51 protein-coding genes and 2 pseudogenes (1 of these 53 cut by a window edge) are annotated in these 56,992 nt (G+C 71.1%); 26 read left to right on the forward strand and 27 right to left on the reverse strand.

Annotated elements, in window-relative coordinates; genetic code table 11:
* Positions 1-517: 517 nt before the first annotated feature.
* Positions 518-1,111 (forward strand): annotated as a pseudogene (locus QEZ54_RS11800) (hypothetical protein); the annotation flags it as partial.
* 243 nt (positions 1,112-1,354) lie between these two features.
* Here the strand turns inward: QEZ54_RS11800 and QEZ54_RS11805 are convergent.
* A pseudogene (locus QEZ54_RS11805) lies at positions 1,355-2,077 on the reverse strand (SDR family oxidoreductase).
* 101 nt (positions 2,078-2,178) lie between these two features.
* Here QEZ54_RS11805 and QEZ54_RS11810 point away from each other — a divergent pair.
* Entirely contained in the window at positions 2,179-3,027 is an 849-nt protein-coding gene (locus QEZ54_RS11810) for a helix-turn-helix domain-containing protein (protein ID WP_281304605.1), read from the forward strand.
* A gap of 64 nt (positions 3,028-3,091) precedes the next feature.
* Here the strand turns inward: QEZ54_RS11810 and QEZ54_RS11815 are convergent, their stop codons facing one another.
* The gene (locus QEZ54_RS11815) at positions 3,092-4,066 is read right to left on the reverse strand and encodes a D-alanine--D-alanine ligase (RefSeq protein WP_281304606.1); all 975 of its coding nucleotides are present in this window, start codon (positions 4,064-4,066) and stop codon (positions 3,092-3,094) included.
* A gap of 9 nt (positions 4,067-4,075) precedes the next feature.
* Positions 4,076-5,338 carry a PLP-dependent aminotransferase family protein gene (locus tag QEZ54_RS11820; RefSeq protein ID WP_281304886.1) on the reverse strand — a complete coding sequence of 421 codons (1,263 nt, stop codon included), beginning with the start codon at positions 5,336-5,338 and terminating at the stop codon, positions 4,076-4,078.
* 290 nt (positions 5,339-5,628) lie between these two features.
* Between QEZ54_RS11820 and QEZ54_RS11825 the strand changes: the two genes are divergently transcribed.
* Positions 5,629-6,297 (forward strand): GNAT family N-acetyltransferase, encoded by a 669-nt coding sequence (locus QEZ54_RS11825; RefSeq protein WP_281304607.1) that lies wholly within the window; start codon positions 5,629-5,631, stop codon positions 6,295-6,297.
* Here the strand turns inward: QEZ54_RS11825 and QEZ54_RS11830 are convergent.
* The 7 genes from QEZ54_RS11830 to QEZ54_RS11860 all read right to left on the reverse strand — a co-directional run bounded on the left by QEZ54_RS11830 (position 6,294) and on the right by QEZ54_RS11860 (position 13,260).
* Positions 6,294-7,532 (reverse strand): DUF2786 domain-containing protein, encoded by a 1,239-nt coding sequence (locus QEZ54_RS11830; RefSeq protein WP_281304608.1) that lies wholly within the window; start codon positions 7,530-7,532, stop codon positions 6,294-6,296. The two genes, QEZ54_RS11825 and QEZ54_RS11830, sit on opposite strands and share 4 nt — an antisense overlap.
* Positions 7,529-8,692 (reverse strand): N-acetylmuramoyl-L-alanine amidase, encoded by a 1,164-nt coding sequence (locus QEZ54_RS11835; protein ID WP_281304609.1) that lies wholly within the window; start codon positions 8,690-8,692, stop codon positions 7,529-7,531. The genes QEZ54_RS11830 and QEZ54_RS11835 overlap by 4 nt, the downstream gene beginning before the upstream one ends.
* 149 nt (positions 8,693-8,841) lie before the next feature.
* Positions 8,842-9,165 carry a thioredoxin gene (trxA, locus tag QEZ54_RS11840; protein ID WP_217397311.1) on the reverse strand — a complete coding sequence of 108 codons (324 nt, stop codon included), beginning with the start codon at positions 9,163-9,165 and terminating at the stop codon, positions 8,842-8,844.
* Positions 9,166-9,240: 75 nt separating this feature from the next.
* Positions 9,241-10,164 (reverse strand): thioredoxin-disulfide reductase, encoded by a 924-nt coding sequence (trxB, locus tag QEZ54_RS11845; protein WP_281304610.1) that lies wholly within the window; start codon positions 10,162-10,164, stop codon positions 9,241-9,243.
* Between the two features lie 107 nt (positions 10,165-10,271).
* Positions 10,272-11,114, reverse strand: coding sequence for a hypothetical protein (locus QEZ54_RS11850; protein WP_281304611.1), 843 nt, complete (start codon positions 11,112-11,114; stop codon positions 10,272-10,274).
* Positions 11,114-11,764, reverse strand: a complete 651-nt coding sequence (gene sigM, locus QEZ54_RS11855) for an RNA polymerase sigma factor SigM (protein WP_281304612.1) — start codon at positions 11,762-11,764, stop codon at positions 11,114-11,116. The genes QEZ54_RS11850 and sigM overlap by 1 nt, the downstream gene beginning before the upstream one ends.
* The gene (locus tag QEZ54_RS11860; protein WP_281304613.1) at positions 11,761-13,260 is read right to left on the reverse strand and encodes a protein kinase family protein; all 1,500 of its coding nucleotides are present in this window, start codon (positions 13,258-13,260) and stop codon (positions 11,761-11,763) included. The genes sigM and QEZ54_RS11860 overlap by 4 nt, the downstream gene beginning before the upstream one ends.
* Positions 13,261-13,529: 269 nt before the next feature.
* On the opposite strand from QEZ54_RS11860, the gene QEZ54_RS11865 reads away from it, so the two are divergent.
* Positions 13,530-15,053: a helicase HerA-like domain-containing protein gene (locus tag QEZ54_RS11865; protein WP_281304614.1), complete on the forward strand. Its 1,524-nt coding sequence runs from the start codon at positions 13,530-13,532 to the stop codon at positions 15,051-15,053.
* 197 nt (positions 15,054-15,250) lie between these two features.
* On the opposite strand, the gene murJ is transcribed toward QEZ54_RS11865, so the two are convergent.
* Complete coding sequence (gene murJ / locus QEZ54_RS11870; protein WP_281304615.1) at positions 15,251-16,990, reverse strand: murein biosynthesis integral membrane protein MurJ; 1,740 nt, start codon at positions 16,988-16,990, stop codon at positions 15,251-15,253.
* 58 nt (positions 16,991-17,048) lie between these two features.
* Here murJ and QEZ54_RS11875 point away from each other — a divergent pair, with 58 nt between their 5' ends.
* Complete coding sequence (locus QEZ54_RS11875) at positions 17,049-18,491, forward strand: CCA tRNA nucleotidyltransferase (RefSeq protein WP_281304616.1); 1,443 nt, start codon at positions 17,049-17,051, stop codon at positions 18,489-18,491.
* Between the two features lie 127 nt (positions 18,492-18,618).
* On the opposite strand, the gene QEZ54_RS11880 is transcribed toward QEZ54_RS11875, so the two are convergent.
* The 7 genes from QEZ54_RS11880 to QEZ54_RS11910 all read right to left on the reverse strand — a co-directional run bounded on the left by QEZ54_RS11880 (position 18,619) and on the right by QEZ54_RS11910 (position 25,166).
* A complete protein-coding gene (locus QEZ54_RS11880; RefSeq protein ID WP_281304617.1) occupies positions 18,619-19,962 on the reverse strand; it encodes an MFS transporter in 1,344 nt (447 codons plus the stop codon).
* Positions 19,963-20,073: 111 nt separating this feature from the next.
* The gene (locus tag QEZ54_RS11885; protein ID WP_281304618.1) at positions 20,074-21,549 is read right to left on the reverse strand and encodes a flotillin family protein; all 1,476 of its coding nucleotides are present in this window, start codon (positions 21,547-21,549) and stop codon (positions 20,074-20,076) included.
* 51 nt (positions 21,550-21,600) lie between these two features.
* A complete protein-coding gene (locus tag QEZ54_RS11890; protein WP_281304619.1) occupies positions 21,601-22,104 on the reverse strand; it encodes a hypothetical protein in 504 nt (167 codons plus the stop codon).
* A gap of 30 nt (positions 22,105-22,134) precedes the next feature.
* Complete coding sequence (locus tag QEZ54_RS11895) at positions 22,135-22,632, reverse strand: DUF6584 family protein (protein WP_281304620.1); 498 nt, start codon at positions 22,630-22,632, stop codon at positions 22,135-22,137.
* Positions 22,633-22,736: 104 nt separating this feature from the next.
* Positions 22,737-23,201: a DUF6584 family protein gene (locus QEZ54_RS11900; RefSeq protein ID WP_281304621.1), complete on the reverse strand. Its 465-nt coding sequence runs from the start codon at positions 23,199-23,201 to the stop codon at positions 22,737-22,739.
* Between the two features lie 188 nt (positions 23,202-23,389).
* Positions 23,390-24,469, reverse strand: coding sequence for an inositol-3-phosphate synthase (locus tag QEZ54_RS11905; RefSeq protein ID WP_281304622.1), 1,080 nt, complete (start codon positions 24,467-24,469; stop codon positions 23,390-23,392).
* 55 nt (positions 24,470-24,524) lie between these two features.
* Entirely contained in the window at positions 24,525-25,166 is a 642-nt protein-coding gene (locus tag QEZ54_RS11910; RefSeq protein WP_281304623.1) for a PadR family transcriptional regulator, read from the reverse strand.
* Between the two features lie 268 nt (positions 25,167-25,434).
* Here QEZ54_RS11910 and QEZ54_RS11915 point away from each other — a divergent pair, with 268 nt between their 5' ends.
* From QEZ54_RS11915 to QEZ54_RS11925, 3 genes are all read left to right on the forward strand, one after another.
* Positions 25,435-25,854 carry a DUF5318 family protein gene (locus QEZ54_RS11915; protein ID WP_281304624.1) on the forward strand — a complete coding sequence of 140 codons (420 nt, stop codon included), beginning with the start codon at positions 25,435-25,437 and terminating at the stop codon, positions 25,852-25,854.
* Position 25,855: 1 nt separating this feature from the next.
* Positions 25,856-28,714, forward strand: a complete 2,859-nt coding sequence (locus QEZ54_RS11920) for a transglycosylase domain-containing protein (protein WP_281304625.1) — start codon at positions 25,856-25,858, stop codon at positions 28,712-28,714.
* 115 nt (positions 28,715-28,829) lie between these two features.
* Positions 28,830-30,314, forward strand: a complete 1,485-nt coding sequence (locus QEZ54_RS11925) for a glycosyltransferase 87 family protein (RefSeq protein ID WP_281304626.1) — start codon at positions 28,830-28,832, stop codon at positions 30,312-30,314.
* 60 nt (positions 30,315-30,374) lie between these two features.
* On the opposite strand, the gene QEZ54_RS11930 is transcribed toward QEZ54_RS11925, so the two are convergent.
* Positions 30,375-32,210 (reverse strand): hypothetical protein, encoded by a 1,836-nt coding sequence (locus QEZ54_RS11930; RefSeq protein WP_281304627.1) that lies wholly within the window; start codon positions 32,208-32,210, stop codon positions 30,375-30,377.
* 43 nt (positions 32,211-32,253) lie between these two features.
* A complete protein-coding gene (locus tag QEZ54_RS11935; RefSeq protein ID WP_281304628.1) occupies positions 32,254-33,042 on the reverse strand; it encodes a deoxyribonuclease IV in 789 nt (262 codons plus the stop codon).
* A 190-nt stretch (positions 33,043-33,232) separates the two neighbouring features.
* On the opposite strand from QEZ54_RS11935, the gene QEZ54_RS11940 reads away from it, so the two are divergent.
* From QEZ54_RS11940 to rplI, 5 genes are all read left to right on the forward strand, one after another.
* On the forward strand, positions 33,233-34,057 hold the full coding sequence (locus tag QEZ54_RS11940) for a hypothetical protein (protein ID WP_281304629.1): 825 nt from the start codon (positions 33,233-33,235) through the stop codon (positions 34,055-34,057).
* A gap of 342 nt (positions 34,058-34,399) precedes the next feature.
* Positions 34,400-34,690, forward strand: a complete 291-nt coding sequence (gene rpsF, locus QEZ54_RS11945; protein WP_120317645.1) for a 30S ribosomal protein S6 — start codon at positions 34,400-34,402, stop codon at positions 34,688-34,690.
* A 98-nt stretch (positions 34,691-34,788) separates the two neighbouring features.
* The gene (locus QEZ54_RS11950; protein WP_281304630.1) at positions 34,789-35,307 is read left to right on the forward strand and encodes a single-stranded DNA-binding protein; all 519 of its coding nucleotides are present in this window, start codon (positions 34,789-34,791) and stop codon (positions 35,305-35,307) included.
* A 61-nt stretch (positions 35,308-35,368) separates the two neighbouring features.
* On the forward strand, positions 35,369-35,608 hold the full coding sequence (gene rpsR, locus QEZ54_RS11955; RefSeq protein WP_120317647.1) for a 30S ribosomal protein S18: 240 nt from the start codon (positions 35,369-35,371) through the stop codon (positions 35,606-35,608).
* A gap of 14 nt (positions 35,609-35,622) precedes the next feature.
* A complete protein-coding gene (rplI, locus tag QEZ54_RS11960; RefSeq protein ID WP_281304631.1) occupies positions 35,623-36,072 on the forward strand; it encodes a 50S ribosomal protein L9 in 450 nt (149 codons plus the stop codon).
* Between the two features lie 57 nt (positions 36,073-36,129).
* Here rplI and QEZ54_RS11965 read toward each other — a convergent pair whose 3' ends face one another.
* Positions 36,130-37,599, reverse strand: coding sequence for a von Willebrand factor type A domain-containing protein (locus QEZ54_RS11965; protein ID WP_281304632.1), 1,470 nt, complete (start codon positions 37,597-37,599; stop codon positions 36,130-36,132).
* 304 nt (positions 37,600-37,903) lie between these two features.
* The gene (locus tag QEZ54_RS11970) at positions 37,904-38,524 is read right to left on the reverse strand and encodes a hypothetical protein (protein WP_281304633.1); all 621 of its coding nucleotides are present in this window, start codon (positions 38,522-38,524) and stop codon (positions 37,904-37,906) included.
* 422 nt (positions 38,525-38,946) lie between these two features.
* On the opposite strand from QEZ54_RS11970, the gene dnaB reads away from it, so the two are divergent.
* The 4 genes from dnaB to crcB are packed head-to-tail and all read left to right on the forward strand — an operon-like array spanning position 38,947 to position 42,848.
* Positions 38,947-41,778 (forward strand): replicative DNA helicase, encoded by a 2,832-nt coding sequence (gene dnaB / locus QEZ54_RS11975; protein WP_281304887.1) that lies wholly within the window; start codon positions 38,947-38,949, stop codon positions 41,776-41,778.
* Between the two features lie 7 nt (positions 41,779-41,785).
* Positions 41,786-42,181 (forward strand): CrcB family protein, encoded by a 396-nt coding sequence (locus QEZ54_RS11980; RefSeq protein WP_348650535.1) that lies wholly within the window; start codon positions 41,786-41,788, stop codon positions 42,179-42,181.
* The gene (locus tag QEZ54_RS11985) at positions 42,178-42,501 is read left to right on the forward strand and encodes a DUF190 domain-containing protein (RefSeq protein WP_281304634.1); all 324 of its coding nucleotides are present in this window, start codon (positions 42,178-42,180) and stop codon (positions 42,499-42,501) included. Before QEZ54_RS11980 ends, QEZ54_RS11985 begins: the two co-directional genes overlap by 4 nt.
* Positions 42,498-42,848 (forward strand): fluoride efflux transporter CrcB, encoded by a 351-nt coding sequence (crcB, locus tag QEZ54_RS11990; protein ID WP_281304635.1) that lies wholly within the window; start codon positions 42,498-42,500, stop codon positions 42,846-42,848. Before QEZ54_RS11985 ends, crcB begins: the two co-directional genes overlap by 4 nt.
* Here the strand turns inward: crcB and QEZ54_RS11995 are convergent.
* Positions 42,830-44,266 carry a glycosyltransferase 87 family protein gene (locus QEZ54_RS11995; RefSeq protein WP_281304636.1) on the reverse strand — a complete coding sequence of 479 codons (1,437 nt, stop codon included), beginning with the start codon at positions 44,264-44,266 and terminating at the stop codon, positions 42,830-42,832. The two genes, crcB and QEZ54_RS11995, sit on opposite strands and share 19 nt — an antisense overlap.
* A complete protein-coding gene (locus QEZ54_RS12000) occupies positions 44,263-46,788 on the reverse strand; it encodes a bifunctional diguanylate cyclase/phosphodiesterase (protein WP_281304637.1) in 2,526 nt (841 codons plus the stop codon). Before QEZ54_RS12000 ends, QEZ54_RS11995 begins: the two co-directional genes overlap by 4 nt.
* 307 nt (positions 46,789-47,095) lie before the next feature.
* Here QEZ54_RS12000 and moaCB point away from each other — a divergent pair, with 307 nt between their 5' ends.
* The 3 genes from moaCB to QEZ54_RS12015 are packed head-to-tail and all read left to right on the forward strand — an operon-like array spanning position 47,096 to position 49,718.
* On the forward strand, positions 47,096-48,106 hold the full coding sequence (moaCB, locus tag QEZ54_RS12005) for a bifunctional molybdenum cofactor biosynthesis protein MoaC/MoaB (protein WP_281304888.1): 1,011 nt from the start codon (positions 47,096-47,098) through the stop codon (positions 48,104-48,106).
* Entirely contained in the window at positions 48,103-49,296 is a 1,194-nt protein-coding gene (locus tag QEZ54_RS12010; RefSeq protein ID WP_281304638.1) for a molybdopterin molybdotransferase MoeA, read from the forward strand. The genes moaCB and QEZ54_RS12010 overlap by 4 nt, the downstream gene beginning before the upstream one ends.
* Positions 49,293-49,718: a molybdenum cofactor biosynthesis protein MoaE gene (locus tag QEZ54_RS12015; protein ID WP_281304639.1), complete on the forward strand. Its 426-nt coding sequence runs from the start codon at positions 49,293-49,295 to the stop codon at positions 49,716-49,718. Before QEZ54_RS12010 ends, QEZ54_RS12015 begins: the two co-directional genes overlap by 4 nt.
* Positions 49,719-49,945: 227 nt before the next feature.
* Here QEZ54_RS12015 and QEZ54_RS12020 read toward each other — a convergent pair whose 3' ends face one another.
* The 3 genes from QEZ54_RS12020 to QEZ54_RS12030 all read right to left on the reverse strand — a co-directional run bounded on the left by QEZ54_RS12020 (position 49,946) and on the right by QEZ54_RS12030 (position 52,670).
* The gene (locus tag QEZ54_RS12020; RefSeq protein ID WP_281304640.1) at positions 49,946-51,352 is read right to left on the reverse strand and encodes a glycosyltransferase 87 family protein; all 1,407 of its coding nucleotides are present in this window, start codon (positions 51,350-51,352) and stop codon (positions 49,946-49,948) included.
* A gap of 261 nt (positions 51,353-51,613) precedes the next feature.
* Positions 51,614-52,123, reverse strand: coding sequence for a DoxX family membrane protein (locus QEZ54_RS12025; RefSeq protein WP_281304641.1), 510 nt, complete (start codon positions 52,121-52,123; stop codon positions 51,614-51,616).
* Positions 52,124-52,133: 10 nt separating this feature from the next.
* Positions 52,134-52,670, reverse strand: a complete 537-nt coding sequence (locus QEZ54_RS12030) for a hypothetical protein (protein WP_281304642.1) — start codon at positions 52,668-52,670, stop codon at positions 52,134-52,136.
* Between the two features lie 54 nt (positions 52,671-52,724).
* Here QEZ54_RS12030 and QEZ54_RS12035 point away from each other — a divergent pair, with 54 nt between their 5' ends.
* From QEZ54_RS12035 to QEZ54_RS12060, 6 genes are all read left to right on the forward strand, one after another.
* On the forward strand, positions 52,725-53,483 hold the full coding sequence (locus QEZ54_RS12035) for a prepilin peptidase (protein WP_281304643.1): 759 nt from the start codon (positions 52,725-52,727) through the stop codon (positions 53,481-53,483).
* A 527-nt stretch (positions 53,484-54,010) separates the two neighbouring features.
* On the forward strand, positions 54,011-54,199 hold the full coding sequence (locus QEZ54_RS12040; RefSeq protein ID WP_281304644.1) for a Flp family type IVb pilin: 189 nt from the start codon (positions 54,011-54,013) through the stop codon (positions 54,197-54,199).
* A 38-nt stretch (positions 54,200-54,237) separates the two neighbouring features.
* A complete protein-coding gene (locus QEZ54_RS12045) occupies positions 54,238-54,636 on the forward strand; it encodes a TadE/TadG family type IV pilus assembly protein (protein WP_281304645.1) in 399 nt (132 codons plus the stop codon).
* The gene (locus QEZ54_RS12050) at positions 54,624-55,736 is read left to right on the forward strand and encodes a TadE/TadG family type IV pilus assembly protein (protein WP_281304646.1); all 1,113 of its coding nucleotides are present in this window, start codon (positions 54,624-54,626) and stop codon (positions 55,734-55,736) included. Before QEZ54_RS12045 ends, QEZ54_RS12050 begins: the two co-directional genes overlap by 13 nt.
* 22 nt (positions 55,737-55,758) lie before the next feature.
* Complete coding sequence (locus QEZ54_RS12055) at positions 55,759-56,523, forward strand: RcpC/CpaB family pilus assembly protein (protein ID WP_281304647.1); 765 nt, start codon at positions 55,759-55,761, stop codon at positions 56,521-56,523.
* Positions 56,524-56,529: 6 nt separating this feature from the next.
* Positions 56,530-56,992 carry the 5' portion of a P-loop NTPase gene (locus QEZ54_RS12060; RefSeq protein ID WP_281304648.1) on the forward strand. The gene runs 785 nt beyond the window's last position, so 463 of the gene's 1,248 nt are visible here — the first part of the coding sequence; the start codon lies at positions 56,530-56,532; its stop codon lies off the right edge, out of view.

Here is a 56,992-nt window from a genome sequence, read left to right on the forward strand (position 1 = left end):
GAGCGCCTGAGCGCCTGAGCGCCTGAGCGCCTGAGCGCCTGAGCGCCTGAGCGCCTGAGCGCCGTCTATCGAGCGAACCCCTCCGTGATCGAGTCACGTCAACCAAGCAGATCGCCACAAGGAGCACTAAGCGCCAAAAACAACGTGAATACGACTTCGCGCAGGTCAGACCCCTGCCGGGTGATCCACAACCCACCCGCAGTTGTCCACATCTCCCCGCGAACGCTTTCCACAACCGGACATCGGTTATCCACAGGCCCTGTTTCACGTGAAACCAGTGCCCGTTCTCGCCTCGTTGAGCGCTGTTTCGGCGTGATGAGCACGCCAAATCACCGTTCCAGGCCTCCGCCCGGCAACCCGTGGCAGGGGTCACGATTCCGCGTTCCACAGGCGGGACGGCTTCTGTCCACACCGTTATCCACAGGTCCCTGTGGAGAGTGGTTTCACGTGAAACCACGTGTCCACAACTCGCCGACCGGGGGGAGACAGGACCGCCAGGCTGGGCTAGATTCTGCAGGTGGCCGATACCCCCATGCCCCTTCCCGGCTTCACTGCGTGGCCCTCGTTCCCTTTCGAGGGTGATATCAAGGTCAAGCAGCTTGACCCGCCGGTGGACAACGAGCCCGCCCGCAAGGGTGAGGACTCTGCCGACTGCACGGCCTGCGCCGCGCCGGACGACGCGTACATCTGGGTGAACGAACGCTGGCGGGTGCGGACCATGGACCGCCCGACCGGGCTGCCCATGGTGCTGATGCTTGAGCCGCGATCGCACCTCGATCTGGGCGACCTCCCCAACCTCCTCGCCGCCGAACTCGGCGTGATGACCGTGCGGCTGGAGCGGGCGATGCGTTCGCTCGACAACGTCGCCCGGGTTCACGTCTACCGCTGGGGTGACGGCGCCGCCCACCTGCACGTGTGGTTCATGGCGCGGCCGACCGGCCAGCTCCAGCTGCGCGGCACGTTCCTCCCGCTGTGGGACGACATCCTGCCGCCGATTCCGGAGGACCAGTGGAAGGAGAGCCTGGCGCATGTCGCCGCCTGGCTCGCCGAGTTCGGGGGCACTCCCCTGGCGCAGCCGCCGCGTATCGACTGGCAGGCGCCGGCCAAGCTCGGCGAAGCCTGAGCACGGGGCAAGGACGCTGTGACGGGAGCGGGTCTGGTTTCACGTGAAACCAGACCCGCTCCCTTTGTGTTCAAAGCGATCGCGCACCACGGCCGACCGCAGGCGAGCCGCTGACGCTCCGATACCGCCAGCCGTGCACATCTCCGGCCGAGCACCTGGCCAGCCGACCACATCGCCAGCCGACGGCAGGGTCGGTCGACGATGTCGGCGGGGGTCGGAGTGCGGCCGGGTTCACCACGGCAGCAGTCCGTCCTCCTGGAGGAAGACCCCCGTCGGCGGTGCGTCCTGGGTCGCCACGCTGACGACGATGCGAGCACCCTCCTCCGCCGTACGGTGGCCGCTGTGGTTGTTGAGGTCGGTCGCGGTGAAGCCGGGGTTCGCCGCGTTCACGGTGATGCCGGTGTCACGCAGCTCCTTGGCCCAGCAGACGGTGGCCATGTTCAACGCGCTCTTGCTGGAGGCTTACGCCAGGTACGCCATCGCGTAGAACGGCGACCCCGGGTCCAGGGCGAGTCCGATCGAGCCGAGGTCGCTCGACACGTTGACGATGCGCCCCCGGTCGGCTCGGCGCAGCAGCGGCAGGAGCGCGTTGGTGACGGTGACGACGCCGAACACGTTCGTCTCGTACACCTCGCGCAGCGTCGCCAGGGTCGCCTCGCTCGGCAGCGCCGACCCGTCGTAGCGCGCGATGCCGGCGTTGTTCACGAGCACGTCCAGGTGCCCGTGCTCGGCTTCGAGTCGAGCCGCCGCGGCGGCGACCGAGGCGGGGTCGGTGACGTCGAGCTGAACGAAGTCGACGCGGTGGCCCTCCTTCCGCAGCGCCGCCGCGGCCGCCTCGCCTCGCTCGGCGGAGCGGGCGGCGAGCAGGACGGTGTACCCGTGAGCGCCGAGGCCTCGAACCGTCTCGTACCCGATTCCCTTGTTGGCACCAGTGACCAGAGCAATCTTCGTCATGCCTACAGCGTCATGGCCGGCGTGCAGGACAGGGAGGCCACCGCCGGTGGTGGTACCGGCAGTACCTCCCACAGTGACGATCTGACGGGCAGGCTAGGGGTGTGAACAGAGAAGCGTTCGCGGAGTTCGTGCGCAGCCGCCGGGCCCGGCTGCGTCCGGCCGATGTCGGCCTGCCCGAGGGCGGCACCCGCCGTACGCCGGGCCTGCGCCGCCAGGAGGTCGCGCAGCTGGCCGGTATCTCGATCGAGTACTACATCCGGCTGGAGCAGGCCAGGGGGCCGCATCCGTCGCGGCAGGTGCTGTCCGCGCTGGCGCGGGCACTGCTGCTGAACTCCGACGAGCGGGCGCACCTGTTCCAGCTCGCGGGCGTGCTGCCCCAGCCGGGCGACGGCCCGCCGCGTGATGTGCCGGACGGCATCCGGCAGCTGCTGGTCGCGCTGACCGAGGTGCCCGCGTACGTGCTGGACGCCAAGTACGAGATCCTCGCGTGGAACGACATGGCGTCCCGGCTGCTGCTCGGCGGCCCGGTCGCCGACCTGGCGGCGATCGCGCCCGAGCAGCGCAACGTGGTCCGGTGGACGTTCCAGTCGCCGGAGTTGCGACACCACCTGGCCGACGAGCAGGCGGCCCGGTTCGCCCGCTCCTCCGTCGCCGACCTGCGCGCCGCCCGCACCCGCTACCCCGGCGACCGGGGTGTGCGGGACCTGGTCGACGAGCTGCTGCGTACCAGTCCGGAGTTCGGCGAGATCTGGTCGGAGCACGAGGTGGAGAGCCACCGGACCATGACCAAGCGGATGGCGCACCCGGTGGCCGGCCCGCTGGAGCTGGAGTGCCAGGTGCTGCTGGTGCCTGACCGGGATCAGCGGCTGGTGGTGTACACGGCCGCTCCGGGCTCGCCGTCGGCCCAGGCCCTCCGGACTCTTGCGGCCGCCGGTCAGCCGCGGCACTAGCCGGGTATGCGGAAGGACCCCTCCTCGACGCACCGCGTTGAGAAGGGGTCCTTTCGCTGTTCGGTCAGCGCTGGGTGGCCCGGTGGACGAGGGTGGCGAGGACCTCGCCGAGGTCGAGCCCGCCCGCCTGGATCGCCATCGGCAGCAGCGAGGTCTCGGTCATGCCGGGCGCCACGTTCACTTCGAGCACGGTGCAGTCGCCGTCCGGGGTGACGATCAGGTCCACCCGGGACAGGTCGCGCAGGCCGAGTGCGTTGTGCGCGGCGAGCGCGGTCTTGACGACGTGTGCGGTCACCTCGGGTGAGAGCCGGGCCGGGGTGTGCCAGGTGGTCAGTCCGGCGGTGTACCGGGCGGCGTAGTCGTACACGCCGTTGCTGGGGACGATCTCGACCGGGGGCAGGGCGAACGGACCCTCGCCGAGGTCGAGCACCGACACGGCCACGTCCACGCCCTCGACGTACCGTTCGACGAGCGCGGTCTGGTGGTACGCGAAGCAGCCGACCATCGCCGCGGGCAGCTCCGACGCCTCGGACACCACCGCGGCGCCCAGCCCGGAGCCGCCCTGGGCCGGCTTGACCATCAGGGGCAGGCCGAGCCGGTCGACGATCCGTTCGAGCACCGCGACGGCGCCGAGCTCCGAGAAGCGGTCGTGCGGCAGTGCCACCCAGTCCGGCGTGGGGATGCCGGACTCGCTCAGCACCGCCTTGGCGGACGGCTTGTCCCAGGCGAGCCGGGAGGAGCGGGCGTCGCAGCCGACGTACGGCACGCCGCAGAGGTCGAGCACGCCGCGCAGCGAGCCGTCCTCGCCGGTGGAGCCGTGCAGCGCGATGAACACCGCGTCCGGCGGATCGGCCTTGAGCGTGGGCAGCAGCGTCACGTCGGCGTCGGCCGGCTCCGCCTCGACTCCGGCGGCGCGCAGTGCGTCTAGGACCCGGGCGCCGGAGCGCAGCGACACGTCGCGCTCGTACGAAAGCCCGCCCGCTAGGACCAGGCAGCGTAGTTCGCCGACGGTTGCGGGCGGGGCAGAGTACTCGGTCACAGGATCAGATCATGCCAAGTCGGGCCCGGGGGCGTGCGCGCCGGGCCGCTGGGGACCGTACGCGCCGTCCAGCGGGCCGGCGCCGGCGAAGACGGCGCGCAGCGCCAGCTCCTCCTCCACGACGCCGGCGAGGCGGCGCACGCCCTCACGGATGCGCTCGGGCGACGGGAACGAGAAGTTGAGGCGCAGGTGCTGCCGGCCGGTGCCGTCGGCGTAGAAGCCGGTTCCGGGCACGTACGCCACCCGCGCGGCGATGGCGCGGGGCACCATGGCCTTCGAGTCCAGGCCCTCGGGCAGGGTCGCCCACACGAACAGGCCGCCCGCCGGGCGGGTCCAGGTGGTGCCCTCGGGCATCAGGTCGGCCAGCGCGGACAGCATGGTGTCGCGGCGCTCGGCGTAGATCTGCTGGTACGTCTTGAGCTGCTGGCGCCACGGCATGGTGGACAGGTACGTGCTGACCACGGACTGGGCGAAGTTGCTGGGGCACAGGATGTTGGCCTCGGTGGTGATCACCAGTTTGTCCCGCACCGCGTGCGGGGCCAGGATCCAGCCGACCCGCAGGCCCGGCGCGAACGTCTTGGAGAAGGTGCTCAGGTAGAAGACGCCGTCGCGGCGGCGGGCGCGCAGCGGTCGCGGGGCCTCGCCCTCGAACCCGAGGCGGCCGTACGGGTCGTCCTCGATCACCAGCAGCCCGGCCCGCTCGCAGATGTCGAGCACCTGCTCGCGGCGCTCCTCCGACAGGGTGACGCCGGCCGGGTTCTGGTACGTCGGGATGGTGTAGAGGAACTTGACCCGGCGGCCGAGCCGCCGCTGCTCCGCGATCGCGGTCTCCAGCGCGGCCGGGATGAGCCCGTCGTGGTCCATCGGCACGTGCACGACCTCGGCCTGCGCGGCCTGGAACACGCCCAGCGCGCCCACGTAGGTCGGGCCCTCGGCGAGGATGACGTCGCCCGGGTCGAGGAACAGGCGGGCGATCAGGTCGAGCGCCTGCTGGCCGCCGATGGTGACGACGACGTCCTCCGGGGACGCGCCGACCGAGGCGTCGATGCCGACGTCGGCCATCAGGGCGCAGATCTGCTCGCGCAGCTCCGGCATGCCCTGGCCGAGCCCGTACTGCAGGGCGGTGGCACCGGACTTGGCGACGAGTTCGCCGATGACCTCACCGACGGCGTCGAGCGGCAGCGCGGAGATGTACGGCATACCCCCGGCGAGCGACACGACCTCCGGGCGGTTTGCCACGGCGAAGAGAGCTCGGATCTCCGATGCGGTCATCCCCGAGATGCGCTGCGCGTATCGGTCGGTGTAGTCGTCGAGCGTGGTGCCCGTCTCCGTCACGATCCCTCCCAGTGCCGTGGACACGCCGGTACGATCGGCGTTCCGCAGAGTCAGTCTTCGAATCGTACGCTCGGTGAAGTCGGTCTTGAACCGACATTCGGTCGAATCCATCCAACGGGATAGGGTGCAGTCGGGCAGAAGTCGGGCGTAAAGTCAATGAGTTACCCGTGGTACGGGGCGACTCGTGTCGGTCTGCGGCCTCAGCCGCAACGGAGCCGGAGCTGCACATGTCACGCAGAGTGGTCAATCTGACACTGGACACCCTCGAGGACCTGCCGAAGGGGTGCCGCAGCTGCGTGTTCTGGGAGCTCGATCCGGTGTCGGCCGAGCGCGCCTGCGCCGCCGGTGATCCGGGCCTGGAGAAGGAGGCGTGGGTCTCGCAGACCCTGCTGGAGTGGGGCTCCTGCGGCAAGATCGCCTATGTCGACGGTATGCCCGCCGGTTTCGTCCTCTACGCCCCGCCGATGTACGTGCCGCGCGGCAGCGCCTTCCCCACGTCGCCGGTCTCCCCCGACGCCGTCCAGTTGATGACCGCGCACGTGGTCGCCGCCTTCGCCGGCGGCGGCCTGGGCCGGGTGCTGATCCAGTCCGTCGCCCGCGACCTGACCAAGCGCGGCGTGAAGGCGATCGAGGCCTTCGGCGACGCCAAGTTCGGCGAGCGCGACGAGGACGAGACCAGGCAGACCAGCTGCCTGGCCCCGGCCGACTTCTTCACGGCCGTCGGCTTCAAGACGGTGCGGCCGCACCCCCGCTACCCGCGGCTGCGGATGGAGCTGCGCACGGCCCTGTCGTGGAAGTCCGACGTGGAGTACGCGCTGGAGAAGCTGCTCGGCTCGATGAGCCCCGAGATCCTGCGCCCCAGCGTCCGTCCCGCCGTGCGGGGCACGACCAACTAGCGGGGCAGCCGCTCGCGCATCGTCAGCTCGGCCCGGTCCGCCGCGGCCAGCCCGGCGTGCCAGCCCTCGCGGTTGCTGACCGACGCGCTGCGCCCGGTGCGCTCGGGGAACAGCGCCTCGAACGCCTGGTCCACCGCCTCGGCCCGCGCCGCCAGCAGCGGCACCAGGTCCGTTCCCGCGACCACCTCCGCGTCGACCTGCTCGGTCGCGTCCGCCAGCCGCTCACCGACCCGCTGCGCGTACGCGGTGAGGAAGGACTGCCGGAACGAGCGGGTGTTGTTGCGGCCGTAGCGGTCGGCGCGCGGACCGGTCGCCGTCATCGCCCGCGTCGCCTGCACGAGCAGCGACGTGAACAGCAGCTCCACCGCCTCCAGATCGGCCTCGAAGCCGACCACGGTGCTCAGGCCCCACTCCTTCATGAACACGGCGTGGCACCGGTTGGCCTCGGCGACCGCCTGCAGCAGCAGGCACTTGGGCAGCTCGTACGGGTTGTCGACCGCGATCCGCAGCACCGCCGGGGCATCCGCCCCGCCCTCGGCGGCCGCGAGCCGGGCCGCGTCGATGCTGTGCCGCGCCATCAGCTCCTGCGCCTTGGCGGTGAACGCCTCGGCCTCGTCCGGATACGAGGTCGACTCGGCCTTGGCCAGCAGCGCCCGGATGCGATCGAGTTGCCGCTCCTCCCCCGTGGCGGCGGGCACCCGGCGGCGGACCTGCCGCGGTGCGGCCGCCGTGCCCGGAGCCGGCACGACCAGCTCCATCCGGGGCAGGCGCAGGCACAGTTCGACCAGCGATACGACATAGTCAACCAGATCGCCGCGGTTGAGACCGTGCCGCGCGGCTGCCTGGGGTGCGTAGGCGAGCTGCCCGTCCCACCACACGGCCGCCTTGAGCTCGTCGAGCTGGGCCTGCCAGCGCGGGTCGACCTGTTCGGCGGGGAAGCCGCGCATCGCGCCCGCCATCGCGTCGACCGAGAGCTCCGCCGAGGTGCTGTCGAAGGTGCGGCGGACCGCGCGGGCCAGCTCCACGGGCTGCCAGCAGGCATCCCAGGCCCGCTGCACAGCCTTCTCCAGCACCAGGTGCATCGCGGCGTCGACGACCTGCTCGCCGAGCGAGGAGGTGAGGATCTGGCCGCGGACCAGCATGTAGTGGCGCTCGTCGCCGTTGCGCAGGGAAAGGACGGCCTCGTGGAGCATGCGCTCCGCGTAGAAGACCGGCGAGGGGCCGGTTTCGCTCACTTGCTCAGCTCTCCCAGGGCCAGGCGCAGCTGGCTGACGTCGATGGTGCCGGTCTTCACGTCGATCTCGGCCGGGTAGTACATGCGCTGCACCGCCGCCACGATCGCCTCCACCACGCGCTCCCGGAACATCGGGTCGGTGAGCTGGGCGCGGTCCTTGGGCGAGGTCAGGTAGCCGACGTCGACTCGTACCGCCGGCATGCGGGTGTAGCGCAGCAGCTCCCACGTCTTGGCGTGGGTGTGGCAGTTGCGCAGGCCGGTGCGGGCCACGATCTCGCGCTGCACCAGCCCGGCCAGCCGCTCCCCCATCGTCGAGGTGACGCCGTTCTCGGTGCCGTAGTGGTACGTGGCGACGCCGTCGGCCTCGGGGTTGTGGTGGCCGTCGATGTGCAGCGAGATCAGCAGGTCGGCGCTGAGGTCGTTGGCGAGCTGCGCCCGGTCGGCGTCGCTGGGCGCCTCGATCGGCAGCGGCCCGCGGGTCAGGTGCACCCGCATCCCGGCGGCGGCCAGGCGGCCCTCCAGGCGGGTGGCGAGGTCGTACGCGAGGTCGGCCTCGGTCCAGCGCAGCGGCCCGTCGGGGACGACCACGCCCGGGTCGGAGCCGCCGTGCCCGGGGTCGACCACGATCTGGCGGCCGACCAGGCTCGGTCCCGAGGCCCGGAACAGCGACTCCTCGCGCAGCTTCAGCGGCGAGCCGCCGGTCACCTTGCGGCCCAGGCGGCGCAGCGTGTGCAGCGTCTGCGGGCCGCAGGAGCCGTCGGGCACCAGGCCCATCTCGCGCTGGAACGCCGACAGCGCCTTGGCGGTACGGGCACCGTAGGTGCCGTCGGTGCGCCCGGCGTCGTACCCCATCTCCAGCAGCCGCTCCTGCAGCTGGCGCACGTCGTCGCCGCGCAGCGGGTTGGAGACGCTGTAGTAGAGCGTCCGGGCGCCCAGCGTCCATCTGGCGGCGTCCAGGGCGCGCCAGGTCTCCGCGCCCACCTCGCCGTCGACGGACAGGCCCCGGCTCTGCTGGAACGCGCGCACGGCCCGTTCCGTGGCGTCGTCGAAGTGGTCGGCCTCCGCCGAGTCCGGGGCGGGCTGCATCAGGCCGAGGGTGACCAGGATCTGCCGGATCTCGGTGACGGCAGGGCCACGCTCACCGCGCTTGATCGCTCGCACAGGCGGACCTCCAGAGAAACCTCACAAATGCCACCGGAGCCTACCGCGCCCGTCGGCTCGCCAGTGACGCGCGCCACGGTTACAGCTCTCCGGGGGCGCCGTCACAGGACGAGGCCCCGAGCCTGAGCCCGGGGCCTCGGTGAATAAGGTCAGAGCGCGGACTCGATCAGACGGACGATGTCGCCCTTCGGGCGGGCGCCCGCGACCGACTGCACCGGCTGGCCGCCCTTGAACAGGGTCAGCGTCGGCACCGACATGACCCGGTAGGCCCGCGCCGTCTCCGGGTTGGCGTCGATGTCCAGCTTCACGATGGTGACCTGGTCCTTCATCTCGGTGGCGATCTCCTCGAGCACCGGGGCGACCTTGCGGCACGGACCGCACCACTCGGCCCAGAAGTCCACCAGGACCGGCTTGTCGGACTGCAGCACATCGGCGACGAACGAGGCGTCGGTGACCGCCTTGGCGGAACCCATCTGTCTCTCCTAACTCGGATCTGTACTCGAAAGCTCGCTTTTTCAGTGCGCCAGACTGAAGTTCTGTTCCCGGCCTCAGTGGGCCAGGAAGCGCTCCGCGTCCAGCGCGGCCGTGCAGCCGGTGCCGGAGGCGGTGATGGCCTGGCGGTACGTGTGGTCGACCAGGTCACCGGCCGCGAAGACGCCGGGGATGCTGGTACGGGTGCTCGGCGCGTCGACCTTCACGTAGCCCTCGTCGTCCAGTTCGACCTGGCCGACGAACATCTGGCTGCGCGGGTCGTGGCCGATGGCGACGAAGACGCCGGTGACCGGCAGCTCGCGGGACTCGCCGGTGATCACGTTGTGCACGCGGATGCCGGAGACCTTGCCGTCGGCGCCCAGCACCTCGTCGATCACGGTGTTCCACTCCACCGAGATCTTCTCGTTGGACAGGGCGCGCTCAGCCATGATCTTGCTGGCGCGGAACTCGTCGCGGCGGTGGATGATCGTCACGTGCTCGGCGAACCGGGTGAGGAACGTGGCCTCCTCCATCGCCGAGTCGCCGCCGCCGACCACCACGATGCGCTGGCCCCGGAAGAAGAAGCCGTCGCAGGTCGCGCAGGAGGAGACGCCGTGGCCGAGCAGCTCCTTCTCGCCGGGCACGTTCAGCGGCCGCCAGGCCGAGCCGGTGGTCAGGATGACCGCGCGGGCACGGTACTCGGTGTCGCCGACCCAGACGCTCTTGATCTCGCCGGACAGCTCGACCCGGGTCGCGTTGTCGGTGATGAACTCGGTGCCGAACCGCTCCGCCTGCTTGCGCATCTGGTCCATCAGTTCGGGGCCCATGATGCCGTCGGGGAACCCGGGGAAGTTCTCGATCTCGGTGGTGGTCATCAGCGCGCCACCGGACTCGACGCCCTCGATGAGCAGCGGCTTGAGGCTCGCCCGTGCGGCGTATACGGCAGCGGTGTAACCGGCCGGACCCGAGCCGACGATGATCAGGTTTCGGACGTTCTCCACGAAACGCGCTCCCTAGCGATCGGTTCGCCGTGCTGACGCAGGCTGAAACGCCATCGTACGGAGCGCGCATTCCATTACCACGCCCGTGGTGGGTCAGCTCACTGTGTCTACTCCGCCGCGATCCGGAACAGCTCGTCAGAGCCGTTGACACCGCACTGCGGACCCGCCGCCACGACCCAGTGCCCGTCCGGTCCGGCGATCGAGAGGACGATCGCGGGGTGCCCCTCGAAGCGGGCGAAGTCGACCAGTTCGACCGTGCCCGGCGTCGATGAGAGCACCGCGCTGAGGCAGCTCACGAGCGCGGGCTGCGAGGTCGCCAGGTACTGCAGCTCCGCGGGCGTCCGCGCCGACAGATCGTCGGTGGCCGAGGTCTTCGGCGTGCCCTTCGTGCTCAGCGTCGTGACCGGCGGCTCCGCGCTCTCCCGCACGTTCGGGGCGATCGTGTTCCGGTTGTAGTCCTCGCCGCTCGCCGTCAGCGGGACCGACGGGAACAGCTCGGCGCTGGCGGGCTTCTCCGCCGCGCTGTCGAAGGCGACGTCGCCGCCGAACTGCGACAGCGGCAGCGACACTCCGGCCACCGCGAGCGCGGCCGCGGCGACGCCGACCGGCACCGCCCAGCGGCGACGGCGGCGGTCAGCCGGGACGGGCCTGCGGTCCAGCGCACGTTCGCCGGTGCCGGGGCGCGGTAGGGGGGCGGGCACCGCGGCGAACTGCGGTCCGGCCAGCAGCTCGTCGAAGCGGGCGGCCAGGTCGGCCGGCATGGGTTCGGTGGCCGCCGCGAGCAGGGCCAGGTCGGCCGAGACCAGCGGGAGTGCGGTGCGCAGCCGGTCGGCGGCCTCCGCCCAGGCCGGGTCGTGCGCCACGAGGTCGGCGACCAGGGCCTCGTCGGGGGTGCCGTCAAGGGCACCGTCGACGTAGTCGGCGAGCAGATCGAGATCGACCGTGCTCATCAGGCGCCTCCTCTCGGCGTGATCTGGCTGTCGCGCGGCTGCGCGGTCGTGTCGGGTCGGACGTCGCCGTCGCCGCTGAGGTTGCGTAGGTGGCCCAACATCACAGCCAACCGCGCACGACCGCGGGAGCAGCGGCTCTTGATGGTGCCCTCCGCCACGCCCATCATGACCGCCACCTCGGCCACCGAGTAGCCCTGCAGGTCGACCAGGACGAGTGCGGCACGCTGCTCGTACGGCAGCTCGGCCAGGGCCGCGCGGACCACCATCGCGGTGTCGTGGTCAGTGGTCGGGGCGGCCGGCTCGTGACGTCCGACACCACGGTCGTCGTCGTCGGGCCCGGCCTGGCCGGGCAGCGGCACGGTGGCGTGGGTCTGGCGCCGCCGCAGCCGGTCGACGCACGCGTTGACCACGATCCGGTGCAGCCAGGTGGTGACGGCGGCCTCGCCCCGGAACCGGGCCGCCGCGCGGTGGGCCGACAGCATGGCTTCCTGGAGCGCGTCGGCGGCGTCCTCGCGGTCGCTGACGGTACGCACCGCGACCGCCCACAGCCGGTCGCGGTGCCGACGGAACAGCAGCCCGAAAGCGTCGGGGTCACCAGCGACGTGGGCTCGCAGCAGCTCCTCGTCGGAACGGGGATCCGTGGCGGTCACTGCACCTCGACCACGATCTCCTGCACGCCGATGCGGTACTTGTTCGCGGTCTCCAGCGGCAGGTCGGTGATCCAGACCATGAGGTACCGGTACGGCACCGAGGTGTCGGTGGGGAACACCATCGTGGTGCCGGAGTCCTTGCCGATCGGCTCACCCAGCCGCTTGTACGTGTCGACGATGGTCCGGTCACCGGCGCTGTTGGCCGGCTGGTCGGCGTTGCCGTAGCGCAGCTCGGCCGAGGCGCCCGGCACGGTCAGCTGCACCTTCACGCTGGAGACCAGCGACGGCTGGTCCAGCTTGATCAGGATGCCCATGCCGGACTTGCTGTTGCCGAAGTTCGAGCGGTTGTAGTAGCGGCTGGTCTGCCACGCGGTCTTCGGGTTGCCGTCGACGATCAGCTCGGCGTCCTTGGTCTCGCTGCGGTCGCCCTTGGGGTCGACGATGCGGACCTGGTCGGCACGCAGGTTCAGGGCGTGCGCCCGCGCCACGGGTGACGTGGTGACCTGCGGCGAAGGGCTGGCCGAAGCCTGGGCCAGCGGGTCGTCGCCGCCGGAGTTGAGCGCCCGGATCGCGAAGACCAGCCCGGCGACGACCAGGGCCACCGCTACACCGCCCGCGATGAGCAGCTTGGGCGTGGTGGCCTTGGTGGTGACCTCGGGGGTGGCGTCGTCGGCGAAGCGCAGCGTGCCGTTGCCGCCCAGCAGCAGCCGCTCGCCGGTGTCCAGCCGGGCCAGCTCCCCGGCGAGCACCTGGGAGGTGGGCAGCGCGAGCTTGCCGTCGAGCAGGTCCATGACCAGGTCGTCGAGGTACGTCGGCACACCGGCGCGGACGTTGCGCGGGGCGACGAGCGCGCCCGTGCCGTCGCGGCGCCCGTCGGGCAGGGCGGACCGCCCGGCCTCGGCGGGCCAGTGGCCGGTGAGCATGAAGTAGGCGAGCGCCCCGAGGCTGCGCACGTCGGCCTCGGCGCTGGTGTGGGAGTCGACCCGGGCGTCGGCGAGCACGACCCGGCCGTCGTTGGCGACCAGCACGGTGCCGGGGTGCACGTTGCCGTGCGCCATGCCGCTGGTGTGCAGCGCGGCCACCGCGTCGGCGACCGCGTGCAGGACCGTGGTGGTGCGCTCGGCGTCGAAGGGGCCCTCGTCGGCGACCAGGTCGCGCAGGGCCACGCCCTCGATCCACTCGCGGACCACGTAGGCCTGGGTGCCCTCGTCGATGGCGTCGTAGACGCCGATCAGGTTGGGGTGCACGACGCGGCTGGCGGTCACCGCCGCCGACAGCATCTCCTCGGCGGACGAGCCGCCGGGGCGCCGGAGCACGAGGGCAACGGGGCGGCGGAGCACGACGTCGACGCCGCGCCACACCTGGCGGCCGGCGCTGTCGTTGTTGATGTGCTCCTCCAGGCGATACCGCTCGGCCAGCACGTCGCCGACCGAGAGCCCGCCCCGGGCTCCCGCCGCCGGCTCGGCCGCGCGTGGACCCTCGCCGACCTGGGTCACCCGTCCTCCCCCTCGTAAGCAGTGTGTCTTCGCATCGATGACTTCGGCCGCCGCCGAACTCGCGAGGACGCCGTCCGCTACTTAGAGAGCCTAGGCGCTCCGCTCGGTTGCCGAGTGCGACCTTACAGCTATCCGACGGATCGGCGTACCGGTAAGGCGCCCCGTTCTCGGAATCGAACGTATACCACCCGGCGAGTCAGATACTCCCTGCGCAGGACACAAAATGGCTACGCTTCCTCCATATCGGGCAAAACAGGCGGGGGGCGCTGATGGATGCCGAGGCGATCAGGGCCGGGTACGCCTTCGACGGGGCCTCGCTCGAGCTCGGTGCGCTCGTGACCGACGGCGGCGCGGCCGACGCGCGGTGCCCGGTCCGGGTGCCGCTGGCCATGCTGAACCGGCACGGCCTGGTCGCGGGCGCGACCGGCACCGGCAAGACCAAGACCCTGCAGGTCCTGGCCGAGCAGCTGTCCGCGGCGGGGGTGCCGGTCTTCCTGGCCGACATCAAAGGCGACGTCAGCGGTATGGCCGCGGCCGCCGCCCCGTCCGACCGCGTCACCGAACGGATGACCGAGCTGGGGCAGCCCTGGGCGCCCACGGCGTACCCGTGCGAGTTCCTCACCCTCGGGGGCAAGGGGACGGGGGTGCCGATCCGCGCCACCGTCACCGACTTCGGGCCGCTGCTGCTGTCCAAGGTGCTCGACCTCACCGAGGTGCAGCAGTCCTCGCTCAACCTGGTGTTCCACTTCGCCGACCAGAAGGCGCTGCCGCTGGTCGACCTCAAGGACCTGCGCGCGGTTATCCAGTACCTGGTCTCCGAGGAGGGCGCCGCCGAGCTGAAGAACCTGGGCGGGCTGTCGAAGCAGACCGCCGGCGTGCTGCTGCGCGAGCTGATCGAGTTCAGCGACGCCGGCGCGGACGCGTTCTTCGGCGAGCCGCAGTTCGACACCCCTGACCTGCTGCGCACCGCCCCCGACGGCCGGGGCATGGTCACCATCCTGGAGCTGCCCGGCGTGGTCGCCCAGCCCGCCCTGTTCTCCTCCTTCCTGATGTGGCTGCTCGCCGAGCTGTACGAGGAGCTGCCCGAGGTCGGCGACCTCGACAAGCCGAAGCTGGTCTTCTTCTTCGACGAGGCCCACCTGCTGTTCAAGGACGCGTCCAAGGCGTTCCTGGAGTCGATCACCCAGACGGTGCGGCTGATCCGCTCCAAAGGAGTAGGTGTCTTCTTCGTCACGCAGACGCCGAAGGACGTACACGCCGACGTGCTGGCGCAGCTGGGCAACCGGGTTCAGCACGCGCTGCGGGCGTACACGCCCGACGACGCCAAGGCGCTCAAGGCGACCGTGTCCACGTTCCCCCGCTCGGACTACGACCTGCAGCAGGTGCTGACGCAGCTGGGCACGGGTGAGGCGATCGTCACGGTGCTCAACGAGAACGGCGCCCCGACGCCGGTGGCCTGGACCAGGCTGCGCGCGCCGCAGTCGCTGATGGCGGCGGTCGACCCGGCGGTGCTGGCCGCGGTCGCCGCCGCCTCACCCCTGGGGGCGAAGTACAACCAGCCGGTGGACCGCGAATCGGCGTACGAGATCCTCACCGCGCGCATCGCCGCCGCCGCTCCCCCGCCGCAGGCCGCTCCCCCGCCCGCTCGCCAGCAGGCCCAGCCCAGGCCCGAACCCAGCATGGCCGAGCAGATCCTCGGCTCCAAGACCACCAAGCGCCTGCTCACCACAGCCGCCGCCGCGGCGGGTACCGCCATCATCCGCAGCATCTTCGGCACCCGACGCCGCCGCTGACGCGCCCCGCGTCCAGCCACACCACCCCACACCGCGCGACGCCGTGCTGCGGCCCCCACTCCGCGCCGCGAGCGCCCGCGTCTCGGTGCAGTTTCGGGGAAACTGCTGGAATCTTGGCCCGGATAGCCGCAGTTTCCCCGAAACTGCGGCTATCCGAACCACGCCCGCGTGCTCGCGCGCCCGAAGAAGGCGCCGGGTTACCGCCCGAGGCGGCGGCGGACCATGCCGATGACGTCGTGGACCTCTTCGACGCGCAGGGCGAGGGTGACCGCGCCGTACACGCCGCAGATGATCAGGCCGCCGAAGATCAGGGTGACCCAGGCGGTGAGGCTGCTCACCGTGGTCTGGGTGGCGCCCATGTACAGCAGCTTGACGCTGCCCCACCCGGCCGCCGCCGCGACCAGCGCCGCGACCAGCACCTTCGCCAGGGTGGCGGAGATGCGGCGCAGGCCGATCAGGCCGATCCGCCGCTTCAGCAGCACCGCCGAGAACAGCGCGGCCGCGATGTACGACACCGCGTTGCCGAACATCATGCCGACCGCCGTGGTGCCGATCGCGAAGGCGGCGACCCAGCCGAGCTGCAGCGACAGCCGCAGCGAGATCACCGGCAGGTTGATCAGGGCCGGCGTCTTCGTGTCCTGCATCGAGTAGTAGCTGAAGTTGAACAGCTGGCTGATCGCGAACGGCAGCAGCGCCAGCCCGGCCACCATCAGCACCGGCGCGGTGTGGATCGAGGCCTCGCGGTCCACGGCGCCGCGCTCGAACAGCGCGATCGCGATCGGCAGCGCGAGCACGGCGTAGGTGACCGCGATGGGCGCGATGACCACGGACACCATCCGGATGCCGCGCCCCAGGTCGGCCGCGATGTCGCCGGCCCGGCCGTCGGCGGCGGCGGCGCTCATGCGCGGCAGCAGCGCCGTGATGATCGAGACCGCGATGATGCCGTGCGCCATCATCATCAGCAGGAAGACGTTGTTGTAGATCATCGGGCCGGGGCCGTGCTTCTGGCCCCGGTTGAGCAGGTTCGTCATCACCAGCAGCGCGACCTGGTTGACGATCACGTAGCAGAGCATCCAGCCGCCGATGCGGGCGAGCCGCCGCAGGCCGAGCTCGCGGAAGCCGAACCGCAGCCGCCAGCGGAAGCCGACCTTGCGCAGCGCGGGCAGCAGGCCCATCGACTGGATCAGGATGCCGAGCAGCACGCCGCCGCCGAGCAGCAGGATCTCGCCCCGGGTGACCTGGGTCGGGTCGGTGACCGGCTTGTCGTGGTAGATGACCATGAACGCGATGCCGGTGCCGATGACCACGATGTTGTTCAGGATCGGGGTCCACATGGGCGGCCCGAACCGGCCCCGGGTGTTCAGCACCGCGCTGCACAGGCCGGTCACGCCGTAGAAGAAGATCGTCGGCAGCATCAGGTACGACAGGGCCGTGATCAGGTCCCGGTACTCCTGCGGGTTGCCGCTGGCGTAGGTCAGCGACAGCAGCGGGGCGCAGATGACCGCCAGCACGGTGGTGATGCCGAGCACGATCATGGTGATCGTGAGCAGCCGCTGCGTGTACGCCTCGCCCCGGTCCGGGTCGGTCTTGCGCGCCCGGACCAGCATCGGCACCAGCACGCTGGACAGGATGCCGCCGAGCAGCAGCTCGTAGATCATGCCCGGGAAGATCTGCGCCGTGGTGTACGTGTCGCCCAGCACCTCGGTGCCGATGGCCGCCGTCAGCACCGCCGTACGCAGGAAGCCCGTGCCCCGGCTGACCAGCGAGCCGACCGCCATCAGCATCGAGTTGCCGGCCGCGCCCTGGTGCTCCTCCTCGAAGCTGGGCTCGGCGGCGGCCTCCAGCTCCTCGGCGGGCAGCCCGTCGGAGACCAGCCGTGGCAGCACGGTGGTGTGATCGGCGGCGTCGACCGGGGGGAGGCGATCGGGGGCGGTCATGGCATGCACCATACCTGCGAATCAGCCTGAGCAGCCCGCCAAGTAGGCTGGATGATCGATGTCGCCCTCCACTCCGCTCTCCGAAGCCCAGCGCAACGCCGTCACCGAGCTGTTGCGCGTCTCCCTCGTCGCCGACGAACTGGGCCGCCGGTTCGCCAAGGCCGGTCACGAACTGCACCTCGTGGGCGGTTCGGTCCGTGACGCCCTGCTCGGGCGGCTCGGCGACGACCTCGACTTCTGCACCGACGCGCACCCGGACGAGACGCTGCGCCTCGTCAAGGGCTGGGCCGAGGCGACCTGGGAGACCGGGCGCGAGTTCGGCACCATCGGCGCCCAGCGCTCCGGCCTGCGCCTGGAGATCACCACGTACCGCGCGGAGTCGTACGACGGCGTCAGCCGCAACCCGCAGGTGCAGTACGGCACGAGCCTGCACGACGACCTGGTGCGCCGCGACTTCACCGTCAACGCGATGGCGGTCAGCCTGCCGGGGCACGAGTTCGCCGACCCGTTCGGCGGGCTGCGCGACCTGGCGGCGCGGGTGATCCGTACCCCCGGCACGCCGCAGCAGTCGTTCGGCGACGACCCCCTGCGCATGCTGCGGGCCGCCCGGTTCGCCGCCCAGCTGCGCTTCGACGTCGAGCCGTCGGTGGTCGAGGCGATGGAGCGGATGTCAGCCGACCTGCAGCGGATCACCGCCGAGCGCATCCGGGACGAGTTCAGCAAGCTGATGCTCGGCGCCGACCCGGTCACCGGCCTGCGGCTGCTGGTCGACACCGGCCTGGCCGACCAGTTCCTCCCGGAGCTGGCCGGGCTGAAGCTGGAGATCGACGAGCACGCCCAGCACAAGGACGTCTACGAGCACACGCTCAAGGTGGTCGCCAACGCGGTCGGCTTCGACACCGCCGACGGCGGCCCCGACCTGGTGCTGCGCCTGGCCGCGCTGCTGCACGACATCGGCAAGCCCGCCACCAAGGCGGTCGGCGCCGACGGCGGCGTGAGCTTCCACCACCACGAGATGGTCGGCGCGCGTCTCGCGAAGTCCCGCCTCAAGCTGATGAAGTTCCCCAAGGACGTCATCACCCCGGTCGTCCAGCTCGTGGCGCTGCACCTTCGCTTCTACGGGTACGGCCGGGGCGAGTGGACCGACTCGGCGGTCCGCCGGTATGTCACCGACGCCGCCGAGCAGCTCAGCCGCCTGCACAAGCTCACCCGCTCCGACTGCACCACCCGCAACAAGCGCAAGGCCGCCCAGCTGGCCGCCGACTACGACGCGCTGGAGCAGCGGATCGCGCAGCTGCAGGAGGCCGAGGACCTGGCCCGGGTCCGCCCCGACCTGGACGGCAACGCGATCATGGAGCTGCTCGGCGTCCCGCCGGGCCCGATCGTCGGCCGCGCCTGGAAGCACCTGAAGGAGCTGCGCCTGGAGCGCGGCCCCCTCGACCGCGACGAGGCCGAGGCCGAACTCCAGCGCTGGGCCCGATCCGAAGGCCTCATCCCCTAAGCCTGACTTCATCGACCCGCCCCGCCCGCTTACCGCGGCGTGGGCCGGCGGGCAAGATCATTCAAGTTGCGGGCAAACGGGCACTGGAGGGCACCTCGAATGCCCGATTGCTCGGCAACTTGAATGATCAAGCGGGGGTCGGCTGGTCCGGGCGCCGGGAGGCGGTGGCGAACCAGGCCGCGAGCAGCATGAAGGCCAGGGCGGTGGCAACCAGGCCGACGACCGACCTGCCGTTGCCCGGCAGGGCGAGGGCGGCGGTGAACAGGCCGCCGACCCAGAGCAGGTTGAACAGGGTGTCGTTGACGCTGAAGATGCGGCCGCGGTAGGCGTCGTCGCACTCGTGCTGCAGCGTCGCGTCCACGATGATCTTGATGCTCTGCGCGGCGACGTTGATCAGGAAGACAGCGACCAGCAGCGGCGTCTGGCGGAACGGCAGGCCGAACGCGAGCACCACCACGCCCACCCCGGCGACCACCGCGATCAGCCAGCGCCGCGCGTCCCACCAGCGCACCGCCAGCGGCGTGAGCACCGCGGCCAGCGCCACCCCGGCCGCGCCCAGGATCACCACCAGGCCCAGCGACAGCAGCGACTGCCCGGACCGGTCCGTGCTGTTGCCGAAGTAGCGGCTGTACAGCAGGAGCGTGGCCAGGGTCAGGATGCCGTACAGGTACCGGTACCCCGCCTGCAGCAGCATCACCCGCGCCGCCTTGCGGCGGCCGGCCAGGTGCCGCGCCCCCTCGACCATGCCCCGGAACACCTCGCCCAGCGCCTGCACCAGGCTGCCGGTGTGCCGCTCCCCGGCCAGCGGGCCGAGCTCGTCGCGCCGGAACAGCCCGCGCGCCAGCAGCCCCGACAGCAGGTAGCCGACGGCGGCGGAGGCGCAGATCAGGCCGTACCCGTGGCGGTCGCCGTCGACCACGTGCAGGCCGATCACCACCGCCGAGCTGAACAGCCCGATGGAGTAGCAGATCGTGCCCAGCGTCGAGGCGAGCGCGTTGGCGGGGACCAGCCTGCTGTCCTCGACCACGTGCGGCAGCGAGGCGGACAGCCCGGCCAGGAAGAACCGGTTGATCGCGATGACGATGAGGGCGGAGACCGCGAAGCCGACCCCCTGCAGCCCGGACCAGAGCAGCGCCGCGCACGGCAGGACCATCACCGCGCGGGCGATGTTCGCGAACGAGAGCGACGCCCGCCGGTCCCAGCGGTCCAGCAGCACGCCGACATAAGGACCGAGCACCGAGTACGGCAGCAGCAGGATCGCGAAACCGGCCGCGATGGCGACCGGGCTGCTCTGCTTCTCGGGGTTGAACAGCAGCGCCCCGCCCAGGCCCGCCTGGAACCACCCGTCGGCGAGTTGGCTGGTCAGCCGGATCGCCAGCAGCCGCCGGAACGGCCCGCCGGCCAGGATCGCGCGCGATGACACGACCGGCGGGGTGCTGTCGGTGGTGTTCGGGATCACGGGGTGCGGCACGTCACCCACCCTACGTGCCTTCGGGCGGTCGTACGTGAACGCAACAACCCGCTGGCATGAACGGGGCCGGCGCCCCCGCCCGCAGCGGGAGACGCCGGCCCGGTCGCCCGATCAGCTCTCGCGGGCCGCGCCGGTGACCTTGGCCAGCAGCGCCGGCAGGTCGATCCCGGTCAGGTCCGTGCCCAGCTGCAGGCCCTGCGCCACGTTCGTGGCGACGGACTTGGTCAGCGAGCTCGCGCCGTCGGTGGAGATCACGGTCATCTTGTCGATGGCGCCCATCGGCGCGGCCGCCGCAGCGACCACCTGCGGCAGCACCTTGACCAGCAGGTCGAGCACGGCCGCCTCGTTGTACTGGGCGAACGCCTCGGCCTTGAGGCGCATCGCCTCGGCCTCGGACTGGCCCGTGGCCAGGATCGCCGCGGCGTTGGCGGCACCTTCCCGCTCGACCGCCTCCGCGATGGCCGACCGGCGGCGCTGCTCCGCCTCACCCTCCTTGGCACCTTCGATGGCGTTGGCCTCGGCCAGCGCGGCACGCCGCGCCCGCTCGCCCTCACCGGTGAGGCGCGCCTGCTCGGCGTTGGCCTGCGCGGCGGCGATGGTCGCCTGGCGGGCCGCGTCGGCGGCGAGCACCCGGGCGTTGCGGTCGGCCTCGGCCTCCTGCTCGACCTTATACCGCGCCGCGTCGGCGGGCTTGCGCACCTCGGTGTCGAGCTGGCGCTGCTTGAGCTCGGCGTTCTGCTCGGCCACCTTGCGCTGCTCGGCGAGGATCACCTGCTGGCGCTCGGCGTCGGCCAGCGGACCGGCGGCGGCGGAGACGGCCTTGGCCGCGTCGATCTCGGCCTGGATCGCGGCCTGCTTCAGGGCCAGGTTCCGCTGCGCCTCGGCGATCGACTCCTCGGACAGCAGCCGCGCCTGCTCGGCCTGCTGGCGGGCCAGCGCCTCGGCGATGGCGGCGTCCTTGAGCACCCGGGCGGCCTCCGGCCGGCCCAGATCCTGCAGGTACGACCCCTCGGCGAGGATGTCCTGCAGCTGGAACGTGTCGAGCACCAGACCCTGGTTGGTCATCGAGTGCTCGGCCTCCTCGGCCACCGCGCTGGCGAACGCCGCGCGGTCCCGGATGATCTCCTCGATGGTGAGGCGGCCGACGATGGAGCGCAGCGCACCGGCGAGCACCTCGCGGGTGAACTCCTCGATCTCGGACTGCTGGTGCAGGAAGCGCTGGGCGGCGGCGCGGATGGCGTCCTCGGTGCCGCCGACCTTCACGATCGCGACGCCCTGGAGGTTGGCGCGGATGCCCTGCTTGCTGACCGCGCCGGTGATCTCGACGTGGATGCGGCGGCTGGACAGGTCGAGCACCTGGAGCTTCTGCACGACCGGCAGCACGAACACCGAGGCGCCCATGACGACCTTCTGGCCGGACAGGTCGGTGGAGCGGGCGCCGTCGGCGGTCTCGGTGGTCCGGCCCTTGCGGCCGGTGACGATGAACGCCTCGTTGGGTCCGGCCACCTTTATCCGTGACAGCACGAACAGGACGATCAGGAGCAGCAGCAGTACGGCGCCGCCGATCGCGATGTAGAGGGGTGACATTGCCTTCCTTCGGAACAGGGCGGCGGACGTGAGGGGTGCCGCCGCGGGGAGCTACTGCTCAGGGAGCTCACGAACGTACACGCTGGTGTCACTCAGGGCCTCGACCACGAGGACCTTCATGCCCAGCGGTACGGGCTGGTCGGCGCGGGCGCCGAGCTTCACGGGCTGGCCGCCGATGCGGACGCGCACCTCGCCGTAGCCGCCCGCGGGCACCGGCGTGACCACGACGCCCCGGCTGCCGACCAGGTCGGCCCGGGTGGGTGTGGCGTCGGTGGGCATGTCGCCGAGCCGGTTGGCAAGCAGGCCGGTCAGCACGGCGAGCGGAATCGCCGCGACCAGGCCCAGCGCGAGCACCGCGACCAGACCGACATCACCGCCGACCAGCTCGTTGAGGATCGCGGCGGCGAAGCCGAACCCGCCGACGAACGAGGCCACGAGCTCAGTCGAGACGAACCCGTCACCGAGATCGAGCAGATCGCCACCGAGGATGGCGACCGCGGCCAGGACGATGCCCACGGCCCCGATGACCAGGAAGATCAGCGTCGCGATACCCACGCCCAGAAGGTAGCCCCCACCTGCAAACGGTCAGGCGAGCAGGTATTCCATTACCTTCCAGGCGCCGATGCCGGCGAGGGCTAGGGCGAGGAAGAGGACGATGGTGGTGAAGAGGCACGGGAGGGCCACGCCGCGGCTCTTGCCGGGGGCGCGGTAGGAGCCGACCCAGCGGCTGGGCGGGCCGGACTTCTCGGCCTCGTCGGCCAGCTGCACGAGGCGCTGCGCGGCCGCATCGGACAGACCGACGGGATCGCCGTCGAAGTGCAGCAGGCGCAGCCGCTGCCACGGATCCGGATTGGCCTTGGCGTACGCGGACAGTTCCGACTCGCGGACCTCTTCGGTCAGGAAGCCCCAGCGGCCCGCCTCGACGGGATTGCCGGTCTGCCGATAGACAGAGGTCAGCAGCGCGCGGACCTCCAGATCGTTGGGCAGCACCGCGAGCAGCGTCCGAAGGCGCTGAACAGCCACATGGGTATGCCCGGCCGCGAGATCGGCGCGCACCCGGGCGAGTACGTCCGCCTTTGCCACGCCCTGATCCTTATGGACTGGTGCCGCTCACGCCAGAGGCATTTATAACGGCCGGGTCACAGAAAATGAGGGGGCCGGCCTCATGCGGCAGCAGCCCCGTCCTGTCAGAACAACCACTCCAGCACGGTCTGGACGCCGATGACGGCGAGCAGAGCCAGCGCGACCAGGGCTGTCACCGCCGCAGCGGTCGTCAACCGCCGAAGACCGGGCGGTGCGGCGTGCGTCGGGGTCGCTACAGCCGCTGCTTGCAGAGGGGCGAGCCGTACCCGGGAGATGTCGGTGGGGGCCTTGGCTCCGGCGGGCCAGCGCAGCGCGTCGAGGCGGCGGTGCAGCGGGTACCGGGACTCGAAGGCGGCGATCTCGGCCGGGTCGGCGGAGTCGTCGAGGTAGGACCAGCGGCCGGCTTCGACGGCGTTGCCGGTGGCCCGGTAGATCGCCGCGAGTCTTCGCCGGAGATCGAGGTCGGTGGGGTGCACGGCGACCAGGCTGTGCATGCGCTGGATCGCCGGGTAGGTATGGCCCTTGGTTAGGTCCGTGGCCACCCGGTCCATGAGATCTGACTTACCCATAGCTTCACTATGCATACTCTGGGGCATCGGGTCCATACGCTGAGCATGCCCAGAACTGGAACGCCAAAGCCCTGTCAGCACAGATGATGGCCTATCTGCCCATCGACCGAGGTCGATTTCTGCAGCAGATAGGCCATCGACGGTTGAGTGAGTTATCCCGCTCACATCTTCATGCGAGGGTTACGAAATCAACGATTTACAGTGCCCTTGATGAAGCCCTCGACGGCCTCGTGGGCGTCGTGGTCGCTGTACTGCACCGGCGGCGACTTCATGAAGTAGCTCGAAGCGGACAGGATCGGGCCACCGATCTTGCGGTCCAGCGCGATCTTCGCGGCGCGTACCGCGTCGATGATGACGCCGGCCGAGTTCGGCGAGTCCCACACCTCGAGCTTGAGCTCGGCGTTCAGCGGGGTGTCGCCGAAGGAGCGGCCCTCCAGGCGGATGTAGGCCCACTTGCGGTCGTCCAGCCACGGCACGTGGTCCGACGGCCCGATGTGCACGTCGCCCTTGGTCATCTCATGCGGGATCTGCGAGGTCACCGACTGGGTCTTCGAGATCTTCTTCGAGACCAGGCGCTTGCGCTCCAGCATGTTCATGAAGTCCATGTTGCCGCCGAAGTTCAGCTGGTAGGTGCGCAGCAGCTCGACGCCGCGGTCCTCGAACAGCTTGGCCAGCGCGCGGTGCACGATGGTGGCGCCGACCTGGCTCTTGATGTCGTCACCGACGATCGGCAGCCCGGCGTCCTCGAACTTCTTGGCCCACACCGGGTCGGAGGCGATGAAGACGGGCAGCGCGTTCACGAAGGCGCAGCCCGCGTCGATCGCGGCCTGGGCGTAGAACTTGTCCGCGTCCTCGGAGCCGACCGGCAGGTAGGCCACGACCACGTCGACCTTGGCGTCCTTGAGCGCCTTGGCCACGTCGACCGGGGCGTCGTCGGACTCCTCGACCATCTCGCGGTAGTACTGGCCCAGGCCGTCGAAGGTCGGGCCGCGCTGGACGGTGACGCCGGTCGGCGGCACGTCGCACAGCTTGATGGTGTTGTTCTCGCTGGCGACGATGGCCTCGGCCAGGTCGCGGCCGACCTTCTTGGCGTCCACGTCGAAGGCGGCGACGAACTCCACGTCGCGGACGTGGTAGCCGCCGAAGTCGACGTGCATCAGGCCGGGTACACGCTCGTTGGGGTCGGCGTCGCGGTAGTACTCCACGCCCTGGACCAGGGACGAGGCGCAGTTACCGACGCCGACGATGGCAACGCGGACGGAGCCCATAGCTCCTGCCTCCTTCTTCTCTTCGGACGTCCGACCGGTCGGCCGGCCGCCCAACTCACTCGGCGGAGTCGTCAGGGCCCGGTCGGGCCGTGAGCGGTCTTGCGGGGTCTGCGGCCGGTGCGGGACCGGCGGTGCCGCGCGCCTGGGGCGAGCGCCCGGAGCGCTCGTTCGAGATCAGCTCCTCCAGCCAGCGGACCTCGCGGTCCGCCGCGTCGAAGCCGTGGCGCTGCAGCTCCAGGGTGTAGGCGTCGAGCCGCTCGGAGGCGCGGGCGAGGACTTCGCGGAAGCCTTCGCGGCGCTCCTCCACCTTGCGGCGGCGGCCTTCGAGGATGCGCAGACGGATGTCGACGTCGGTCCGGGAGAAGAACGCGAAGTGGACCCCGAAGGCGGCATCCTCGTACGCCTCCGGCCCCACCTGCGCCAGCAGGTCCTGGAACCGTTCCTTGCCCTCGGCTGTGATCTTGTAGACCACCCGCCCCCGGCGACTGGTCAGCGGTGGCACGCCGGCGTCGTCAGCGGGGGTCTCCCCCGCCTCGGTGATCCAGCCCGCGGTTTGCAACCGCCGCAGTGTGGGGTAGAGGGAGCCGTAGCTGATCGCCGCCCGGATGGTGCCGAGCTTGGTGCTGAGCTGCTTGCGCAGCTCATACCCGTGCATCGGCGACTCCTGCAGCAGGCCGAGGATGGCAAGGTCGAGCAAGGTCGACCACCCCCTCCTCGTGCGTTGTCCACGCGTATGTCGGCTCAGCGATGTATCGCGGCGATACATCGCTACGTTAGAACGGAGCGACGGGTCTAGGCAACACGGGGGTGCCCGTGATCACCGTGTCTGCGCAGGGCGCGTCGTTCGTCACGCTCTGTGACGGGCGTCGCGGCTGCCGCCACGACGAGTTACCCTGCTTTTCATGCGCGCGCAGCAACGGATCTCTGTGCCCCGAAGCGGGGCGCCTACGGGGAGTCGCCCCCGTATGGATGGGTTCGTTGACTATTCCCTCCAGCGGCGAGCGCTGCTGCGGGAGGTGTACGCGGGACGGGTGGGCATGTCAGAGGTCTGTGACGCCTCGCCCTATCTCAAGAGCGCGGCCCGCTTCCACGGTGAGGCCACCGAGCAGCGGTGTCCCATCTGCCGTCGGGAGTACGTGCTCAACGTGCACTACATCTACGGCGATCAGCTCAAGCACGCCGCCGGCCAGGCACGTTCGCGCGCCGAACTGGCGGCACTGGCCAGCACGCTGGGTGAGTTCCAGGTCTACGTGGTCGAGGTCTGCCGCGGCTGCAACTGGAACCACCTGGTCGAGCAGTACCTTCTAGGCCGAGCACACAGGACGGCTCCCCCGCTGTCCGAGGCTGGCGCCAGCGCCGCCACATCCCCGACCGGAACGGTGTGACATGACTTCGTACGGCGACCCCAACGCCGGCAACGGGTACGACGACGAGTACAACCGTCCGTCGTACCAGCGGCCTGCGTCGAACTCGGGCCGCGCTTCGGTGCCATCCGACGACTACGGCTACGACTACTCCGACGGCCAGCAGGGTGATTCCGGTCACGCTGCCGGATACGGTCAGCAGCAGTCGTACGACCAGGGCGGCTACGGACAGCAGGGCGGATACGGCCAGCAGGGCTACGACCAGGGCGGCGGCTACGGCCAGGACCAGGGTTACGGCCAGGACCAGGGCTACGGCCAGCAGGGCGGCGGCTACGGCCAGGCGCCGGTCAGCCCCGGCGCCGCCGGCCGCGCCAGTGTGCCCAGCGCGGCGGGCCGCGCCAGCGTCGGCAGCGCCGCCGTCCCGGGTGCCGCGGGCCGCGCCAGCGTGCCGAGCGTGGCGGGCCGCGCATCCGTGCGCCCCCCGTCCGTGCCCGAGGAGGACCGCCCCGGCGGCTCGGTCCGGCCCGGCGGGAAGGCCAAGAAGGGCGCCGAGAGCGGCGCCAAGAAGAAGCCCAAGCGCAAGCGGCTGAGCATCATCCTGTCCTCGGTCGCCGTGTTCATCCTGCTCGCGGGCGGCGGCCTGATCGCCGGCACCTACTTCTACTCGTCGGTGCCCGAGCCCTCGGCCTTCAGCGAGAACCAGAACACCTTCGTCTACGCCAGCGACGGCAAGACGCAGATCGCCAAGCTGGGCGGCGAGAACCGCGAGATCGTGCCGATGGCCACGCTCAGCGAGGAGGTGCGGGTCGCGCTGATCGCGGGCGAGGACAAGAACTTCTTCAACCACCACGGCATCGACCTGTGGGGTATCGCCCGTGCCGCCTGGAACAACCTGACCGGCGGCGACACCCAGGGCGCCTCGACCATCACCCAGCAGTACGCGCGCGCGGCGGCCAAGGACCTCGAGGTCACCTACGCCCGTAAGCTGCGCGAGGCGGTCATGGCCCGGCGCCTGGAGGACAAGTACACCAAGACCGACATCCTCGGCTTCTACGTCAACACCGTCTGGTACGGCCGCGGTTCGAGCGGCGTGGGCGCGGCGGCGAAGGCGTACTTCGGCAAGCCCGCCGACAAGCTGACGATCGAAGAGGCCGCCGTGCTCGGCGCGGTGCTCAAGCAGCCGGAGCCGAACGAGAACGACGGCACCAAGGGCTTCGACCCCCACTTCAACATGGACGGGGCGAAGGACCGCTGGAACTACGTGCTCAACAACATGGTCGAGATGGGCAAGCTCGACGCCGGCAAGCGCGCGGCCATGGTCTTCCCGGAGAAGACGCTGAAGAAGTACTCCGCGCAGTCGGGTGAGCAGGGCATCACCGGCACCGGCACCGGCTTCGTGGTGGCCAAGTACCTCGACCGCGAGATGGCAGCCTGGGGCATCACCGACTGGCGCAACAAGGGCTACAAGATCATCACGACGATCGACGCCCAGGCCCAGAAGGCGATGGAGGCCCAGCTCTACCGCGACTTCCAGCGCCAGGAGAAGTGCACCGGCGAGGGCGAGAAGAAGGTCTGCAAGGAAGAGATCGTCAAGCCGCTCGAGAAGCCCGGTACGAAGATCAACGGCTACCCGAAGAACGTCATGGCGGCCGGGGTGGCGATCGACCCGCACAACGGCCGGGTGCTCGCCTACTTCGGCGGCGCGAACGGCACCGGCATCGACTACGCGGGCAAGTTCGCCGAGGGGACCGAGTTCGAGGACGGCGGCCACCCGCCGGCGTCGTCGTTCAAGATCTACACGCTGACCGCCGCGATCGAGAACGGCATCTCGATCAAGTCGATGTGGGACCCGACGCCGATCACCGACAAGAACTGCAAGGACTACAACGCCTGCGGTTACAAGGTGCAGAACTCCGGCCGGGAGACCAACGACATCGACTGCAAGACGAACTGCACCCTGCAGCACGTCACCGAGCTGTCGCTGAACGTCCCGTTCTTCAAGATCGCCAAGCAGATCGGCACCGACAAGATCCTGAGCGTGGCCAAGCGGGTCGGCATCACCACCATGTGGTCGACCAACGACGGCAAGGCCCGCCACCTCAACGACCCCAAGGCCGACCTCGACCGGGGCTCGTTCGACTACCAGATCGGCTTCGGGCAGTACCCGATCACGGTGTTCGACCACGCGACCGGGGTGGCCACGCTGGCCAACCACGGCACGTACAACAAGCCGCACTTCATCATCGAGGTCCAGCAGAAGGACAAGGAGACCGGCAAGTACGTCAAGGTGGCGAACACCGGTGAGAAGCTGAACCCGACCCCGCGGATCCGGCCGGAGGTCGCCGACGAGGTGACCGGCGTGCTCAAGAACATGCCCTCCCGGTACGGCCGGTCGCTGGAGAACGGCCGCCAGGCCGCCGCCAAGACCGGTACCTGGGAGTCGGTGAAGAAGAAGGGCGCCAACTCCAACGTCTGGACGGTCGGCTACACCGACCAGATCGCGGCCGCGATCTGGGTCGGCAACGTCGGCGGCGCGTCCGAGCCGATCTACCAGAAGGACGGCCGGACCAACATCGCCAGTGTCGGCCTGCCCGCGCAGATCTGGCAGGGCTTCATGAACGGCGCGAGCAAGGGCAAGAAGAACGAGCCGCTGGCCAACGGCAGCGGCGGCGACATCGGCTCGGTGGACGTGGGCGACGGCGTCGAGCCGACCCCGACCGCCCCGCCGACCATGCCCGGCGACGGCTGCCAGCTCGGCGTGCTCTGCCCGAACCCGGACCCGTCCCAGTCACCCGGCAACCCCGGCGGCAACGGCGGCGGCAATCCCAAGCCCAGCCCGTCACCATCCTGCCGACGTCTTGATCCGCTATGTAAACCCTGATCAGACGGTATGAAGAGGGGGTCCCGTGCCGGGGCCCCCTCTTTCTGCGCCTTTCGCCGTCCGCTACCTGGCGCCTTGCTGCGCTTCGCAGATTTCTGAGGCAGGATGTCGGGCTATGAGTGATGTTCGTGAGCACGTCGTCTCGCCTTCGGTCGAGGATCCGTTCGTGCACGGCCTCAGCCAGGCGATCGGCGGCCCGCGCGGTGAGCACGCGGTGCCCCAGACTCCCGACCGCGGCGGCAGGTTCTGGACCGCCGCCCGCATCGTGCTCGCGCTCACCTGCCTCATGCTCGCGCTGCATTGGGTGCAGAAGTCGCCCTGCAAGGACGGCGCGTGGGCGGACTACAAGCAGTACACGCACTTCTGCTACACCGACGTGCTGGCGCTCTACTACGCCGAGCACCTCAACGAGGGCGCGGTGCCGTACGTCGACTACCCGGTCGAGTACCCGGTGCTCACCGGTGCCTTCATGGGCGCGATCGGCCTGCCCGTGCACGCGTTCGGCAGCAAGAACGACATCAACCAGGCGGAGTACTTCTACAACGCCAACGCCCTGGTGCTTAGCGTCTTCGCGGTCGCCACGGTCGCCATGATCCTCTCGCTGCGACGGCGCAGACCCTGGGACGCGGCGATGTTCGCCCTGTCCCCAGCCCTGCTGGTGACCGCCACGGTCAACTGGGACCTGCTGGCCATCGTGCTGGCGGTGGCGGGCGTCTGGTTCTGGGCCAAGCGGTATCCGGTGGCCGCCGGCGCGATGCTCGGATTGGGCATGGCGGCGAAACTGTGGCCCGCGTTCCTGTTCCTGCCGATCGCGGTGCTGGCGCTGCGGCCGGTACGTGAGCTGCCCGGCGAGCCGGGCAACTCGCTGACCGACTTCTGGCGCCGCCGCGAACTCGGCCCGGCGCTGCTGGCGGTGGCGTCCGGCGCCGTCGCCTGGGCGGTGGTGAACGTGCCGGTGATGCTCACGCACTACGACAACTGGAAGCGGTTCCTCGACCTCAACACCGAGCGCGGCATCGACTGGGGCACCTCCTGGTACGTCGGGCGCCACTTCGATCCGACCGGGGCCACGGTCTGGGACAACGTCCCGCTGGTCACCAACGTGTCGCTGGCGCTGTTCGCGGTGTGCTGCGTCGGCATCGCGGCCCTGGGCCTGCTGGCCAAGACCCCGCCCCGGGTGGCGCAGCTCGCCTTCCTGGTGGTGGCGCTGTTCCTGATCACCAACAAGGTGTGGTCGCAGCAGTTCACGCTGTGGATGCTGCCGCTGCTGGTGCTGGCCCGGCCCAAGTGGATCTCGTTCCTGGTGTGGCAGGTCGCCGAGGTGATCTACTTCCTGGCCTTCTACGGCGAGCTGATGACCGCCTCGGGCAAGCCGGTCTTCCCCGAGGGCGTGTTCGTGCTGGCCGCCTCGATCCGCCTGATCGCCGTGCTGGCGCTGGTGGTGCTGGTGGTCCGGGACATCCTGCGACCGGAGCTGGACGTCGTGCGCCGCACCTACGCCGACTCCGACACCCCCGACCCGGACGGCGGCCCGCTGAACCCGGACTCCGCGCCCGCGGTGGTCACCGACGCCGTCCCCGGCAGGCTGGCCACGGCCTGACAAGCGAAAGAACGCGGCCCCCGCTCCAACCGGAGCGGGGGCCGCGTTCTTGTCAGCGGGTCACTCGAAGGTGAAGGTGACCGCGTCCTCGGTCTCGGTGCGCTTCAGACCGAGGCCGTCGCCGGGGTTGGTCAGCGCCGGCTCGTACGGCCCGCCCTTGGCGTACTCCTTGAGCACGACCACGGTCTTGACGCCGAGCTGGCGCAGGCGGTCGACGCTGGCCTGGTCCGGGAAGTTCTTGGTCAGCTCCCGGATCTCGCTCAGGCTCTGCGGGGTGAAGCCGCTGTTGCCGTTGACGATGGACTCGAACCGGTCCGTCGACCAGACCATGACCTTCATGTCCATCAGCGGGTCGCTCGGCAGCACCAGCAGCGGCCCCTGGGCGGCGGCCATCGCGGCGGGCTGCTGCGGCACGACCGGGTGCTCGGTCACGTTCAGGCCCTCGAACAGCACCAGCGCCAGCGGCAGGAACGTGGCCAGCCGCAGCATCGGGTGCGGGCGCGAGGGCACCCGCTCCTGGGCGATGGTCTTGGCCTGCTCGACGAAGGCGGTGACCGCCCCCGCCGCCAGTAGTGACAGCAGCAGCGTGGTCCAGATGACGAGGCGCCCCGGGGTGCGGATGGCGTCCCAGCCGGGCAGCACGTCGTAGAGCCAGAGGTAGCCGGGGCGGCCGCCGAAGAAGCGGGTGCCCATGGCCAGCACGATGCTCAGGACCACGCCCGCGAACAGCAGCAGCCGCTGGCGCAGGGTCCAGATGGACAGGATCAGACCGGCGATGGCCAGGCCGTACAGCACGAAGCCGGGCAGCAGGCTGGTCTCGCCCGAGCAGCAGCCGTCGGGGCCGTCCAGCACCGTGCGGGCGCTGGAGTGGGCCTGGCCCCACAGCAGGTCCTGCGCCGGGCTGGTGAAGAAGCCCAGGATCGGCGGGGAGTACCAGCTGAGCTCGACCTCGGAGCGCTGCGCGTACGGGTGCAGCTCGACGACCTTCAGGTACGGCAGCGCCAGCAGCAGGCCGACGGCGGCGAAGACCACTCCGCCGACCAGGTCGGCCGAGAACAGCTTCCAGCCGAAGGGCCGGGACACGCCCCACTTCCAGCGCCGGAACACGAACCACAGCACCACGCAGACCAGCACGATCACGGCGAGCACGTACGCGAACGGCAGGCCGATGCCGAAGCCGAGGCTGACCTGCCAGGCGGCGACCAGCCAGCCGGCCAGGGCCCAGCCGGGCCTGCGCTTCTCGGGCCGGTAGCCGTGGCGCAGCGAGTAGCCGTGACCCCGGGCGAGCATGGCCAGGGCCAGCGCGATGCCGCCGACCGACATGACGTGCATGTGCCCGGCCTGGGCCAGGCGCCACGGGGCGTAGGCGAAGGCGGCGCCGGCCACGGCCGCCCCGGTCTTGCCCGAGCCGAGCTGGCGGGCCAGCACGTATGCGCCGAAGAAGGCGAGCGCGTGCAGCAGCACGTACATGATGTTGTAGCGGATGAGCGCGGCTTCCAGCCCGGTCCCGAACAGGCCCGCGGGCGCGTAGCCCAGCAGGGTGTCGGAGAAGGCGAAGCTGTACGGCTCGGGGTAGAAGCTGTTGGAGTTCCACAGCTGCGCGATGTTCGTCTTGATCGAGTGCCCGGACCACGCCATCTGCCAGGCCTGCAGGGTGGGGTCCCCGGTGTCCTGCGGGATGGTGTAGTTCGGGTACTTCAGCGTCGGCCAGGTCATGATCGCGGCGAGCACCAGCGACGCGTACGCCGCCAGGGCCCACTCGTGGATCACCACCCGTCGGGTGCCCCGGGCGATCCGGCGCAGTCGGCTCGGGTTCTCCTCCGGCGCCGGGCTGAACCGGGTGAAGGCGTCCTCCTCGACCGGCTCGGGCTCCGGCGCGGCATGTCGCGGAGTCACAGGCTCGCCCGCCACGGTTTCGGTCCCAGTCACAGCTGTCCTCTCACAGGTGTGCGCGCAGGTACGCGATGTCGGCCGACTGACCTTCCGCTCCGCCGGGGGTCTCCACCACCGCCGGTGCGCCGGACGCGCTGATGACCGCTGCGACCAGTTCGGGATCGATCATGCCGGGTTCACTCTTGCTCGTCAGATTGTCGTGCCGATCGCGCCCGGAGTCGAATCCGTCTCGCGATCCGTTGGCGTGGATCAGGTCGATCCGGCCGGTGATGGCCTTGACGCGATCGACGATGTTGAGCAGCTCCTCGCCACCCGCGTGCGCGTGGCAGGTGTCCAGGCAGAACCCGACCCCGAACTCCCCCACCGCGTCCCACAGCCGGGCCAGGTTCTCGAACCGCCGGGCGCACGCGTTGTCGCCGCCGGCGGTGTTCTCGATCAGGATCGGGGTCTGCGGCAGCAGCGCCCCGCTGTCCCGTGCCTGCTGCATGGCCTTGCGCCAGTTGTCGAAGCCGGTGGCCAGGTCGTCGCTCTTGTCGACGTGGCCGCCGTGCACGATCAGCCCGGACGCGCCGATCTCGGCCGCGCCCACCGCGTGCTGGATGAGCAGTTTGCGGCTCGGGATCCGGATCCGGTTGTTCGTCGTGGCGACGTTGATCCGGTAGGGCGCGTGGATGAAGACCTGCACCGGGCTGTCGCGGATGACGGCGGTGTCGGTGCGCGGCACCGGCGGCTTCCACTCCTGCGGGTCGGACAGGAAGAACTGGACGACGTCCGCGTTCCGCGCGGCCGCCTCCGCTAGTGGATCTTCATAATCGACGTGAGCCCCGATAAGCATTCGACCAGTATTACCGCTCCCCCCGACCCGCTGCGCGGTCGTGAGCGCAACCGGAGCGAAGTTGTTGCGTTGATTTCATTGCCGCACGTGGCTCCCTGCGCTCCGCCGGTCGGGAGGCACATGACGCGTGCCGCCTCGCCCCCCGCGAGGCTGACCTGAACCGGGGCACCTGCCCCAGGGGGAGAAAGCCATGTCGTACGCCATTCGTCGACGTGCCGCCGCGCTCGCGGCGGCCGGCCTGCTCGCGGGCCTGCCGCTGCTGCTGGCGAGCCCGTCCGCGGCCGCCGAGCCGGAGGCCGCGCCGAACGTCGACTTCACCGGGGGCGGGCTCGGCCTGCTGCTGTGCGGTTCCAAGCCGGCCACCGCGAAGATCACCATCGCCGCCGAGTCGCGGGTGAAGCTCACCAACGGCCTCGGTCAGAACGCGACCCTGCAGATCGACGGCAAGGACAGCGCCGCAGTGCCCGACGGCGAGACGATCGAGGTGCAGTTCCACCGCGGCCCGGTCAAGGTCGCCATGGTGCCGGAGTGCCTGCTCAACCTGAACCCCAGCTTCGAGCCGCTGACCGTCGAGGTCGCCTCCCGCACCACCCAGCCGAGCACCGGCACCACCGGCAGCACCGGTTCGAGCAGCCCCAGCCGCAGCTCCGGCTCGACCTCCAGCTCGCCGTCGAGCAAGCCGAAGAGCCGCGACACGCACAAGAGCAGCAGCTCGACCGGCAGCTCGAATCCCCAGCCGAGCGGTGAGGACGCCGGACTTCCGGCCGTGCCGCCGGACATCTTCGACCCCGAGGAGCAGAACGAGGGCGACCCGAGCCCGGAGCCTTCCCCGGTCGAGATCCTGCCCGGTGAGGGCAGCACGCCGATCGACTCGAAGAACGTCGCCAACTTCCCGGTCGATAACGGGCCAATCGGACTTCTGGCAATTATCGCCACAGTGTGTGTCGTAGGTGTGTCTGCTGGTGCGATTCGGGCTATCATCGCTCAGCGGGCTACTCGGGCAGAGTTCGCGTAGTATCCGTAAGAGACTCCGCGGAGCGCTCTTTCCAACATCGTCGGTGTGGTCGTTCCTCCCCAGGTCCCACCCAGCGTCGGAAGAGCGCTCCGCGGTCCTTTCCGCAGTCGGCAGTCCGACACCACGGCCGTCCCGCCAGGGGCGGCCGTGTCGCGTTGCCGACCCGGGTGACGCGGCTCATGCGCGGACGGGGTACCGCCGAAAGCGGGCGTACCCGGTCGAGCAGGTAGTATGGGCGAGTTCTGTGAGCCGCGGGCCTATCCCGCGGCTTCTCGCGGAACGACGCAGACCCTCCTGCCACGGACCGACCGTGGCCGACAGCCCATAGGAGGTGAGTACGTCTTGCGTCACTACGAAGTCATGGTGATCCTCGACCCCAGTCTCGAGGAGCGCACCGTCGCACCGTCGCTGGACACGTACCTCAACGTGATCCGTACGTCGGGTGGCTCGGTTGAGAAGCTCGACGTGTGGGGCCGCCGGCGCCTCTCGTTCGAGATCAACAAGAAGGCCGAAGGTATCTACGCCGTCATCGACCTGCAGGCGACGCCTGCGGCGGTGGCCGAGCTGGACCGCCAGCTGCGACTCAACGAGTCGGTGCTGCGTACCAAGGTCATCCGTCCGGAAGTTCGCTGAGCTTCCTCCGGATACGCAACGCCCGACCGCTTCACGTGTGCTGTCGCATCCCTGTGGGAACCTTTGCGGCAGAACATATGTGAACCGAGGAGAAGGTCATGGCTGGAGAAACCACCATCACGGTCATCGGCAACCTGACCGATGACCCTGAGCTGCGCTTCACCCCGTCGGGTGCGGCAGTGGCGAAGTTCCGCATCGCGTCGACCCCGCGCACGCTCGACCGGGCCTCCGGCGAGTGGAAGGACGGCGAGCCGCTCTTCCTGCAGTGCTCGGTGTGGCGCCAGGTCGCGGAGAACGTCGCCGAGTCGCTGCAGCGGGGCTCTCGCGTCATCGTCTCCGGACGGCTGCGCCAGCGGTCGTACGAGACGAAGGAGGGTGAGAAGCGCACTGTCTTCGAGCTGGAGGTCGACGAGATCGGCCCGTCGCTGCGGTACGCCACGGCGAAGGTGCAGAAGATGTCGCGCTCCGGTGGCAGTGGTGGCGGATACGGCTCTGGCTCCGGCGGCAACAGCTCCGGCGGGGGCGGCGGCGGAGGTTTCGCCGACGACCCGTGGGCTACCGCCACTCCGGCCGGCGGCGGTTCGGGCGGCAACTTCGACGACGAGCCACCGTTCTGACGGATGAACAGCCGCGCGAGCGGCTGCCGTCAGCGATGTTCAAAGACTGAGGGACATGAAAATGGCGAAGGCTGCGGCCCTGCGCAAACCGAAGAAGAAGGTGAACCCGCTCGACAAGGAGGGGATCACCTACATCGACTACAAGGACACCGCGCTGCTGCGCAAGTTCATCTCCGACCGCGGCAAGATCCGCGCTCGGCGGGTGACCGGCGTGACCACGCAGCAGCAGCGTCAGATCGCGCGTGCGGTCAAGAACGCCCGTGAGATGGCGCTCCTGCCGTACACCACCACCGGCCGCTGAGAGGGGGCACCACGATGAAGATCATTCTTACGCACGAGGTGGCCAACCTCGGCACCCCCGGTGACATCGTCGAGGTCAAGGACGGCTTCGGCCGTAACTACCTGCTGCCCCAGGGCTTCGCCATCGCGTGGACCAAGGGTGCCGAGAAGCAGGTCTCCTCGATCAAGCGGGCCCGCGCGGCCCGTGAGGTCAAGGACCTGGGCCACGCCAACGAGCTGAAGTCGGCGCTGGAGGGCCTGAAGGTCACCCTGCAGGCCCGCGCCGGCCAGGGCGGCCGCCTGTTCGGTTCGGTCACCGCCACCGAGATCGCCGACGCCGTGAAGTCGGCCGGCGGTCCCGCGCTGGACAAGCGGAAGATCGAGCTGCCGGGCCACATCAAGACGACCGGTGGTTACACGGTGCAGATCAAGCTGCACCCCGACGTGACCGCCAAGTTCAACCTGAACGTGGTCCCGAGCAAGTAAGCGATACCGGCCGCGGCCCCCGGGACACCGTCCCGGGGGCCGCGGTCTTTTCCGGGCTCAGCGGCGCCCCAGCAGCGGGTCGGCTTCACGGATCAGGTCGGCCAGCTCGTCGGCGGCCCGCTCGTCCAGCTCCGCCGCGGCCGCGTCGGCGATGCGGGCCAGGTCCGACACGGTGGGACGGCCACCGGCGTCGCCGCGCAGCGCCACCGCGAAGAACGCCGCCGCGTAGGTGACCCGCAGCCGCGGGTCGGCCCGGTCGAACGCGCCGCCGAGGTCGGCTGCCTCGATCGACTCGTACGCCTCGGAGGCCTCCTTGCTGACCGGGTCCAGCCAGCGCACCCGCACCTCGGCCACCCGGCCGCTCGCCTCCGGCGCCAGCTTCACCAGGTACAGGGCGGTCACGGAGTGCCCGGGACCGACCTCGCCGCCGTCGACCCGGTCGTTGCGGAAGTCCTCGTCGGCGACCCGGCGGTTGTCGTACCCGATGAGCTGGTAGCTCTCCACCGTCTTCGGATCGAACGTGACCTGCGCCTTCGCGTCCAGCGCGCGCAGCGACAGGGTGGCGGGCAGCTTGCGGACGAACACGTCGCGGGCCTGGCGCCGCTCCGACACGTACACGACGAATCCGTCGCCCCGGTCGGCCAGCCGCTCCATCAGCGCGTCCCCGTACTCGCTGCCGACGCCGACCCCCAGCAGCGCGATCTCCTTGTCCGCCTCCTCGCGCACCTTGCGCAGCATCCGGTCGGCGTCGGTGTTGCCGGTGTTGGCCAGCCCGTCCGACAGCAGGATCACCCGGTTCGAGTAGCCCGGACGGAAGCCGTCGCGAGCTGTCTCATAGCCGGTGGCCAGCCCCGCGTCGAGATTGGTGCTGCCGTCGGCGCGCAGCGAGTCGATGGCCCGGTGCAGGTCCTCCTTCTCGGCCACCCGGGTCATCCGGCGGACCACCCGGGCCCGCTCGTTGAAGGTGACGATGGCGACGGCGTCGGTCGGGCGCAGCTGGTCGACCAGGGTGTGCAGCGCGTCGGTGACCAGGTCCAGGCGGCCCGGGTCGCCCATCGAACCGGACACGTCGACGACGAAGGTGAGCGCCGCGTCCTTGCGGCGCTCCGCGTCCTCGGCCCTGGTCTGCAGGCCGACCCGCAGCAGCCGCAGCGAGGACGACTCCGGATGGCTCTCGGGCAACCGGGCCCCGTCGACGTGCACGGCGAAGCCGTCGCCGCGCGGCTGCGGATAGTGCTGGTCGAAGGAGTTCACGAACTCCTCGGGGCGTACCGTCCCCGCCTCGGGCAGGCGCCCGTCGGCGATCCGGCCCGCCGCGTACGTGTACGAGGCGGTGTCGACGTCGAGGGCGAAGGTGGACTGGTCGTCGCGCCGGGGGTCCACCGCGCCGCCCCGGTCGCGGCCGGTGTCGGCCTGGGCGGGCGGCGCCGGGCGCCCGGCTGAGGTGGCGGGCTCCCCGCCGGTGGAGCAGCCCGCGGCGGCCATCAGGACGGCGAGCAGGATCGCGGTGGCACTGGATCGCTTCATGGGTACATGGACGGGCCAGTGAAGATCAAAAGCTTGCGATGTGTCGTACCTGAGACACAAGCGGAACCAATCGCGACAGTCCCGACACCTTGCCGTTATCCTCTCGGACCCGGACGCAGCACCTTCCCGGAAACCGCGCCCTCCGCCCCCCGCGCCCCGCGCGCAGCCTCCGCCCGCCCTCCGCCCGCCCTCCGCGAGGCCGAGGCGAGGGTGCAGTTTCGGGGAAAGTGCAGCTATCGGTGCGTGAATTCCAGCAGTTTCCCCGAAAGTGCTGTCAGGCGGCGCGATGCCAGGCGCCGCGGCGTCAGGCGACGTTGAGGAGGATGGTGGCGGCGCCGCCGGCGACCACCGCGGCGCAGAAGCCGATGGTCGCGGCGCGCCAGGCGTCGCTGGCCCAGCGCAGCACGGCGGCCACCGCCAGCGCACCGCCCAGTGCCAGCGCCCAGCGCGGCGCCGAGGCGATCAGGTCGCCCAGCGCGTCGGAGCGCTTCGAGCCGCAGCCGGCGAGTCCGGCCGCCAGGCACGCCGGATCGGTGTCCCCCGACAGCAGCAGCGCGCGGCCCAGCAGGATCAGCAGCGGGACCGCGAACCAGCCCGCGGTCCAGAGCAGGGCCGTCCAGTAGTCGCGCTCGCCGGGGCGGTCCTCGGGCGGGGTGTGGGCGGTGCGGACCTCAGGCTGGTTGAGCTCGGCCAGGTTGTCCGGCCAGCGGCCGTCCTCATACGGGTCGTAGACCTCGCTGGTGACGTACGTGTGGAAGCCGGGGTCGTCCCGGTCCTCGGGCTGCCCGTACCGGTCGGCGGCCGAGCGCTGCCGGGGGACGGCCGGATCGCTCGGACGCGCCCAGCCTCCGGCACGGGTGTTGGGCGTGCCCTGCGGCGCCTGACCCCACCCGTCGGCCGGGGGCGGCCACTCCGGATATCCCACGCACGGCAGCGTGGCCGACGCCGATGCCCCGGACAATCCCCCGAACCGGCGAGAATCGGCCGACAACGATGTCATGACCTCCGCCACGCCGCACCGAAAATCTTGGCAGGAATCTTCTATACACACCCTGTGGGCAGTGTTTATGCAGGTCAGACCGTTATCCACAACTTGTGGAATGCGCGTGTCCACAGGTTGTGCACAGGCTCGCCCACAGGCCCGCCCCGGGTTGTCCACAGGTTGTCCGCAGCTCTGTCCACCGGGGTGTTTGTGCTGCGGCGATGGCGCGCCTAGGGTCAATCAGATCTGCGTAAGAGGTGGGAGGCGCCGTGACGACAGTGGGTGACGGCGTTCGGACACCGGTGCAGGCGACCCAGGCGCCCGCCCCCGAACCGGGGGTCTACGAGCGCACCCCGCCGCAGGACGTGGCGGCGGAGCAGTGCGTGCTCGGCGGCATGATGCTGTCCAAGGACGCCATCGCCGACGTGGTCGAGATCCTGCGCGCCAACGACTTCTACAAGCCCGCGCACTCGACGATCTTCGAGGCCGTGCTGGACCTCTACGGCCGAGGCGAGCCCGCTGACCTGATCACCGTCGCGGCGGTGCTGGAGGCCAAGGCCGAGCTGTCCCGGGTGGGCGGCGCGCCGTACCTGCACACGCTGATCGCGACCGTGCCCACCGCGGCGAACGCCTCGTACTACGCGCGCATCGTCAGCGAGCGCGCGGTGCTGCGCCGCCTGGTCGAGGCGGGCACGAAGATCGTGCAGCTCGGCTACGGCTCGGCCGCCGGCACGGGCCGCGACGTCGACGACGTCGTCGACCTCGCCCAGCAGGCCGTGTACGACGTGACCGAGCGCCGCGTCAGCGAGGACTTCGCGGTGCTCGCCGACATGATCCAGCCGACGCTGGACGAGATCGAGGCCGTGGGCGCCGCCGACGGCACCATGCGCGGCGTCCCCACCGGCTTCCAGGACCTCGACGGCCTGCTCAGCGGCCTCCAGGCGGGCCAGCTCATCATCGTTGCCGGTCGACCTGGTCTGGGTAAGGCCCTGGCGCTGGACACGCCGCTGCCGACGCCCACGGGCTGGACGACCATGGGCGAGGTCAGCGCCGGAGACTGGCTGATCGGGGCCGACGGACGGCCGACGAGGGTGTCGCACGCGTTCGAAGTCATGCGCGACCGCCCCTGCTACGAGGTCGAGTTCTCCGACGGCTCGGTCATCGTCGCCGACGCCGAACACCTCTGGAAGACCACCACCCGGGCGAGCCGTCGGCAGCGAGGCGAGACGAAGCCGACCCACCAGTGGCCGGAAGCCGCCCGGGCCCGCGCCGAGGCGGCGCTGCGCGAGGCGATGGAGCAGGACGACAAACTGGTGACGTTCAGGGAGGCGGAGGCGTTCGTCGGGCCGGTCTTCCGGAGCGTGCTGCATGTCGTCGCCGCTGAGGTCGGTTCGAGCGCGAAGGTCGTCCGGCAGTTCGAGCGAAGCGGAAAGCCCTGGAACCGGGCCATGCCGGCGTACTCGCGGCAGGCGCTGACGGCGGCGCTGTGCCAGCGGGTCAACCGGCTGATGAACGCTGAGGCGACGGCCCCGTCGCCCGAACCGGTCACGACGGAGCACATCGCGGCCACGCTGCACCATCCCGCCGACGGCAGGCTCAACCACGCGGTGGAGAACACCGCGGCGCTGATGCTCCCGGAGCGGACGGATCTGCCCATCCCGCCGTACACGCTCGGTGCCTGGCTCGGCGACGGCCACTCCCAGGCAGCCCGGATCACGACCGCCGACCCGGAGATGGTCACCTACCTGGAGGCTGACGGATTCACGGTGCTTCCCGAGTCCGGTCTCTACCTGTACTCGATCAAGGTGCCAGAGCTGCCGTCGCTGGCCGACCGCGTCTGCGTGGTCTGCGGCGAGCGGTTCGTGCCCCAGGCGGTCAGCGTCTACACCTGCGGCCGGTCCTGCGGTGGCCGGTCGAAGGGGATGGTGCCGCCGGAGGCACGCGAGGGCTGTGCCGTGTGCGGCAAGGTGACCCCTGCCACCGGTGGGGTGTCCCGGCGGTGTGCGGACTGCCATGCGCGGTTCGGGTCTTTCCTCGGCTACCTGCGGGCCGCCGGCGTTCTGGGCGACAAGCACGTTCCGGCCGCCTACCTGCGTGCTTCCGAGCGCCAGCGGCGTGAGCTGCTCGCCGGGCTGATGGACACCGACGGGACGGTCGCGCCCACCGGCAATCTCCAGTTCACGACGACCAGTGCGACGCTGGCGGACGGCGTGCACGAACTGGTGCTCAGCCTCGGGTACCGCTGCACGGTGGCTACCAAGCAGGTCAAGGGCCGGACTCCGGAGTCCTCCACGGCGTACACCCTGAACTTCTCCACCGCTGATGAGATCTTCCGGCTGGAACGCAAGAAGATCGCGCACAAGGAGCGCTGCCGCACCCGGAACCTGACCCGGACCGGCAGCCGGTACGTGGTCGCGGTCCGCCCGGTCGCCAGTGTCCCGGTCCGGTGTGTGACCGTCGACAACGCCGACCACCTGTACCTGGCGGGCAGGTCGATGATCCCGACGCACAACAGCACCGCGTCCATGGACTTCGCCCGCAACGCCGCGATTCGCTCCAACGCGGCCAGTGCCATCTTCTCGCTGGAAATGTCGAAGACCGAGATCGTCATGCGTCTGCTGTCGGCCGAGGCCAAGGTGCCGCTGCACGTGCTGCGCTCGGGCAAGCTGTCCGACGACGACTGGACCAAGCTCGCCCGGTGCATGGGTGAGATCTCCGAGGCGCCGATCTTCGTCGACGACACCCCGAACATGAACCTGATGGAGATCCGGGCCAAGGCGCGCCGCCTCAAGCAGCGGCACAACCTGAAGCTGATCGTGGTCGACTACCTCCAGCTGATGAGCTCGCCGAAGAAGACCGAGAGCCGCCAGCAGGAGGTCTCCGAGCTGTCCCGTGGCCTCAAGCTGCTGGCCAAGGAGGTCGAGTGCCCGGTGATCGCGGTGAGTCAGCTGAACCGAGGCCCGGAGCAGCGTACCGACAAGCGGCCGCAGCTGTCCGACCTGCGTGAGTCCGGCTCGATCGAGCAGGACGCCGACATCGTGATCCTGCTGCACCGCGACGACTACTACGACAAGGAGTCGCCGCGGGCGGGTGAGGCCGACTTCATCGTGGCCAAGCACCGCAACGGCCCGACCGACACCATCACCGTCGCCGCGCAGCTGCACTTCTCCCGCTTTGTGGACATGGCCTTCGGCTGAGCCCGGCATGCGGCGCGGACAGTGGGACGTGCTCGGCGTGATCTCCGCCGGCGGTGTGCTCGGCGCGCTCGCCCGCTACGGGCTGGGGGTCGCGCTCCCGCAGCCGCCGGGCGGGTTCCCGTGGACCGTGTTCGCGGTCAACGTGCTCGGGTGCGGACTCATCGGCGCGCTGATGGTACTGGTCACGCAGGTCTATCCGGGGCGGCGGCTGCTGCGGCCGTTCCTGGGCACCGGCGTGCTGGGCGGGTTCACCACCTTCTCCACGTATACCGTCGACATCGTGCGGCTGCTGCACGCCGGGGCGGCCGGCACGGCGCTGGCCTACCTGGCCGGCACGCTCGTGTCGGCGCTGCTCGCGGTGTACGGCGGGACGGTGCTGACGCGATGGGTGGTGCGACGGTGAACGCGCTTCGGCTGACGGTGGTGGTCGGCGAGGACGACCGGTCCGAGCACCGGCCGCTCTACACCGAGATCGTGCACCGGGCGCACCGGGCCGGGCTGGCGGGCGCGACGGTGCTGCGCGGGGTGGAGGGGTACGGCCGGTCGGCGCGGATCCATACCGACCGGCTGCTGTCGCTCTCGGCGGAGCTGCCCATGTTCGTGGTGATCGTGGACGCGGCCGACAAGGTGCGGGCGTTCCTGCCGCAGCTGGCCGTGCTCGGCGTCGCCGGGCTGGTGACGCTGGAGCCGGTGGAGCTGGTCGACCTGGGGGCGGTGCCGTGACGGTGCTGCTGGTGGCGCTCGGGGCGGCGGTGGGGGCGCCGCTGCGGTACCTGGCCGACCGGGCGGTGCAGGCGCGCCACGACTCGGTGTTCCCCTGGGGGACGCTGGCGGTGAACGTGGTCGGCTCGTTCCTGCTCGGCGCGCTCGCCGGGGGCGCGGCCCGCAGCGACCTGGCGGCCCTGCTGGGCACCGGCTTCTGCGGCGCCCTGACCACGTACTCCACCTTCGGCTACGAGACCCTCAAGCTCGCCGAGTCCGGCGCCAAGGCGTACGCCGTCCTCAACGCCGCCGTCAGCGTCACCCTCGGCCTGCTCGCCGCGGCGGGCGGCTACGCGCTCTTTAGTTGATCACGGCGCCGGGGTGGGGACACGCCGTCGAACACCTCCTTAAGTTCATGATCGACGTGTAGGAGGGGGGTGGTCCAGAGGGCTAGGGCGGTGGGGTAGAGGAGGTAGCCGAAGCGGGTGGCGGGCATCAGGACGATGGCGGCCAGGAGGCCTACGGCGCAGAGGGTGGCGACGGTCGCGGTGGTGCGGGGCGGGTGGCGGAGCAGCCAGGCGGCGATGGTCACGGCGGTGAGGGCGAGCAGGGCCAGGGCGAGGGTGCGGCCGGCGGGGACGTGCTCGGCGAGCAGGCGGCCCAGCAGCGGTGAGGCGGCGGGGCTGGTGACCAGGCCGTGGCCGGTGGGGAAGCGGATCACGTTCTCGAGGAAGGCGGCCGGTTCGACCAGCAGCGGGGGCAGCATGGCGAGCAGCGGCAGGCCCACGGCGCCGGCCGTGTACCGGACACCGTGGCGGCGGATCAGCGCGTAGGCGCCGAGCACCACCACGACCGGCCAGGCGAGCAGTTTCATCGCGGCGGCGGCGCCGATGGCCACGCCCGCCCAGCCGAACCGGCGCCGCGCGGCGAGCGCCAGCGCGAGCAGGCACAGCGCGAGCACGGGCAGGTCGTCGCCGCCCGTGGCCAGGGTCAGCGCGCACAGCGGCAGCACCGTGGCCGCCTGCACCGCCCGTACCAGCAGGCTGTCCTGGGCGACACGACCGGCATCGCCCGCCGAACGATCGAGCGTGGTTTGGAAGGGTCCCTTCTTCGTCGTAAAGCGATAAGAAGGGGCCCTTCCTTGCCTGGGGTGCTCGGGTGCGGCGGCGGGTAGGCGGAGGAGGTGGGCGGCGAGCAGCAGGCAGGCGGCGGTGGCGAGGGCGAACCAGACCCGGGCGTCGGTCCAGGCGGCGCTGCCGAACAGGGCGCGGGGCAGGCCGAAGACGGCCATGCCGGGTTGGTACGGGGTGTAGCCGAGCAGCGGCTCGGGCAGCAGTGCGATCGCGGCCCGGCCGAGGTAGGGGGTGCCCGTGTCGAGCAGCCGCCGGGCGGAGTCCTCGACGACGAGGACCTCCTCCTGGGCCCGGTCGGTCGCTCCCCCGGCCCGTGCGGCGGCCTGCAGCAGCAGCGGCAGGAGCGTCACGGCCAGCCAGGTGGCGGCGGTGACGGCGGCCCGGGCGGCCGGTCCGGTGCCGCGGGCCGGGTGCGGGTGCTTGCGCGCGTACCGGAGGAGCAGCTGGACCACGGCGGCGGCGGTGGCGGCGGCGTAGCCCCAGACCGCGACCGTCCCCCAGGCCCGGTGCGGCGCCAGGGTCGACCCGGCGGCGGTGAACCCGGCGAACAGGGTGCTCAGGGCGTATAGGCCGAGGTCGGCGGCGAGGCCGTCGGCGGCCCGGTCGACCCGGCGCCAGAGTTCGCGGACGGGTCGGCGGGGTGCGCTGGTCACGCCGTGGAGTCTGACACCCGTCCGGTGCCGGTGCCACGCCCGGGGCTGCGCCGCTTCTGCGGCAGCTGCACCACCGCACCTGGCCGGTGCAGCGGCTCGGCCAGCTGTGTGATCTTGCCGGACTCGATCAGTTCGAGCAGTGCGGGCAGCGGCATCGGCTTGGCGAACAGGTGCCCCTGCCCGGCGGTGCAGCCGAGTTTCCACAGCGTCTGCCGCTGGCTCTCGGTCTCGATGCCCTCGGCGACGACCAGCAGGTCGAGGTGGTTGGCCAGCTCGACGGTGGAGCGGACCACGGCGGCGGAGTTGGCGCTGTTCTCCATCTGGACCGTGAACGAGCGGTCGATCTTCAGTTCGCGGGCCTGGATGCGGGCCAGCACCGACAGCGAGGAGTAGCCGGTGCCGAAGTCGTCCAGGGCCAGTTCGCAGCCGAGTTCGGTCAGCTCGGCGAGCACCTGGTCGACGACGTCCAGCGGGCTGAGGTTGTGCGACTCGGTCAGCTCGAGCATGAGGGCGTCGCCGGGCAGGCCGTGGTCGTCGAGGCGGGTGGCGACCAGCGCGGGCAGGCGCCGGTCGAGCAGGCTGCGCGGGGAGATGTTGACCGCCACGGGCCAGGTGCACCCGGCCGCGCGCCACCGGGCGGCCCCGGCCAGCGCCTGGTCGAGCACCGCGTCGGTGAAGGCGGTGAGCAGCCCGGAGCGCTCGATCGGCTCGAGGAAGCTGCGCGGCTCGACCCGGCCCCGGTCGGGGTGCTGCCAGCGGGCCAGCGCCTCGGCGCCGATGGTGGCGCCGCTGGCCAGGTCGACGATGGGCTGGAACTCCAGGGTGAACTCGCGCTCGGCCACCGCGCGCGGCAGCATGCCGCCCACGACCAGCTTGGCGCGGTCGGCCGTGTCGCGGTCCGGCGCGTACGCCGCGACCGTGCGGCCGGTGCGCTTGGCCTGGTACATCGCGATGTCGGCGCGGCGCAGCAGCTCGACGAAGCCGCCCGTGGTCGGGGCGGTGGCCACGCCGGCGCCGGCCGACACGACCATCGGCATGCCGTCGATCTCGACCGGCTCCTGCAGCACCTGGAGCAGCGTCTCGGCCCGGTGCTGGGCCAGCGCGGGGGTCGGCACCGAGCGGTACAGCACGGCGAACTCGTCCCCGCCCAGGCGGGACACGAGCGCGTCGGTGCCGGCCGCCTCCTCCAGCCGCTTGGCGACTGTGACCAGCACCTGGTCGCCCGCACCGTGCCCGAGCGCGTCGTTGATCTCCTTGAAGTGGTTTAGGTCCAGCACCATCAGCGCGGTCACGCCGCGCCGGTCGCCCCGCATGTCCAGCGCCAGGGTGACCTCGTCGCGCAGCCGCCGCCGGTTGGGCAGGCCGGTCAGCGGGTCGTGGGTGGCGTCGTGCGCGTGCTGGCCGGCGAGCTGTTCGAGCTGTACGAACGAGGTCGCGTTGCGAACGGAGGTGCTCAGCGCGCCCGCGAAGGCGCGCAGGGTGAGCTGCTCGCGCTCGGACAGCGGCACCGGCCGCTGGAAGCACAGCCGCAGCTCGCCGACCCGCTCGCCGTCGCCGTCGCCGCCCAGCGGCACGATCGCGGTCCGGGTCGGATCAGGTGGCACATGCGTGGGCATGCCCTGGTAGAGCAGTTCGGAGTGGGTCCCGCTGACCAGCTGCGCCAGGCCGGGCAGCCGGATCTCGACCTCGACGGTGTCGGCGGAGAACAGCGTGGCCGCGTTGCGCACCGCCTTGCGCAGCACTTCGTCCAGGTGCACGGCGTTGAGCGCGTCGGTCGCCTCGGCGAGCTGCTGCCACGCCTTGCGCTCGGCTCGGGCCCGCACCCGGCCCCGGTGCGTGAGGTGGAGGCTGAGGACGATCACCGGAATGACGATGAGCAGCTTCGGTTCCTGCTGCAGCACGACGAGTGTGAGCACCGCGACCGCGAAGCGCACCATGGCCGAGCCCCAGCGCAGGTCCGGGTCGGCCAGGAACCGGTCGCGCAGGCTGGTCTGGGTGGCCAGCGCGATGACCGGCAGTGCGATGACGTCGTCGGCCACCTGAGCGGCCAGGTAGGCCAGCGCGAGCATGCCGAGGTGCTGCACCGGGTCCTGTGCCGCGCTCGGCGCGATCGACAGCACCGCGGCGGCGATGCCGCAGATGACGGTCTCCTTCGCGACCGCGAAGACGAACTGCATCGGCTGGAGCACCCGGTTCACGGCCCGGGCGGCGGTCGATCCGACGAGGGCGGCCAGCACCGCCCAGGGCAACGGCAGCAGGGCGGCGGCGACCAGGAGCGCGGCGTCGGCCCAGTGCACGTTGTGGTGGTTGGACCGGATGCGCACCTGCACCTTGGTGAGCGTCGCCAGCATCACGAGCAGCGCGAGGGCGCCGGCCCGCAGTGCCAGGCCGCTGTCCACCGGGTCGGTGAGCGCGAAGCCCAGGGAGGCGAGGAAGACGACCGCCCCCAGAGACGCAACTAGACCGACTAGCAGTCTGAGCTGCCGATCGGTCTGCTGCGAGGTGTTCGTCTGGTCGGCCACGTGCTGACCTCTTCCGTCAGGAGACAGATGGTCGTGAGTGCCGACAGCCTAAGCGATTTTCACTGCCACTCGTGACTGCGCATTTTCCGTCTCCTCCGCTCGGGCTGTCTGCTTGCCAACCTCTGCTGGAGAGCGTAGTTTCTGCGCGGTCGCTTTCAACTGGTAGGTTCGTAATTCAAACAAGTATGGCGATTTATCACGATTCGTGGTGGGTCGCTTACTCGTCGTGTTCACCGACAGTGTTCGCCTGGTTGGCAACTAGGCTCTAGTCGTGACAGAACTACCCACGTCCGGAACCTCACCTCAACTGACTCATGTGGACGCATCCGGGGCCGCGCGGATGGTCGACGTCGCGGGCAAAGAGATCACGGTGCGTAGCGCGATCGCGGCAGGCCGGGTGCGCACCACGGCCGCGGTCCTGGAACTGCTGGCGGGAGCGGGCGTGCCGAAGGGCGATGCGCTCGGCGTGGCCCGGCTGGCCGGGATCATGGCGGCGAAGCGCACTCCGGAACTCATACCGCTGTGCCATCCCATCGCCGTCCACGGTGTCACTGTCGACCTGTCCCTCGCGACAGACGGCGTCGAAATAACCGCGACGGTGCGTACCGCAGACCGTACCGGGGTGGAGATGGAGGCGTTGACCTGCGTCGCGACCGCCGGGCTGGCACTGATCGACATGATTAAGGCGGTCGATCCGGCGGCCAGCATCGAGCAGGTCCGCGTGCTCCGCAAGGAGGGCGGCAAGACCGGGCTCTGGGTACGCGACAGCACGCAGCAGCCTTCCCCGGCCACTGCCGTCCCAAACACCGGGACACCGCGCGTCCACGTGGTGGTCGCCTCGACCCGGGCCGCGACCGGCGTCTACCCCGACACCGGCGGCCCGCTGCTCGCCGACGGCCTGCGCGCCATGGGCTGCGAGGTCAGCGGCGTGACCGTGGTGCCCGACGGCGAACCCGTCCGGCAGGCCCTGCGCGAAGCCCTGGCCGCCCGGCCCGACGCGATCGTCACCACCGGCGGCACCGGCATCAGCCCCACCGACCGCACCCCCGAGGTCACCCGCACCCTGATCGACTACGAGGTGGCCGGCATCGCCGACGCCATCCGCGCCGCCGGGGCCACCCCGCTCGCGGCGCTGTCGCGCGGGATCGCGGGCGTGGCCGGGCGCACCCTCGTCGTCAACCTGCCCGGCTCCACCGGCGGCGTCCGCGACGGCCTGGCCGTCCTGGCCAAGGTGCTGCCGCACGCGATCGAGCAGCTGCGCGGCACCGACCACGGGACACCGCCCGCCGCCGACACAGGACTAGGGTCGAAGCCATGACCGTATCGCCGCCCCGCGAGTGGACCGCGGCCCGCAGTGACGTACACGCCGCGGGTTGGAAGGCACAGCGGCAGTCCGTCACCGTGCCGCTGCTCGACGCCGACGGGCTCACCCTGGCCGCACCACTGGCGCCCGGCACCGACCTGCCCGCCTTCCCCACCTCCAGCATCGACGGCTTCGCGCTGCGCGGCCGCGGCCCGTGGCGGGTCGGCGGCCGGGTGCTGGCCGGAGGGGTCCCCGAGCCGCTCACCGCCGACGGCTCGGCCGTGGAGATCGCGACCGGGGCGATGGTGCCCGCCGGGACCGAGGCGATCCTGCGGGTCGAGCACGCCACCCGCAGCGGCGACCTGGTCGACGGCACCCCCAAGAGCGAGCGCGAATGGCGGCTGCCCGGCGAGGAGGCCCACGCCGGCGAGGCGCTGCTGCCCGCCGGGACGCCGGTCACCCCCGGCGTCATCGGCCTGGCCGCCTCGTGCGGGCACGACCGGCTCGCCGTCCGGCCCGCGCCGCGCGCCGCCGTGCTGGTCTTCGGCGACGAACTGCTCACCGAGGGCCTGCCCGGCGACGGCCGGGTCCGCGACGCGCTCGGCCCGTCGATCCCGGCGTACCTGCGACGGCTCGGGGCGCACTGCGAACCCGCCACCGGGCCGATCAAGGACACGCTCGCCGCGCACGTCGAGGCGCTGCGGTCCGCCCTGGACGACGGCGCCGACCTGATCTGCACCACCGGCGGCACCATGCACGGGCCGGTCGACCACCTGCACCCCGCCCTGGCCGAACTCGGCGCGCAGTACGTCGTCAACACCGTCGCGGTCCGGCCCGGGTTCCCAATGCTGGTCGCGGCGCTGCGGCACGAGGACCGCACCCGCTTCGTGGCCGGGCTGCCCGGCAACCCCCAGTCCGCGGTCGTCGCACTCGTATCGCTGGTCGTGCCGCTGCTCGCGGGCCTGACCGGCCGCCCCGAACCGGCCCTGCCGCAGGTCACCCTCGGCGAGGCCGTGCCCGGCCGGGGCGACTACACCCACCTGGCACTGGTACGGATCGACCCCGTGGACGGGCTCGCCCGGCCGGTGCCCCACGTCGGCTCGGCGATGCTGCGCGGGCTCGCCGGGGCACAGGGCTTCGCGGTCATCCCGCCCGGCGCCAGCGGCCGCCCCGGCGACACCGTCGACCTCGTGGTCATCCCGTGACCGCCCGGATCGCGCTGCTCGCCGTCACCACCGAGCCGCTGGACGTCACCGCGCACGAGGCCGCCGTCGCCGACCCCCGGGCCGGCGCGGTCGTCAGCTTCGCCGGAGTGGTACGCGACCACGACCATGCCCGGCCGGTCACGTCCCTGACGTACGAGGCCCACCCCAGCGCCGAGGCCGTGCTGCGGGAGGTGGCCGAGGAACTGGCCGCCGACCCCGACGTCTACGCCGTCGCCGTCTCCCACCGGTACGGCCCCCTGGCCGTCGGCGACGTGGCCCTGGCCGCCGCGGTCGCCACGGCCCACCGGGCGGCCGCCTTCAACGCCTGCGCCCGCCTGGTGGACCTGGTCAAGCAGCGCCTACCGATGTGGAAGCACCAGCTCTTCGCGGACGGCACGGACGAGTGGGTCAACTGCCCGTAGGCCGCGCCAGGCGGCGCCGGGCCGGGTCGCGCGGCGCGGGGCCGCACGGGCGCGGGGGGTTCCTGCAGTTTCGGGGAAAGTGCTGGATGGGGGCCCAAGATTCGTGCAGTTTCCCTGAAACTGTGGCCCGCCCTGACGGGGTGTGGCCCGCTCCGACGGGTAGAACGAGCGAACCGCGCCCCGGATGGGGCGCGGTTCGCGTGGAGCGCGGGGCGGGACGAGTCCGATCAGCGCGCGGCGGTGGCCGTCTCGCGGGTCGGGAGGGGCGTGGCCTGGCGGGTCTGCGGGATGCGGACCGCCACGTGCCCGAAGGCGGGCTCGGCGCCCGGCCGTGACGGCAGCGCCGCCACCAGCACGATCAGCGCGATCGCCAGCGAGTTCTCGGCCAGCATGCCGAACAGGCCGTCGGCGTAGTGCGAGACCGCCGGGAGCTGGTGCTCGTACGGCCAGATCGGTGAGATCAGGAACAGCAGGTAGAGCGCGATCGCGGCGGCCGCGTGCCGGGCACCGGTCAGCCACGGGAACCAGATCGGCTCGCGCAGGCCGGGGGTGACCCGGGCGCGGGCGAGCAGGCCCCGGCTGGCGGCGCGGCGGCGCAGCGCCTGGTCGCCCAGCGCGATGACGGCCGGGACGATCCAGACCAGGTGGTGCGACCACGAGATCGGGCTGATCACGTTGGCGGTGAGGCCGACCAGCGTGAACGCGGTCAGCTCGTCGCCCTCGGTGTGCGCGGCGGTGGCCCGGGACAGGCCGACCGCGAGCAGCACCAGCGTGAACGCGATCCACAGCAGGCTGGGCGCGGTGGCGGTGTCGTACAGGCGGGACAGGAGGCCGGCCAGGGACTGGTTGGGGGTCATGTCCGCGACGCCGACGCGCTCGGTCTGCCAGATGACGCTGCCGAAGTACATGGTCGACTCGTGCGGCACCACCAGGTACGCCGCGGCGGTCGCCGCGAGGGTGGCGCCCGTCGCGGTGAGCGCGGCCCGCCACTGCCTGCTGACCAGGAAGTGGACGATGAACAGGGCCGGGGTCAGCTTGATCGCGGTGGCGATGCCGATGCCCACGCCCGCCCAGCGCCAGCCCCGCCGCAGCGCGACCATGTCCGCCATGATCAGCGCGAACAGGATCAGGTTGACCTGGCCGAAGCCGAGCGTCTCGCGCACCGGCTCGATGGCGGCGAACAGCGGCAGCGCGATCGCCACGGTCAGCCAGCGCGACCAGCCGCACCGGTCGGCGACCGGGACCAGCAGCACCGTCAGCACGAGGCCGAGGGCGAGCACGCCGATGCCGATGTTGATCCATCCGGCGGCGGTGGTGCCGACGGCCGCCATGGGCAGCATCAGCACCGCGGCGAAGGGCGGGTACGTGAACCCGAGCGTCGTGTTCGGTGCGATGTAGTCGTACAGCTCGCCGCCGCCGGCCCACCACTCCACCGCGCCGTGATAGATCTTCATATCGAAGAAGTCGTACCACCGTCCGAAGTTCTGCTCGGTCGCCCAGGCGACGTAGCAGACGGCGGCGACGATGCCGACGCGGACGAGGGTCCAGCGGTCCCAGCGCAGGGGTCGCCGGTCACGGAGATTGCGGTGGCGCTCGGTGAGGCGGGGCAGACTGCGCACGCCGAATGACGGCATGGCGTCGCCACCTCCTTCAAGGTCCCGGGGTTCTGTCTCCCGTTCGTGTCTGCTGAGCAGCCTAGAACGGCGCGGCACTCCAGTACCTCCCGTGTTACCCGACCGTGTCCGATCCCACACGCCTTTGCGACATTTCCAGCTGGTTAACGTGTGGTGCGTAGTTCGAGTGATTGGCGTCACATCAACGCTGCGAGCAGCACCGACACGCCTTTCACAGGGGGCAACTACCCGGACGGGGGCGGGGAAACGCGCCCGAAGGTCTCAGTTTGGATGCAGCTGGCCGACGGCCTTCTTCTGCGCCTTCCGGATCGACTTCTGTGCGTCGTGAATGGCCCGGTTCGCCCGCCAGCCGAGGCTCGGTGATCCGGCCGTGTCGGCGGCGGCCAGCAGCAGGCCGCCGAGCAGGCCCAGGTTCTTCGCGAACTGCACCAGCTCGGTGCTGCGCTGATGCGAGTCCTTGGCCAGCCAGAACGGGTGGTTGACCACGGTCGCCGGGATGAGCGTCCCGGCCAGCAGCGCCGCCGCGGGGCGGGGCGCGGTGCCGGTGGCCAGCAGCACACCGCCCAGCAGCTGGGCCGCGCCGTTGACGCGGACCAGCGACCTCGCCTCCGAGGGCAGGCGCGGATCGACGCGCTCCAGCAGCGGGGCGACCTGCTCCGCCAATGGCGCGGCCTGTTCGGCGTACCGCTCGGGCCTAAGCAGCGCGTGCGCGCCGGCGGCGGCGAAGATCCCGCCGAGCAGGGCGCGCGCGACCCCTCGCACTGGTTTCATATCCCCATTATCAGGGGCGTTTACCCATGCAAAGGACGAAATCCAAACCAGCCAGCTCGCTGTCGAAGAAGTAGTGGTACCGGTATCCCTGCACGTCCCGGCACTCGCGGGTGTCGCTCGTCGCGTCGAAACGCGCCAGGATCTGCAGCGCTCCCGGCTCGCAGGGGGACATCACCAGGTCCGGGTCCTCTTCGGTGCCGATGTTGGCGACGCAGTCGCCCGGCTGCGCGAACCGCGCGGTGCGCGGCGCGGCCGACGGGGTCACCGTGGCCACCGGCAGCGGCTCGGTGGCCGACTCGAACGGGTCCGGCAGCACCCGCAGCGCGATCAGCACGGCGGCGAAGGCGATCACGCAGACGCCGAGCAGGGCCAGCCCGATGATCGTCGGACCGCGCCCGCCCATCCTGGGCCGCGGCGGCGCCTGTACGAGGGGCAGCATCTCGGTGATGCGGTGGACCGCCGGTGTCTCGTCGTCCGGCTCGCCGCCGGTGCGGCGGTGGGCCGGGGTGTGCCGAGAACGCGCCGCGGGGTCGTCGTGGGTGTACAAACCAAGCTCCGCGAAGGACGAAAGAGGGGTGCCTGCCAAGGTACCGTGCCCGCCATGCCCCTCGATTCCACCGTCACGCTGATCTCAGCCGCCGCAGGTGCCGTCTGCGGGGCGGCGACGCCGCGGCTCGCCTACCGGCTGGCGGTCGCCTGGGACGAGCCCCGGCGCACCGGCTGCGGTGCCTGCGGGGCCGCGTTCGCACCCGGCCGGGCGGGCTGGCTGAGCCTGGCCGCCCGCTGCCCTTCCTGCGGTGCCGCGACCGGGCCGAGCCCGTGGTGGACGGTGCCGGTGGGGGCTGTCGCGGCGGCCGGGCTCGGGGCGAGCCTGCACGGCTGGGCGCTCGCCGCCGCGCTGGTGGTCAGCGTCGCCGGCGTGCTGCTGGCCGCGATCGACCTCGCGGTGCACCGGCTGCCGGATGCGATCACGGCGCCGCTCGCGGTGGCGGTGCTGGTGCTGCTCGGCATCGGTGCGGCGACCGGCGGCGACTGGGCGGCGTACGGCACGGCCTGCCTGGCCGGGGTGGCGCTGCTGCTGGGCTTCGGGCTGCTCAGCGTGGTGTCCGGGGGGCAACTCGGGCTCGGCGACGCCAAGCTCGCCGGGGTGCTCGGCCTGCTGCTCGGCTGGTACGGCTGGCCGCTGGTACTGGCTGGCGCGGTGCTCGGGGTGCTGGTCAACGGGCTGGCCGCGATCGTCCTGCTGATCATGCGCAGGGTCGGCTGGCGCGGTTCGCTGCCGATGGGTCCGGCCCTGCTCGCCGGGGCCTGGCTCGCGATCGTGCTCACCGCCGCCGCCCCGGTGATCTTCAACAGCTGACCCGGAAATCTGTTGATCTTCAACTGTCGACGCTGAGGTGGGCGTCGATCGCGACGATCCCGGCCGCCGCCCGGCCAGTAGTCGATCTTGAGCGTTGACGTCGCGGGTCACCCGCCCGGGTTGCGGATCATCCGGGCAGGTCATAGACCTGTCCGTCTGGCGGACCGCTGTCGTGAAAGCGACTCGCTGTTCGCGCCGGAGCATTCGCGCGGGAAACCCACCGGACCCGCCTGAGGCGATATATCCGAATTGCCATTAATTGCGTTTTTAACGCATCGCCCGATCATTTGAGGTCGTGTCACGGCCGCCGCGTCGTTTGCGCAGAGGGCGAATCGAGCCGATCACACATCGAGGGCGGACCGTCACAGCACGGCGTGACGTAGATCGCGGTCGGAGCCCGACGTGACCGTCTAGTGACGGCGGGTGCCTCGCGTGGGCAGGCTCCCTGACGTCGGCCGCTCGGCCGGCGACTGCCATGGACCGGTCGCAGGAACGTGCGCCGGCCGTATCTGGGGGTGCTTCCGCACATGCTCAAGCTCATCACCAAGGCACAGGCCGCCTGGGCCACCCGCGACCGCGGCGCCACCGCCGTCGAGTACGGCCTCATCGTCGCGCTCATCGCCGCCGTCATCGTCGGCCTCGTCTACACCCTGGGCGGCGAGGTCAAGGACGGCTTCCAGACCGTCTGCGACCGGCTCAAGGGTTCGGCCTGCTGACCTGCCCCACCCCTGCGGATCTGGAAGCGAGGCGAACGATGAACAGCGGGCGTGACCGCGGCGCGGCCGCGGTGGAGATGGCGTTCCTGCTGCCGCTGCTGCTGCTCGTCCTGTTCGGCATCCTCGACTTCGGGCTGCTGCTGAAGGCGCAGATAGGTGTCACCGAGGCGGCTCGGGAGGGGGCCCGGGCCGCCACGGTCGACACGCGCGGCGGTGCCGCCGCCGCCCGGGTCGCCCAGGTGGACAGCGCGTACAGCACCAGCGTCGTCAGCGCGTGCGGCGCCGATCCGAGCCCGGGCGACACCGCCGTGATCACGGTGACCTACCGGTACGACTGGGCCACCCCGGTCGGGGCGCTGGCCGGGATCTTCGGCGGCGGCGGGTACGGCACCGGCCTGACAGTGCGCGGCACGGGGGTCATGCCATGCCGGGCCTGAACCCGCGCGGCCGCCGCCGCGACGCGGGCGGCGTGTCGACCATCGTCGCGATCGTCCTGGCCGGGGGCGTGCTGCTCGGCATGTCCGCGCTGGTCGTGGACGTGGGCCAGATCTACGCCGAGCGCGAGGAGCTGCAGTCCGGCGCCGACGCCGCGGCGATGAAGGTCGCGCTCGACTGCGCCCGGCACCGGACCGCCTGCGGCTCGACCGCGCGCACCGGCGCCGAGCTGATCTCCGACGCCAACGCCAAGGACGGGCGCTCCAGCATCCTGGAGCTGTGCGGCCGCGACGCCGGCGGACGGCTGTCGCGCTGCACCCTGCCCGACTCGGGCGGACTGGTCGACTGCATCGGCAGCGCGCCGGCGTCGGGCGACTACGTGCAGGTGCGCACCCGGACCGAGGTGGCGGCCGACGACTACGTGCTGCCGTTCACCTTCGCGCAGACCCTGACCGGGGTCGGCGCGGGCACGACCGTCGGCGCCTGTGCGCGGGTCGCGTACGGCCCGCCCAAGGGCGGCCTGGCCGTGACGATCTCGCGCAACGAGTACGAGTGCGCCATGGCGGCGGGCACCGTCGCGGCACCCCCGTGGCCGCCGAACCCGTCCGCGACCCGCGAGGTCGTGCTCGGAGTGCACGGCGGGGCCGCGCGCACCTGCTACACCGGCGGCCCGCCGTCGGGCTGGGACGTGCCCGGCGGGTTCGGCTGGCTCGACGAGGACGCCGGCCCGTGCCGGTTCCTGCTCGGCGCCGACCTCGACTACGACGGCGACAGCGGCACCTCGGCCTCGCGGGACTGCAAGACCGCGCTCGCGGACCTGCGCACCTCGCACCAGGTGATCGCCCTGCCGATCTACGACGGCGAGCGCGGCCGGGGCTCGAACGCGCAGTACCACCTCTACCGGCTCGGGGCCTTCGTGGTCACCGGCTACTCGGTGCCGGGCCTGCACGAGGCGTCCAACGTGAACCCGTCCTTCGACCCGTGCCGCGGCACCGACAAGTGCATCTACGGCTACTTCGTCGATGTGGAGTTCCTACCCGGCGACGTGGGACCGGACCCGGGCACCGACCTGGGGCTCGCTGTCGTCAAGACCATCGGCTGACTCGTACGACAAGGAATTCCTCATGACCCGGCGCATTCTCGGCATGGTGCTCGCCATCGTCCTCGCGGTGCTCGGCACCGCCTCCGTGCTCTTCTACGTCAACCGGACGCGCAACTCCGTGGCGGACGGGCAGACCGCGGTGACCGTGCTCGTCGCCACCCAGCGCATCGCCGCCGGGACCAGCGGCGCGGCGCTCCGGTCCCGGACGCTGTTCCAGGAGGTGGTGATGCCGGCCGGCAGCCTGCCCGACGACACGCTCACCTCGCTGCCCGCCGAACTCGACGACCTGGTTCTCACCCACGACGTCCAGCCGCGCCAGCTCCTGCTCAAGGGGATGTTCGACGCCCCGACGACGCTGTCGGGCGGCATCGCCGTGCCGGACAAGATGATGGCGGTCAGCCTCAAGCTGGCCGTGGAGGAGGAGGTCGGCGGGTTCGTCCGGCCGGGTTCGCAGATCGCCGTCTTCGGCACCTTCGAGCTGATCGACGAGGCGTTCAAGAAGGCCACCGGCCAGGAGAACCACGGCACGCGGCTGCTGCTGCCCCGGGTCGAGGTGCTGGCCGTCGGCGCGTACGGCGAGGACGGTGTGACCTCGGCCCAGCAGCGCGACTCCGAGGCCGAGGCGACCGGCAAGGTGACCCTGCTGGTCACCGTGGCGGTGACCCAGGCCGACGCGGAGAAGCTGATCCACGCCGTACGCGGTGCCGAGCTGTACCTCGCCCTGCTGACCGACTCGTCCGAGGTGCGGCCGGCGGTCGGCGTGGACAACCGAACCCTGCTGCGCTGACCTGCCATGACCATCATCTACGAGCGTGAACCCGCCCTCGCCCAGCACCTGGCCACGCTGCTGGGCGAGGCGGTGGTGGTGACCTCCGCCGACGGCCTGATCGCGCGCGTCAACGCCGACCGGGGCGAGCACCTGGTGCTGTTCGGCCCGAGCGCCCCGATCGAGGAGGCCCTCGGCTTCACCGAGCAGAGCCGCCGCCGCCGACCCGGGATGGGCGTGCTGCTGCTGCGTACCGACCTGTCCGGCCCGGCGCGCGCGGAGGCGATCGAGGCCGGGGTGCGCGACGTGGTGGACCCGGGCGACCATTCGGCCGTGCTGCGGGCGGCCGCGCGGTCGCAGCAGCTCTCCCAGCGGCAGAACAACGACACGGTGGTGCTGCCCCGGGTCGTGGTGCCGGAGCCGCCCGCCGGTGCGGACCCGCCCCGCGAGGAGGCCGGGCCGCCGCCGGAGGAGCCGGTGGGCGGGCAGG

The sequence above is a fragment of the Catellatospora sp. KI3 genome (genome assembly GCF_029948125.1).
GTDB lineage: Bacteria > Actinomycetota > Actinomycetes > Mycobacteriales > Micromonosporaceae > Catellatospora.

What these genes read in the sequence shown, in the direction of transcription:
- QEZ54_RS11820 (WP_281304886.1), bottom strand. Translation starts at nt 5,338, where the DNA reads ATGACCGCATCGGAGATCCGAGCTCTCTTCGCCGTGGCAAACCGCCCG.
- QEZ54_RS11825 (WP_281304607.1), top strand. Translation starts at nt 5,629, where the DNA reads ATGTCACGCAGAGTGGTCAATCTGACACTGGACACCCTCGAGGACCTG.
- trxA (WP_217397311.1), bottom strand. Translation starts at nt 9,165, where the DNA reads ATGGGTTCCGCCAAGGCGGTCACCGACGCCTCGTTCGTCGCCGATGTG.
- QEZ54_RS11850 (WP_281304611.1), bottom strand. Translation starts at nt 11,114, where the DNA reads ATGAGCACGGTCGATCTCGATCTGCTCGCCGACTACGTCGACGGTGCC.
- QEZ54_RS11865 (WP_281304614.1), top strand. Translation starts at nt 13,530, where the DNA reads ATGGATGCCGAGGCGATCAGGGCCGGGTACGCCTTCGACGGGGCCTCG.
- murJ (WP_281304615.1), bottom strand. Translation starts at nt 16,990, where the DNA reads ATGACCGCCCCCGATCGCCTCCCCCCGGTCGACGCCGCCGATCACACC.
- QEZ54_RS11875 (WP_281304616.1), top strand. Translation starts at nt 17,049, where the DNA reads ATGTCGCCCTCCACTCCGCTCTCCGAAGCCCAGCGCAACGCCGTCACC.
- QEZ54_RS11885 (WP_281304618.1), bottom strand. Translation starts at nt 21,549, where the DNA reads ATGTCACCCCTCTACATCGCGATCGGCGGCGCCGTACTGCTGCTGCTC.
- QEZ54_RS11900 (WP_281304621.1), bottom strand. Translation starts at nt 23,201, where the DNA reads ATGGGTAAGTCAGATCTCATGGACCGGGTGGCCACGGACCTAACCAAG.
- QEZ54_RS11905 (WP_281304622.1), bottom strand. Translation starts at nt 24,469, where the DNA reads ATGGGCTCCGTCCGCGTTGCCATCGTCGGCGTCGGTAACTGCGCCTCG.
- QEZ54_RS11915 (WP_281304624.1), top strand. Translation starts at nt 25,435, where the DNA reads ATGGATGGGTTCGTTGACTATTCCCTCCAGCGGCGAGCGCTGCTGCGG.
- QEZ54_RS11920 (WP_281304625.1), top strand. Translation starts at nt 25,856, where the DNA reads ATGACTTCGTACGGCGACCCCAACGCCGGCAACGGGTACGACGACGAG.
- QEZ54_RS11925 (WP_281304626.1), top strand. Translation starts at nt 28,830, where the DNA reads ATGAGTGATGTTCGTGAGCACGTCGTCTCGCCTTCGGTCGAGGATCCG.
- QEZ54_RS11935 (WP_281304628.1), bottom strand. Translation starts at nt 33,042, where the DNA reads ATGCTTATCGGGGCTCACGTCGATTATGAAGATCCACTAGCGGAGGCG.
- QEZ54_RS11940 (WP_281304629.1), top strand. Translation starts at nt 33,233, where the DNA reads ATGTCGTACGCCATTCGTCGACGTGCCGCCGCGCTCGCGGCGGCCGGC.
- QEZ54_RS11950 (WP_281304630.1), top strand. Translation starts at nt 34,789, where the DNA reads ATGGCTGGAGAAACCACCATCACGGTCATCGGCAACCTGACCGATGAC.
- rpsR (WP_120317647.1), top strand. Translation starts at nt 35,369, where the DNA reads ATGGCGAAGGCTGCGGCCCTGCGCAAACCGAAGAAGAAGGTGAACCCG.
- rplI (WP_281304631.1), top strand. Translation starts at nt 35,623, where the DNA reads ATGAAGATCATTCTTACGCACGAGGTGGCCAACCTCGGCACCCCCGGT.
- QEZ54_RS11965 (WP_281304632.1), bottom strand. Translation starts at nt 37,599, where the DNA reads ATGAAGCGATCCAGTGCCACCGCGATCCTGCTCGCCGTCCTGATGGCC.
- QEZ54_RS11980 (WP_348650535.1), top strand. Translation starts at nt 41,786, where the DNA reads ATGCGGCGCGGACAGTGGGACGTGCTCGGCGTGATCTCCGCCGGCGGT.
- QEZ54_RS12010 (WP_281304638.1), top strand. Translation starts at nt 48,103, where the DNA reads ATGACCGTATCGCCGCCCCGCGAGTGGACCGCGGCCCGCAGTGACGTA.
- QEZ54_RS12020 (WP_281304640.1), bottom strand. Translation starts at nt 51,352, where the DNA reads ATGCCGTCATTCGGCGTGCGCAGTCTGCCCCGCCTCACCGAGCGCCAC.
- QEZ54_RS12025 (WP_281304641.1), bottom strand. Translation starts at nt 52,123, where the DNA reads ATGAAACCAGTGCGAGGGGTCGCGCGCGCCCTGCTCGGCGGGATCTTC.
- QEZ54_RS12035 (WP_281304643.1), top strand. Translation starts at nt 52,725, where the DNA reads ATGCCCCTCGATTCCACCGTCACGCTGATCTCAGCCGCCGCAGGTGCC.
- QEZ54_RS12040 (WP_281304644.1), top strand. Translation starts at nt 54,011, where the DNA reads ATGCTCAAGCTCATCACCAAGGCACAGGCCGCCTGGGCCACCCGCGAC.
- QEZ54_RS12045 (WP_281304645.1), top strand. Translation starts at nt 54,238, where the DNA reads ATGAACAGCGGGCGTGACCGCGGCGCGGCCGCGGTGGAGATGGCGTTC.
- QEZ54_RS12050 (WP_281304646.1), top strand. Translation starts at nt 54,624, where the DNA reads ATGCCGGGCCTGAACCCGCGCGGCCGCCGCCGCGACGCGGGCGGCGTG.
- QEZ54_RS12055 (WP_281304647.1), top strand. Translation starts at nt 55,759, where the DNA reads ATGACCCGGCGCATTCTCGGCATGGTGCTCGCCATCGTCCTCGCGGTG.